The 57,671-nt window shown below is 72.4% G+C and carries 44 protein-coding genes, 1 tRNA gene and 1 pseudogene (1 of these 46 running past the window's edge); 24 read left to right on the top strand and 22 right to left on the bottom strand.

All coding sequences use genetic code 11. The features are described from left to right. Both ACFV6E_RS29005 and ACFV6E_RS29000 read right to left on the bottom strand, forming a co-directional pair. Window positions 1–843: the 5' portion of an acyl-CoA dehydrogenase family protein gene (locus ACFV6E_RS29005; RefSeq protein ID WP_385160077.1), read on the bottom strand. Its footprint begins 177 nt before the window's first position; the window shows 843 of its 1,020 coding nt (coding positions 1–843); its start codon is at window positions 841–843; the stop codon falls past the left edge of the window. Between the two features lie 189 nt (window positions 844–1,032). Beyond that, complete coding sequence (locus tag ACFV6E_RS29000) at window positions 1,033–2,268, bottom strand: acyl-CoA dehydrogenase family protein (RefSeq protein ID WP_385465593.1); 1,236 nt, start codon at window positions 2,266–2,268, stop codon at window positions 1,033–1,035. Window positions 2,269–2,399: 131 nt separating this feature from the next. Here ACFV6E_RS29000 and ACFV6E_RS28995 point away from each other — a divergent pair, with 131 nt between their 5' ends. The 3 genes from ACFV6E_RS28995 to ACFV6E_RS28985 are packed head-to-tail and all read left to right on the top strand — an operon-like array spanning window position 2,400 to window position 5,058. Next, on the top strand, window positions 2,400–3,191 hold the full coding sequence (locus ACFV6E_RS28995; RefSeq protein WP_385160073.1) for an SDR family oxidoreductase: 792 nt from the start codon (window positions 2,400–2,402) through the stop codon (window positions 3,189–3,191). A 15-nt stretch (window positions 3,192–3,206) separates the two neighbouring features. Continuing rightward, window positions 3,207–3,857, top strand: coding sequence for a TetR/AcrR family transcriptional regulator (locus ACFV6E_RS28990; protein WP_385160071.1), 651 nt, complete (start codon window positions 3,207–3,209; stop codon window positions 3,855–3,857). A 43-nt stretch (window positions 3,858–3,900) separates the two neighbouring features. Continuing rightward, window positions 3,901–5,058, top strand: coding sequence for an acetyl-CoA C-acetyltransferase (locus ACFV6E_RS28985; RefSeq protein ID WP_385160069.1), 1,158 nt, complete (start codon window positions 3,901–3,903; stop codon window positions 5,056–5,058). Window positions 5,059–5,185: 127 nt separating this feature from the next. Here the strand turns inward: ACFV6E_RS28985 and ACFV6E_RS28980 are convergent, their stop codons facing one another. Genes ACFV6E_RS28980 through ACFV6E_RS28965 form a run of 4 tightly spaced genes read right to left on the bottom strand, consistent with a single transcriptional unit; the run spans window position 5,186 to window position 8,911 of the window. Further along, window positions 5,186–6,280 carry an NAD(P)H-dependent flavin oxidoreductase gene (locus tag ACFV6E_RS28980; protein WP_385160067.1) on the bottom strand — a complete coding sequence of 365 codons (1,095 nt, stop codon included), beginning with the start codon at window positions 6,278–6,280 and terminating at the stop codon, window positions 5,186–5,188. Further along, the gene (locus ACFV6E_RS28975; protein WP_385160065.1) at window positions 6,280–7,104 is read right to left on the bottom strand and encodes a CoA-transferase subunit beta; all 825 of its coding nucleotides are present in this window, start codon (window positions 7,102–7,104) and stop codon (window positions 6,280–6,282) included. Before ACFV6E_RS28975 ends, ACFV6E_RS28980 begins: the two co-directional genes overlap by 1 nt. Next, window positions 7,101–8,033, bottom strand: coding sequence for a CoA transferase subunit A (locus tag ACFV6E_RS28970; protein WP_385160063.1), 933 nt, complete (start codon window positions 8,031–8,033; stop codon window positions 7,101–7,103). The genes ACFV6E_RS28975 and ACFV6E_RS28970 overlap by 4 nt, the downstream gene beginning before the upstream one ends. Next, entirely contained in the window at window positions 8,030–8,911 is an 882-nt protein-coding gene (locus ACFV6E_RS28965) for an enoyl-CoA hydratase family protein (RefSeq protein WP_385160061.1), read from the bottom strand. The genes ACFV6E_RS28970 and ACFV6E_RS28965 overlap by 4 nt, the downstream gene beginning before the upstream one ends. A gap of 98 nt (window positions 8,912–9,009) precedes the next feature. Between ACFV6E_RS28965 and ACFV6E_RS28960 the strand changes: the two genes are divergently transcribed. The 3 genes from ACFV6E_RS28960 to ACFV6E_RS28950 all read left to right on the top strand — a co-directional run bounded on the left by ACFV6E_RS28960 (window position 9,010) and on the right by ACFV6E_RS28950 (window position 14,151). Further along, window positions 9,010–9,957, top strand: a complete 948-nt coding sequence (locus ACFV6E_RS28960; protein ID WP_385465590.1) for an SDR family oxidoreductase — start codon at window positions 9,010–9,012, stop codon at window positions 9,955–9,957. After that, the gene (locus ACFV6E_RS28955; RefSeq protein WP_385160059.1) at window positions 9,954–10,871 is read left to right on the top strand and encodes an SDR family oxidoreductase; all 918 of its coding nucleotides are present in this window, start codon (window positions 9,954–9,956) and stop codon (window positions 10,869–10,871) included. Before ACFV6E_RS28960 ends, ACFV6E_RS28955 begins: the two co-directional genes overlap by 4 nt. Window positions 10,872–11,013: 142 nt before the next feature. Further along, window positions 11,014–14,151, top strand: a complete 3,138-nt coding sequence (locus ACFV6E_RS28950; RefSeq protein WP_385465587.1) for an AAA family ATPase — start codon at window positions 11,014–11,016, stop codon at window positions 14,149–14,151. Window positions 14,152–14,876: 725 nt separating this feature from the next. On the opposite strand, the gene ACFV6E_RS28945 is transcribed toward ACFV6E_RS28950, so the two are convergent. Both ACFV6E_RS28945 and ACFV6E_RS28940 read right to left on the bottom strand, forming a co-directional pair. Beyond that, a complete protein-coding gene (locus ACFV6E_RS28945) occupies window positions 14,877–15,821 on the bottom strand; it encodes an ankyrin repeat domain-containing protein (RefSeq protein WP_385465584.1) in 945 nt (314 codons plus the stop codon). A gap of 90 nt (window positions 15,822–15,911) precedes the next feature. Then, window positions 15,912–16,808, bottom strand: coding sequence for a hypothetical protein (locus tag ACFV6E_RS28940; RefSeq protein ID WP_385160053.1), 897 nt, complete (start codon window positions 16,806–16,808; stop codon window positions 15,912–15,914). 405 nt (window positions 16,809–17,213) lie between these two features. On the opposite strand from ACFV6E_RS28940, the gene ACFV6E_RS28935 reads away from it, so the two are divergent. The 5 genes from ACFV6E_RS28935 to ACFV6E_RS28915 all read left to right on the top strand — a co-directional run bounded on the left by ACFV6E_RS28935 (window position 17,214) and on the right by ACFV6E_RS28915 (window position 24,130). Further along, the gene (locus ACFV6E_RS28935; RefSeq protein ID WP_385160051.1) at window positions 17,214–17,648 is read left to right on the top strand and encodes a chorismate mutase; all 435 of its coding nucleotides are present in this window, start codon (window positions 17,214–17,216) and stop codon (window positions 17,646–17,648) included. Window positions 17,649–17,776: 128 nt separating this feature from the next. Then, complete coding sequence (locus ACFV6E_RS28930; RefSeq protein WP_385465582.1) at window positions 17,777–18,325, top strand: PleD family two-component system response regulator; 549 nt, start codon at window positions 17,777–17,779, stop codon at window positions 18,323–18,325. Window positions 18,326–18,419: 94 nt separating this feature from the next. After that, entirely contained in the window at window positions 18,420–21,008 is a 2,589-nt protein-coding gene (pepN, locus tag ACFV6E_RS28925; RefSeq protein ID WP_385160047.1) for an aminopeptidase N, read from the top strand. Window positions 21,009–21,245: 237 nt separating this feature from the next. Next, window positions 21,246–22,703 carry a pyridoxal phosphate-dependent decarboxylase family protein gene (locus tag ACFV6E_RS28920; protein ID WP_385160046.1) on the top strand — a complete coding sequence of 486 codons (1,458 nt, stop codon included), beginning with the start codon at window positions 21,246–21,248 and terminating at the stop codon, window positions 22,701–22,703. Continuing rightward, complete coding sequence (locus ACFV6E_RS28915) at window positions 22,700–24,130, top strand: lysine N(6)-hydroxylase/L-ornithine N(5)-oxygenase family protein (protein WP_385465579.1); 1,431 nt, start codon at window positions 22,700–22,702, stop codon at window positions 24,128–24,130. Before ACFV6E_RS28920 ends, ACFV6E_RS28915 begins: the two co-directional genes overlap by 4 nt. Window positions 24,131–24,217: 87 nt before the next feature. Here the strand turns inward: ACFV6E_RS28915 and ACFV6E_RS28910 are convergent, their stop codons facing one another. Continuing rightward, window positions 24,218–26,047, bottom strand: a complete 1,830-nt coding sequence (locus tag ACFV6E_RS28910; RefSeq protein WP_385465576.1) for a bifunctional metallophosphatase/5'-nucleotidase — start codon at window positions 26,045–26,047, stop codon at window positions 24,218–24,220. A gap of 204 nt (window positions 26,048–26,251) precedes the next feature. Here ACFV6E_RS28910 and ACFV6E_RS28905 point away from each other — a divergent pair, with 204 nt between their 5' ends. Further along, window positions 26,252–26,965, top strand: coding sequence for an SIMPL domain-containing protein (locus ACFV6E_RS28905; RefSeq protein ID WP_385160041.1), 714 nt, complete (start codon window positions 26,252–26,254; stop codon window positions 26,963–26,965). A 179-nt stretch (window positions 26,966–27,144) separates the two neighbouring features. Beyond that, a complete protein-coding gene (gene pyk / locus ACFV6E_RS28900) occupies window positions 27,145–28,581 on the top strand; it encodes a pyruvate kinase (protein WP_385465573.1) in 1,437 nt (478 codons plus the stop codon). 23 nt (window positions 28,582–28,604) lie between these two features. Here the strand turns inward: pyk and ACFV6E_RS28895 are convergent. Further along, a pseudogene (locus ACFV6E_RS28895) lies at window positions 28,605–29,081 on the bottom strand (helix-turn-helix domain-containing protein). 102 nt (window positions 29,082–29,183) lie between these two features. After that, window positions 29,184–29,255: transfer RNA gene (locus ACFV6E_RS28890), tRNA-Leu, on the bottom strand. A gap of 98 nt (window positions 29,256–29,353) precedes the next feature. Here ACFV6E_RS28890 and ACFV6E_RS28885 point away from each other — a divergent pair. After that, window positions 29,354–30,010 (top strand): ANTAR domain-containing response regulator, encoded by a 657-nt coding sequence (locus ACFV6E_RS28885; RefSeq protein ID WP_385160037.1) that lies wholly within the window; start codon window positions 29,354–29,356, stop codon window positions 30,008–30,010. Window positions 30,011–30,102: 92 nt separating this feature from the next. Here the strand turns inward: ACFV6E_RS28885 and ACFV6E_RS28880 are convergent, their stop codons facing one another. The 7 genes from ACFV6E_RS28880 to ACFV6E_RS28850 all read right to left on the bottom strand — a co-directional run bounded on the left by ACFV6E_RS28880 (window position 30,103) and on the right by ACFV6E_RS28850 (window position 39,556). Beyond that, a complete protein-coding gene (locus ACFV6E_RS28880; RefSeq protein ID WP_385160035.1) occupies window positions 30,103–30,819 on the bottom strand; it encodes an ABC transporter ATP-binding protein in 717 nt (238 codons plus the stop codon). After that, window positions 30,816–31,724 carry an ABC transporter ATP-binding protein gene (locus ACFV6E_RS28875; protein ID WP_385160178.1) on the bottom strand — a complete coding sequence of 303 codons (909 nt, stop codon included), beginning with the start codon at window positions 31,722–31,724 and terminating at the stop codon, window positions 30,816–30,818. Before ACFV6E_RS28875 ends, ACFV6E_RS28880 begins: the two co-directional genes overlap by 4 nt. 5 nt (window positions 31,725–31,729) lie before the next feature. Continuing rightward, window positions 31,730–33,493 carry a branched-chain amino acid ABC transporter permease gene (locus ACFV6E_RS28870; RefSeq protein ID WP_385160176.1) on the bottom strand — a complete coding sequence of 588 codons (1,764 nt, stop codon included), beginning with the start codon at window positions 33,491–33,493 and terminating at the stop codon, window positions 31,730–31,732. A 5-nt stretch (window positions 33,494–33,498) separates the two neighbouring features. Beyond that, the gene (locus ACFV6E_RS28865; protein WP_385465570.1) at window positions 33,499–34,431 is read right to left on the bottom strand and encodes a branched-chain amino acid ABC transporter permease; all 933 of its coding nucleotides are present in this window, start codon (window positions 34,429–34,431) and stop codon (window positions 33,499–33,501) included. A 109-nt stretch (window positions 34,432–34,540) separates the two neighbouring features. Next, entirely contained in the window at window positions 34,541–35,764 is a 1,224-nt protein-coding gene (locus ACFV6E_RS28860) for a branched-chain amino acid ABC transporter substrate-binding protein (protein ID WP_385160032.1), read from the bottom strand. 957 nt (window positions 35,765–36,721) lie between these two features. Beyond that, on the bottom strand, window positions 36,722–37,204 hold the full coding sequence (locus ACFV6E_RS28855) for a PaaI family thioesterase (protein WP_385160030.1): 483 nt from the start codon (window positions 37,202–37,204) through the stop codon (window positions 36,722–36,724). Window positions 37,205–37,276: 72 nt separating this feature from the next. Continuing rightward, window positions 37,277–39,556: an FdhF/YdeP family oxidoreductase gene (locus ACFV6E_RS28850; RefSeq protein ID WP_385465567.1), complete on the bottom strand. Its 2,280-nt coding sequence runs from the start codon at window positions 39,554–39,556 to the stop codon at window positions 37,277–37,279. A gap of 1,007 nt (window positions 39,557–40,563) precedes the next feature. Between ACFV6E_RS28850 and polA the strand changes: the two genes are divergently transcribed. Together polA and ACFV6E_RS28840 are read left to right on the top strand one after the other, a co-directional pair. Then, window positions 40,564–43,290 (top strand): DNA polymerase I, encoded by a 2,727-nt coding sequence (gene polA, locus ACFV6E_RS28845; RefSeq protein ID WP_385160026.1) that lies wholly within the window; start codon window positions 40,564–40,566, stop codon window positions 43,288–43,290. Between the two features lie 484 nt (window positions 43,291–43,774). Then, complete coding sequence (locus ACFV6E_RS28840; RefSeq protein ID WP_385160024.1) at window positions 43,775–44,320, top strand: hypothetical protein; 546 nt, start codon at window positions 43,775–43,777, stop codon at window positions 44,318–44,320. A gap of 174 nt (window positions 44,321–44,494) precedes the next feature. On the opposite strand, the gene ACFV6E_RS28835 is transcribed toward ACFV6E_RS28840, so the two are convergent. After that, the gene (locus ACFV6E_RS28835; RefSeq protein ID WP_385465564.1) at window positions 44,495–45,343 is read right to left on the bottom strand and encodes a DUF4184 family protein; all 849 of its coding nucleotides are present in this window, start codon (window positions 45,341–45,343) and stop codon (window positions 44,495–44,497) included. 364 nt (window positions 45,344–45,707) lie between these two features. On the opposite strand from ACFV6E_RS28835, the gene ACFV6E_RS28830 reads away from it, so the two are divergent. The 3 genes from ACFV6E_RS28830 to ACFV6E_RS28820 all read left to right on the top strand — a co-directional run bounded on the left by ACFV6E_RS28830 (window position 45,708) and on the right by ACFV6E_RS28820 (window position 48,858). Continuing rightward, a complete protein-coding gene (locus ACFV6E_RS28830) occupies window positions 45,708–47,411 on the top strand; it encodes a lytic transglycosylase domain-containing protein (RefSeq protein WP_385160020.1) in 1,704 nt (567 codons plus the stop codon). Window positions 47,412–47,638: 227 nt separating this feature from the next. Next, entirely contained in the window at window positions 47,639–47,773 is a 135-nt protein-coding gene (locus ACFV6E_RS28825; RefSeq protein WP_385176872.1) for an SPW_0924 family protein, read from the top strand. An 89-nt stretch (window positions 47,774–47,862) separates the two neighbouring features. Then, window positions 47,863–48,858: a DUF3068 domain-containing protein gene (locus ACFV6E_RS28820; RefSeq protein WP_385176870.1), complete on the top strand. Its 996-nt coding sequence runs from the start codon at window positions 47,863–47,865 to the stop codon at window positions 48,856–48,858. 36 nt (window positions 48,859–48,894) lie between these two features. On the opposite strand, the gene ACFV6E_RS28815 is transcribed toward ACFV6E_RS28820, so the two are convergent. Next, complete coding sequence (locus tag ACFV6E_RS28815; protein WP_385176869.1) at window positions 48,895–51,555, bottom strand: ATP-dependent RNA helicase; 2,661 nt, start codon at window positions 51,553–51,555, stop codon at window positions 48,895–48,897. 94 nt (window positions 51,556–51,649) lie between these two features. After that, window positions 51,650–52,477 carry a class I SAM-dependent methyltransferase gene (locus ACFV6E_RS28810; protein ID WP_385176874.1) on the bottom strand — a complete coding sequence of 276 codons (828 nt, stop codon included), beginning with the start codon at window positions 52,475–52,477 and terminating at the stop codon, window positions 51,650–51,652. A gap of 431 nt (window positions 52,478–52,908) precedes the next feature. Here ACFV6E_RS28810 and rpsA point away from each other — a divergent pair, with 431 nt between their 5' ends. From rpsA to ACFV6E_RS28790, 4 genes are all read left to right on the top strand, one after another. Further along, the gene (gene rpsA / locus ACFV6E_RS28805; RefSeq protein ID WP_385176868.1) at window positions 52,909–54,408 is read left to right on the top strand and encodes a 30S ribosomal protein S1; all 1,500 of its coding nucleotides are present in this window, start codon (window positions 52,909–52,911) and stop codon (window positions 54,406–54,408) included. Window positions 54,409–54,565: 157 nt separating this feature from the next. Then, window positions 54,566–55,504 (top strand): PAC2 family protein, encoded by a 939-nt coding sequence (locus tag ACFV6E_RS28800; protein WP_385176867.1) that lies wholly within the window; start codon window positions 54,566–54,568, stop codon window positions 55,502–55,504. Window positions 55,505–55,534: 30 nt separating this feature from the next. Further along, window positions 55,535–56,143: a dephospho-CoA kinase gene (gene coaE, locus ACFV6E_RS28795; RefSeq protein ID WP_385176866.1), complete on the top strand. Its 609-nt coding sequence runs from the start codon at window positions 55,535–55,537 to the stop codon at window positions 56,141–56,143. Window positions 56,144–56,233: 90 nt separating this feature from the next. After that, window positions 56,234–56,614, top strand: coding sequence for a tetratricopeptide repeat protein (locus ACFV6E_RS28790; RefSeq protein WP_385176864.1), 381 nt, complete (start codon window positions 56,234–56,236; stop codon window positions 56,612–56,614). 56 nt (window positions 56,615–56,670) lie between these two features. Here ACFV6E_RS28790 and ACFV6E_RS28785 read toward each other — a convergent pair whose 3' ends face one another. After that, the gene (locus ACFV6E_RS28785) at window positions 56,671–56,937 is read right to left on the bottom strand and encodes a DUF6343 family protein (RefSeq protein WP_385176862.1); all 267 of its coding nucleotides are present in this window, start codon (window positions 56,935–56,937) and stop codon (window positions 56,671–56,673) included. 209 nt (window positions 56,938–57,146) lie between these two features. On the opposite strand from ACFV6E_RS28785, the gene ACFV6E_RS28780 reads away from it, so the two are divergent. Next, on the top strand, window positions 57,147–57,629 hold the full coding sequence (locus ACFV6E_RS28780) for a DoxX family protein (protein WP_385176860.1): 483 nt from the start codon (window positions 57,147–57,149) through the stop codon (window positions 57,627–57,629). The last annotated feature ends 42 nt before the right edge of the window (window positions 57,630–57,671 follow it).

Below are 57,671 nucleotides of genomic sequence, written 5' to 3'. Positions count from 1 at the left end.
CTGGAGCGCGGTCCGCGCCGTCGCGTACGCCGCCTCGCACGCCATGACCTTCGCGGCGGCGACGTCCCCGGGGTCCATCGTCACCGCCGCGCCGAAGAGCATCGGCCGCGCGAACTCCAGCGCCGTCCTCGCGTCGGCGAGCCGGTGCTTGACGGCCTGGAACGAGCCCACCGGTACGCCGAACTGGGTCCGGGCCTTGACGTGGGCGACGGTCCGGTCGAGCAGCGCCCGGCCGACGCCGAGCGCCTGCGCGGCGGTCGCGAGCCGGGCCCACCGGAGCGCGGCCCCGGCCGCCCGGTCCACCTGCGCTCCCGCGGCGAGGAGTTCGCCGTCCGGCAGAAGGCGGGTCAGCCGGCGGGCCGGGTCGAGCGACGCGCGGACCGGCCCGTGCCCAGGCGCCAGCCGCAGTTCGCCGTCCTGCACGCGCAGCAGCGACTCCGCCGCGTCGCCGTCCGGCGCGTACCCGTCGCCGACGGCGAGCGTGGCGGCCGACTCGCCCGTGACCAGCGGCGGGAGCAGCCGCTTCGCCGGGCCCTGTTCGTCGAGGGCGGCCAGCAGGACGGCCGCCGCGGCCGTCTCCACCAGCGGCCCCGGCACCGCGTGCCGCCCCAGCTCCACGAAGGCCACGGCCAGCTCCACCGGCAGCGGGCCGAGACCCCCGTACGCCTCGGGGGCCGCCGGCACGAAGACGCCCGCGGCGGCGAGGCGGGACCACAGGGCGCGGCCGGGCGCGTGGTCCCCGGCGGCCCACGCGCGCACCACCGCCGGGGTGTCCGCGGCGCTCAGCAGCCCGTCCAGGGACCGGGCGAACGCGCGCTGCTCCGCGTCGAGCAGGAAACGCATCAGCGGCGGCCTTTCGCCGGGTCGAGCAGGGAAGACATCAGCGGCGGCCTTTCGCCGGGTCGAGCAGGGAAGACATCAGCGGCGGCCCTTCGGCAGGTCGAGCAGGGAAGACATCAGCGGCGGCCCTTCGGCAGGTCGAGCAGGGAGCGCATCAGCGGCGGCCCTTCGGGAGGTCGAGCAGGGAGCGCATCAGCGGCGGCCCTTCGGCAGGCCGAGCAGGCGCTCGGCGACGATGTCGCGCTGGATCTCGTTCGTGCCCGCGTAGACCGGCCCCGCCAGGGCGAAGACGTACCCCTGCGACCAGTCGGTGTCCGCGAGTTCGCCGTCCGCGCCGAGGACGTCGAGCGCCGTCTCGTGCAGCGCGAGATCCAGCTCCGACCAGAAGATTTTGTTCATGCTGGACTCCGGGCCGGGCGGCTCGCCCGCCGCCCGCCGGGACACCTGCGCCCAGCCGGACAACTGGTAGGCACGGGCGCCGATCACGGCGTCGGCCACGCGGTCGCGCAGGGCGGCGTCGGCCACGCGATGGCGCAGGGCGGTGTCGGCCACGCGGTCGCGCCAAGCGGCATCGGCCACGTCCGACGACCGGGTGGTGTCGGCCACGTCCGACGACCGGGCGCGGGTGTGCCACAGCTCGGCCAGCCGGTCGGCGGCGGCCAGGAAGCGGCCCGGGGCGCGCAGCGTCAGCCCGCGCTCGTCGCCCGCCGTCGACATGGCGATCCGCCAGCCCTCGCCCGGCGCGCCGATCACGTCCTCGTCCGGGACGAACACCCCGTCGAGGAAGATCTCCGCGAACGCGGGCTTCCCGTCGAGCCGCGCGATGGGGCGCACGGTGACCCCGCGCGCCCGCAGTCCGAACATCACGTACGTCAGCCCCTGGTGCCGCTTCGGGCTCCCGGGATCGCTGCGGAACAGGCCGAACGCGCGGTCCGCGAACGCCGCCCGCGACGACCAGGTCTTCTGCCCGAACAGCAGCCAGCCCCCGTCCGTACGCTCCGCGCGCGACGTCAGCGCGGCCAGGTCGGACCCCGCCTCCGGCTCGGACCAGGCCTGCGCCCACACCGTCTCGCCGCGGGCCATCGGCGGCAGCACGCGCGCGCACTGCTCGGCCGTGCCGTGCTCGAGGAGCGCGGGGGCGAGCAGGCTGACGCCGTTCTGCCCGACCCGGCCCGGCGCGCCCGCCGCCCAGTACTCCTCCTCGAAGAGCAGCCGGCGGACGAGCCCCGCGTCCCGGCCGCCGTACGCCGCCGGCCAGTCGACCACCGACCAGCGGTCCGCGGCCAGTTCGGCCTCCCAGTCGCGGTGCGCGGCGAAGCCCGAAGCGGTCTCCAGGGACGGCAGCGGATCCGCCGGCACGTGCGCGGCGAGCCAGGCCCCGGCCTCGGCGCGGAACGCCTCGTCGGCGGGGGAGTGCGTGAGATCCATCGGCGGCACCTTCCGACGGGCGGTCGGGCGGTCGGGCGGTCGGGCCGGAGCGTGCGGTCGCCCGGGGCGGTCCGGCAGCGGTCTTTTCCGGCGCCTTCCCTAACAAGTGTTTGGTAGGTTAGCGTGACGGTATGAGCGACGTCGAGAGTCCGGCGTACGTACCGGGGCACGGACTGCTCACGGGGCGCACCGCCGTCGTCACCGCCGCCGCGGGCACCGGCATCGGCGGAGCCACCGTCCGCCGCTTCCTCGAAGAGGGCGCCCGCGTCGTCATCGGCGACGCCCACGTCCGCCGGCTGCGGGACAACGAGGCGTCGCTCGCCGAGGAGTTCGGCGCCGCCAACATCGCCGCGCTGCCCTGCGACGTGACCGACGAGGCGCAGGTCGGCGCCCTCTTCGCGCTCGCCGACGAGCGCCACGACGGCCTGGACATCGTGGTCAACAACGCCGGACTCGGCGGCACCGCCACCCTCGCCGACATGACCGACGAGCAGTGGACCAAGGTCCTCGACGTCACGCTGAACGGGACGTTCCGCTGCACCCGGGCCGCGCTCCGGTTGCTCCGGCGGCACGGCCGCGGCGGAGTCGTCGTCAACAACGCCTCCGTACTGGGCTGGCGCGCCCAGCCGGGGCAGGCCCACTACGCCGCCGCCAAGGCCGGGGTCATGGCGCTCACCCGGTGCGCCGCCGTCGAGGCCGCCGAGTACGGCGTGCGGGTCAACGCCGTCGCGCCGAGCCTCGCCCTGCACCCGCACCTCGCGAAGGTCACCACGCCGGACCTGCTCGCCGAACTCACCGCGCGCGAGGCCTTCGGACGGTACGCGGAGCCCTGGGAGGTGGCCAACGTGATCGTGTTCCTGGCCTCCGGCTACTCGTCGTACCTGACGGGCGAGGTCGTCTCGGTCAGCAGCCAGCATGCCTAGCAGGACAATGGGTCCGTGCCTACCAAGAAGAAGCCCCAGGTGACCGCCGTGCCGGAGCGGCGCCGGCAACTCCTCGGCACCGCCGCCGAGGTCTTCGCCGAACAGGGCTACAACGCCACCACCGTACGCAAGATCGCCGACCACGCCGGCATGCTCGCGGGCAGCCTCTACTACCACTTCGACTCCAAGGAATCGATGCTGGAGGAGATCCTGCGGACCTTCCTCGACGAGCTGTGGGACGGCTACGACACCGTCCTCGCGGCCGGACTCGGGCCGAGAGAAACCCTGGAAGCCCTGGTCACCGAGTCCTTCCGGGAGATCGACCGGCACCGGGCCGCCGTCGCGATCTACCAGAAGGAGTCCAGGCACCTCGCCGCGCAGGCGCGGTTCGCCTTCCTCGCCGAGTCGCAGCGCAGGTTCGAGAAGGCGTGGCTCAGCACGCTGGAACGCGGCGTCTCGGCCGAGGTCTTCCGGGCCGACCTGGACATCCGGCTCACCTACCGGTTCGTGCGCGACACCGTGTGGGTCGCCGCGTCCTGGTACCGGCCCGGCGGACACCACAGCCCCGAGGAGATCGCCCGGCAGTACCTGTCGATGGTGCTGGAGGGCATCTCCCTGCGCGACACGGCACACGGCACCTCGCACGGTCCGTCACACGGCACGTGAGCGACATCTGACGCGACATCCGATCCCGGGGAGGGAACCGGTCATGGCCGAGGCATACATCGTCGAAGCGGTCCGCACGCCCGTCGGACGGCGCGGGGGAGGGCTGGCCGGCGTGCACCCGGCCGACCTCGGCGCCCACGTCCTGACCGCCCTGGTCGAACGGTCCGGGATCGACCCGGCCGCCGTCGAGGACGTCGTCTTCGGCTGCCTCGACACGGTGGGCCCGCAGGCCGGTGACATCGCCCGCACCTGCTGGCTGGCCGCCGGACTGCCCGAGGAGGTGCCCGGCGTCACCGTCGACCGGCAGTGCGGCTCCTCCCAGCAGGCCCTGCACTTCGCGGCCCAGGGAGTCCTCTCCGGCACCCAGGACCTGGTGGTCGCCGGCGGTGTGCAGAACATGTCGCTGATCCCCATCGGCTTCGCCTCCCGCCAGGCCGCCGTACCGCTCGGCCTCACCGAGGGCCCCTTCGCCGGCAGCACCGGCTGGCGCGCCCGCTACGCCGACCGGCCCGTCAGCCAGTTCCACGGCGCCGAGGCGATCGCCGCCAAGTGGGGCATCGGCCGCGAGGAGCAGGAGCGGTACGCGCTCCGCTCGCACCAGCGGGCGGTCCGCGCCCTCGACGAGGGCCGCTTCGCCCGCGAGACCGTGCCGTACGGCGAGGTCATCGCCGACGAGGGCCCGCGCCGCGACACCTCCCTGGAGAAGATGGCGGGCCTGAAGCCGGTCCTGCCGGACGGCACCGTCACCGCCGCCTGCTCCTCCCAGGTCTCCGACGGCGCCGCCGCCCTGCTCCTCGCCTCCGAACGGGCGGTACGGGAGCACAGGCTGACCCCCCGCGCCCGCGTGCACCACCTCACCGTGCGCGGCGAGGATCCGATCCGCATGCTCACCGCCCCGATCCCGGCGACCGCGCACGCCCTGAAGAAGACCGGCCTGGCCATCGACGACATCGACCTCGTCGAGATCAACGAGGCGTTCGCACCGGTCGTGCTCGCCTGGCTGAAGGAGACCGGCGCCGACCCCGCCCGGGTCAACGTCAACGGCGGCGCCATCGCCCTCGGCCACCCGCTCGGCGCCACCGGAGCGAAACTCATGACGACGCTGCTGCACGAACTGGAGCGCACGGGCGGCCGCTTCGGCCTCCAGACCATGTGCGAGGGCGGCGGCCAGGCGAACGTGACGATCGTCGAACGGCTCTGAGCGCCCGAGGGTTCCTCACCGCACGTATCCGTGCCCGGGTGGGTGCGCCGCCGAGCGGGAAGCCCTGCCGTGCCCGCCGCGCCGAACGCGTCCTGCGGCGAGGACTCCAGCACGCTGACGGCGAGCTTCACGCGCACGAGGTGCGGTTCCCCGCGGACCGTGCCCGGTCCGAGGGAGTCCGGCCGGGGAGACCGTCCATGGTCTCCCGGGCCTGTGCCATCACCCGGTCCACCAGCTCCGCGCACGAGGGCAGATCGTCGATCACGCCCGCGACCTGCCCCGACGCCATCACACCGAGATCCGTACGGCCGTCCACCAGCGCCGACTTCAGCAGCATCGGCGTGTTCGCGGCGAGCAGTACCTGACTCCAGGTGAGGTCACGGCCGCGCTTCAGGGCGAGCCCGTCCCGCACCATCCCCCTCCACGTCAGCCCCGACGTCCGCCGGAAGCCGCCCGCCCGCCGCACGGCCCGCAGCAGCGCGCGGACCCGCCCCGACCGCTCCAGGGCGGCGACGAACTCCGTCCGCAGCATGCGGTGCGGCAGCCCGTCCACGGCCGTCGTCACCGTCACGTCCCGCACGGTCGCCGCCAGATACGCCTCCTTCACGGCGTCCGGGACCGGCGAGTCCGACGTCAGCAGGAAACGGGTGCCCATCGCCACCCCCGCCGCGCCGTACGCCAGCGCGGCCACCAGGCCCCGCCCGTCGTGGAAACCGCCCGCCGCCACCACCGGTATCCGCACCGCGTCCACCACCTGCGGCAACAGCACCGTCGTCGCCACCTCGCCGGTGTGCCCGCCGCCCTCGCCGCCCTGCACGATCACCGCGTCGGCACCCCAGGCGGCCACCTTCTCGGCGTGCCGGCGCGCCCCGACGGACGGGATGACGACGACCCCCGCCGCCTTCAGCTCGGCGATCAGCTCACGCGTGGGGGCGAGGGCGAACGACGCCACCCGCACGCCCTCCTCGACGATGATCCGCACCCGGTCGCCCGCGTCGGCGGAGTCCGCGCGCAGATTCACCCCGAACGGCCGGTCCGTACGGGACTTGACCTCCCGTACGGCCTCGCGCAGCCGGTCGGGTGTCATCGTCGCGGAGGCCAGGATGCCCAGGGCGCCGGCCTCAGCGGTCGCCGAGACCAGGCGGGGCCCCGCCACCCAGCCCATCGCCGTCTGGACGATCGGGTGCCGGACCCCGGTGAGCCGGGTGAGCGCGGTCTCCATCAGCGCCCGGCCCCCTTCTGGCCACCGGCGGGGTCCCGGTCCGCCGGTATCTCACGGTCCCTGGTGGTCTCCGGGTCGATGACCTCCCGGATCAGTCGCAGCTCCTCCCTCGTCGGTTCCCGGGTGCACGGCACCCCGTCGGGTATCCGCAGCTCGAAGCCGGTGGCTCGGACCACCTGCTCGACGGTGACGCCCGGGTGCAGCGAGGCGAGCCGCATGGAGTGGTCGGGCGTGGCGAAGTCGAGGACGCAGAGGTCGGTGACGACGCGCGCGATGCGGTGGAAGCGGGTGGCGTCCGGGCCCGCCTCGGCCGCGTGGTCGTACCCCACCCCGCAGACCATGTCGACCCGCTCCACGAAGACCCGCGGGGAATGTCTCGGGATCCAGTAACTCGTCGGATGGTTCAGGGTGTTGACCGGTGCGCCGCGCACGCCGAGGAGCTGGCGGCGGGGGCGGGACCAGTCGCCGACGCAGGAGATGTTCTGGTTGCCGAAGCGGTCGAGCTGGCTCGCGCCCATCATGACGTGCCGACGCCCGCCGGTCACCAGCGCCAGATGCTGCCGGTAGGGCAGCCAGCCCTCCGGGGTGCCGTCGGCCGCGACGAGCATCGCCTCGCCGTCGGTCAGCAGCAGATCGGGGGAGAAGGTGCACCGGGCGAGCCGGGCGCCGACGGACGGCACCAGACCCATCGGCGAGGCCAGCACCTCACCGGCACCCCGCCACGCCTCGGCGCAGGCGACCACGCAGTACTCGGCACGGGTGGGGGACGGGGACGCCGGAGTGGGGGACGGTGGCGGTTTCGGGGGTACGGGGTGTGCGGTCATCGGTCCGTCTCCTTCCGCCAGGTCCGTACGGCCTCCTGGTAGGCGTGTTCGTCACCGGCCAGGAAGCGGCGCGCGAACTCGTCGTGGGGCGTCGTGGCGTACAGCTTCTGGAAGGCTTCGTCGCGGCCGTAGTCCGGGGCGCAGGAGGTGAAGTGCGCACCGTGCGGCGTCTCGACCACGCCCGTCACGCTCGACCGCTTGAGCAGCAGCGTCTGCGGAGCCGGTGCCCCGCCGCCGCCCTCGTCACGGCCGCCCCCGTCACCGCCGCCCCCGCCGCCGGTGGCGCCGTCCGGGTCCGCCGCGCCGATCCGGTCGACCAGCCGCTCGCACGAGACGTACGCCGCGTCGGCCGCCTCGCAGAACAGGTCGTCGAAGTACGGATCCGGGCCCAGGCAGCGGCCGTTGCCCCGGCGGTCCGCGCGGTTGAGGTGGACCAGGGCGGCGTCGAGGCGCAGCGCGGGCATGGCGACGAACTTCTCCCGGCGGCCCGTCGACTCGTCGGCGTAGGGCGAAGTGACCGTCCGCAGACCGGGGTTGACCCGCAGCACGTCCGAACCGAGCCCGGAGCGCACGGGCAGGAAGGGCAGCCGGTTGGCCGCGGCATGCAGGCCCCACATGAACATCGCCTCGTCGACCTCCGTCAGCGCGAGGGCGCCCGACTCCCGCGCGGCCCGGTAGTGCGGTTCGAGCGGGATCGAGTCCAGGGTGACGAAGGGGGTGACCAGCTTGCGGATCCGTCCGGCGGCGGCGAGCAGCCCCACGTCCGGGCCGCCGCACGAGACCACCGTGAGATCTCCGATACCGGCCCGGAGCACCGCTCTGACCAGGGCCATCGGTTTGCGGCGCGAGCCCCAGCCGCCGATGCCGAGGGTCATCCCGCTGGCCAGCCGGCCCACCGCCTGCTCCGCCGTCATCGTCTTGTCACTCACCACGCCGCCTCCCCGCCCTCGCGGGCCGCCGCCCTGGCCTCACCGGCCTTCTCCCCGTCCCCGCCGCCCGCCTTCCCGCCCTCGCCGCCCGCCTTCCCGTCCTCGCCGAAGGAGGCGCGGACCCGGTCCGCGACCCCCCTGACGGCGGCCTCGAAGGTGAACCCCTGCTCGAAGCGGTAGCTGCGGCGGACGTCGACGGGGTCGATGCCGTTCAGCGCGGCCTTCGCGAGGCGGATCAGCTCACCGTCCTTCGCGGCGATCTCGCGGGCCAGGTCCAGCGCCGCCGCGCGCAGCCGGTCGCGCGGCACCACCCGCCACACCGAGCCGTGCTTGTGCAGCTCGGCCGCGGTCACCGTGCGCGAGGTGAAGTACAGCGTGCGCATCAGATGCTGGGGGACCAGGCGGGCGAGATGCGTGGCTGCCCCGAGCGCGCCCCGGTCCAGCTCGGGCAGCCCGAAGGTGGCGTCCTCCCCGGCCACGACCGCGTCCGCGTTCCCCACCAGACCTATGCCGCCGCCCAGGCAGAAGCCCTGCACCGCCGCGATGACGGGCACCTCGCACTCGTACACGGCGGCGAACGCCTCGGCGCAGCCGCGGTTGGCGCCGACGAGCGCGGCGCGCGCCGGGCCCGTCCCTGTGCCCTGCCATGACGCGTCCCGCCGCGACGCGTCACGCTGCAACTCCTTGATGTCGACGCCCGCGTTGAAACCGCGGCCCTCCGCCGCCAGCACGACGCAGCGGACCTCCGGGTCGCGGCCCGCCTCGCGGACGGCCCCGGCCAGCTCGAACCAGCCGCGCACCGGCAGCGCGTTCACCGGCGGGTAGTCGACCGTGACGACCGCGATCCCCTTTTCCGGGGAGGAGGTGCAGACACCCATGAGCGCATCAGCTACCTTTCCACTGTCTGCCCACCAAACATTTGTTAGGTTCATGCACTGCCGAAGCTAGCAGCGAACGGACGAGCGCGGGAGGGCCTGTGGACATCGCAGACGACGCCAAGTCCGACGACGCCGAGTCCGACGACGCCGAGTCCGGCGGCGCGGGCAGCGCTGGTCTCGACGGCGGGGCCGCAGACGGCAAGGTCGTCGTTGTCACGGGCGGCACCCGTGGGGTCGGCGCCGGTGTCGCGCGGGCCTTCGCCGCGGCGGGCGCGCGCGTCGTCGTCTGCGCCCGCAGACCCCCCGAAGCACCGTGCGAGGGCGTCGAGTTCAGCCCCGTCGACCTGCGTGACGCGGCCGCCACCCGGGCGTTCTTCGAGTCGCTGCCCCGGCTGGACGTCCTGGTCAACAACGCGGGCGGGTCCCCGTACCGCCCGCTCGCGACCTCGCCGGCCGAGCGCCACGCGCGCGTGATCGAGCTGAACCTCACCGCGCCGCTGACCGCCTCGCTCGCCGCGTACGACCGGCTCCGCCGGGCCCGCGGGTCGATCGTGATGATCGGCAGCGTCAGCGGGAGCCGGCCCTCGCCCGGTACGGCGGCCTACGGAGCGGCCAAGGCGGGCCTCGAACACCTGGCCCGCTCGATGGCCGTCGAGTGGGCCCCGGAGGTCCGGGTCAACACCCTGGTCGTCGGCATGGTCCGCACCGAGCGGTCGGAGCTGCACTACGGGGACGAGGCCGGGATCGCGGCGGTGGCCGGGACCGTCCCGCTGGGCCGCCTCGCGCAGCCGTCCGACATCGGCCGGGCCGCGGTCTTCCTGGCCTCCGACGCCGCCGCGTACATCAGCGGCGCGAGCCTGCTCGTGCACGGCGGCGGGGAGCGCCCCGCGTTCCTGGCCGCCGCGACGGCCGGAAACATCACCGGCGAAGCCGGAAGAGAAGCCGCCGGAAACACCACCGGCGAAGCCGGACGAGAAGCCGTCGTAGAAGCAGCGGCCGGAAACACCGACAGAGAACCCGACACCGAATGGGAGGGGTTGGTATGAGCGCACCGTTGCTGTGCGAGGGGCGGGTGGTGGCCGTCACGGGTGCCGGGCGCGGACTCGGCCGGGCCCACGCCCTCGCCTTCGCCGCCGAGGGCGCCCGGGTCGTCGTCAACGACCTCGGCGTCCGCATCGACGGCACCCCGGACCCCGACAGCCCGGCCGCGCAGGTGGCCGCCGAGATCCGCGCGGCCGGCGGCGAGGCGGTCGCCCACGGCGGCGACGTCGCGACCACGGAGGGGGCGGCCTCCCTCGTACGTACCGCCCTGGAGACGTACGGCGGGCTCGACACCCTGGTGAACAACGCCGGTTTCCTGCGCGACCGGATGCTGGTCAACCTCGACGAGGACGACTGGGACGCCGTGACCCGCGTCCACCTCAAGGGGCACTTCCTGCCGCTCAGACACGCGGCCGCGCACTGGCGGGCGGAGGCGAAGGCCGGGCGCGCACCGGCGGCCCGGGTCGTCAACACCGGCAGCGGAGCCGGGCTGCTCGGCTCGGTCGGCCAGGCCGGCTACAGCGCCGCCAAGGCCGGGATCGTCGCGCTGACCCTGGTCGCGGCCGCCGAACTCGACCGGTACGGCGTCCAGGTCAACGCGATCGCGCCCGCCGCCCGTACCCGGATGACCGAGCGGACCTTCGCCGCCACGATGGCCGCGCCGGCCGCCGCGGACGCCTTCGACGCCATGGCACCCGGCAACGTGTCACCGCTGGTCGTCTGGCTCGGCTCCGCCGCCAGCGCGGGCGTCACCGGACGGGTCTTCGGCGCCGAGGGCGGGCGGATCACCGTGATGGAGGGCTGGCGGCCCGGCCCCGCCGCCGACAAGGGGGCCCGCTGGACCCCGGCCGAGGCGGGCGACGCGGCCCGCGCGCTGCTGGCGCGCGCGTGCGCGCCGGGCGCGGTGTACGGGGCGTAGTTCGATTGGCGTACCACACCTAGGAGTTCCACCCCTGGACCCGGCCCCGACGACTGGGAAGGATGCCCGCAGGGACCGGTCAGGGACCGGTCAGGGGCCTATCGGGAACGGGGCGGGAACCGGGCCGGGGAGGTGCGCCGAGGTGGCCGATTCGGGTCCCGCCGGCCGGCCGGGTCCGGGCGGCGGGGAGTTCGTCGGACGGGCGGACAGTCTCGCGCTGCTCGCCTCCGCGCGGGAACGGGCCCGCGCCGGACACCCCCAGCGCATCCTGATCGAGGGCCCCGCAGGCATCGGCAAGACCGCGCTGCTGCGCCACTTCCTCCGGACCGCTCCGGATGCCGCCCGCGTCCTGCACGTAGCGGGCGAGGAGGCCGAGTCGGAACTTCCCTTCGGCGTACTGGAACAACTGCTCGGCACGACGGCCCGCTGGTCCGACGCCCCCGCGGCCGGTACCGAACTGCTGGAGACCCTGGACGCGGCACAGGAACCGCAAGCGGCGCGGCAGCCCGAGGAACCGGTCCACGTCGTGGTCGACGACGCCCAGTGGGCCGACCGGGCCTCGCTCCAGGCGCTCGCCTTCGCCGTACGGCGGCTGCGTGCCGACCGGGTCCTGGTACTGCTCGCCGTACGGGACGCCGACGACCCGCGGCTGCCGGACGGGCTGCGCCGCCTGTTCACCGCCGACGACGCGGTACGGATCGGGCTCGACGGACTCGGGCCCGCCGAACTGGGCGAACTCAGCCGGGAGCTGGGCGTGCGCGGGATGACGGCACGGGCCGCCGTACGGCTGCACGCGCACACCGGGGGCAGCCCGCTGCACGTACGGGCACTCCTGGAGCAGGAGGGGGCCGGGCTGCTCGAGGCGCTCGCGGACGACGACGTCGCCCCGCCCGCGCCCAAGTCGTTCACGGCGCTCGTCCTGGCCCGCCTCGCCCTGTGCGGTCCCGCGGCCGAGGCCCTGGTCTGCGCCGCCGCCACGCTGGGCACCACCTGCGTACCGGCCGACGCCTGGGCGGTGGCGGGGATCGACGCGGACGTGGCTGCGGCCACCGGAACGGCCGCGAGCCCTGGTACGGCCGCGAGCCCTGGTACGGCCGCGAGCCCCGGTACGGCCGCGAGCCCCGGAACGGATCGGGACACGGCCACCGGCACCAATACCGGCACCAGCCCCAGCACCAGCACCGGCACCAGCACCGGCACCGGCACCAGCCCCAGCACCAGCACCGGCACCAGCACCAATACCGGCCCCGGCACCAATACCGGCCCCGGCACCAATACCGGCCCCGGCACCAGTACCGGCCCCACCCCCGCTCCCAACAGCACCACCCCCGTCCCCCTCCCCGCCCTGGACGAGGCCGTGCGCGCCGGGCTGCTCACCGCCGCCCCCGGCGACCTGCTGATCCGCTTCCCGCATCCGCTCGTGCACGCCGCCGTCTACCACCACCTCGGGCCCGCCCGGCGCGCCACCCTGCACCTGCGAGCCGCCGCACGGGCGACCGACGAGGCGCAGCGGCTGCGGCACCGGGCGCTCGCGGCGACCGGCCCCGACCCGCTGCTCGCCGCCGAACTCGTCCTGCTGGGCCGCCGCTTCGCGGCCGACGGCGCCTGGTCGTGCGCCGCGACGCAGCTCGCCACCGCCGCCCGGCTGAGCACGGACGCGGAGCTGTACGAGCGGTACACGCTGGAGACCGTCGAGTGCCGGCTGCTCGCGGGCGACGTCCCGGACATGGCCGAGGCCGCCGAACGGATCGGCCGGTTCGCGCCCGGCGGCTGGCGCAGCTATCTGCTGGGGCGGCTGAGCCTCGCCGACACCGACCGGGCCCAGGCGCTGCTCACCGACGCCTGGCACCGCTGCGATCCGGCGAGCGAACCGGTGCTGGCCGCGCGGATCGCCGGACAGTTCGCCGCCCTGCACGGCAGCAGGGCGCACGGCGCCGGGATGGCCGAGTGGGCCGGACTCGCGCTGCGGCTCGCGCCGGACGACACGGCGACCGACATGATCCACTACCTCCGGCTGACCGGTCTGGCGATGAGCGGGCGCGCCGCCGACGCCCTGGCCGCCCTCGGCCCGCTGCCCGACCCGGCCCTCGCGACCCCCGCCCAGCTGGAGGAACTGCTCGGCCGGGGCAGCCTGCGCGAGTTCACCGGCGATCTCGACGGCGCCGTACGGGACCTGCGCGGGGTGTTCACCGCCTGCCACGGGCGGGCCGCCTCCTTCCGGGTGGTCGCGGCGACCGCCCTCTCCTCCGCCGAGTACCGCGCGGGCCGCTGGGACGACGCGACCGTGCACACCGACCTCGCGCTGTCGCTCGCCGCCGACACCGACCAGCCGCACATCGCCCTGTACTGCGGGCTGCTGGCCGTGCTCGTGCACTCCGCGCGCGGAGCGTACGGGCCCGCCGAGGCGCAGGCGCGCACGCTCCGCGCGTACGCCGGCGGCGGGCACGTCAACCCGGTGCTGTGGGCGGCGCTCGCCGACGGGTACCTCGCCCGGGCCCGGGGCCGCCCCGAGGAGGTCGTCGCGGCGCTCGAACCGCTGCTCGCGCTGGGGCCGCGCGGCACCTTCGAGGAACCCGGCACCGTGCCGTGGGCCGACCTCCTCGCCGACGCGTGGTGCGCGCTCGGCGAGGACAAGCGCGCGGCCGAGGCCCTCGCCCCGTACGAGGCGCTGGCCGTGCGGCGCGGGCACCACGGGGCGCTGCTGGTGGCCGCCCGCGCCCGCGGCACGCTCGAAGCGCTGCGCGGTGACACGGAGGCCGCCGAGCGGGCCTTCGAGTCCGGCGCGGAGCACGCCGCGCGGGTCCGGGCGCCGTTCGACCGCGCGCTGCTGCACCTCGCGCACGGGGCGTTCCTGCGGCGGGCCGGCCGGCGCACCCGGGCCGCGGAACGACTCGGACGCGCGCGTGAACTGCTGGCCGACCTGGAGGCGCCGCCCGATCTCGCGCGCTGCGAGCGGGAGTTGGCGGCCTGCGGGGTACGGACCGCCGGGCGCGGGCCGAGGACGCGGGGCGCCGCGCTGCTCACCCCGCAGGAACTCGCGGTCGCCCGGCTCGTGGCGTCCGGGCTGACCAACCGGCAGGTGGCCAGGGAACTCGTCATCAGCGTCAAGACCGTCGAGTACCACCTCGGCCGGATCTTCACCAAGCTCGGAGTGGACTCCCGCACCCGCCTCGCGACGGCCCTGACCGCCGGCCCTGAGGGCGGACCCCGGGAACTGCGGGCAGACCCTGGGGATTTCCCCGGGGCGCACCCCGGGGCGGGTGCGCGCCCCGCTCCGTAGCGTCGGCGTCGGTCGCGCTTCGCGCCGGTGCCCCGGCACGAGGACAGCGGTACGCGACGGGGGATGCACGCAACGGGGGCACAACGGGGGATGCACGCAACGGGGGACGCGACGACGATGAACGACGCCCACAAGACCACGGCAGATATCTCCGGGTCCACGACAGGCATCTCCGATTCGCGTGCGCGCAAGCCGCCGGCTTCTCACCTCCCCGAGGGGTCGGCTCCCGCTGCCGGGGCTCTGTCGCCGCCCCGGCACACGCCGGAACGGCGCGTCCACGACGCGCGGCGTCCGGCCGGGGGGTCCGCCCGGCGCACCGGCGGGACCCGTCCCGCCGGGATCCGCGCGGACGGGGGCGACACGGTGAGGGTCAGGGGTCCGGGACCGGGACCGGCGGCCACGACGACGGGCACGTACGTACGTCCCCGCGCGCGGCCACGCGCGGACGGCGGCGTACGGTCCCGCCCTCGCGGCGGTCCGACCGGCCGGAACCGGACGACGGCGCCCCGTACCCGGCGCCGTACCCCCTCACCCGCGTGCCCGCCGAGGTCGACTGGGGAGACCCCGGCGGGCACGCGCACCGGCCGAGAGGCCGGGGGCCCGGGCGGAAACCACCGGGGGGCGGGCCGCCCGGGCCCGATCACCGCTTGCCGGGCTGCTCGAACCCTTCGAGCAGCCCGCCTCCGGCGAATCGTCGTTGCCCTGGCTCACCGCTACCGCTACCGCTACCGCTTACCCGACCGCCCGAGCCGTTCGAGCAGCTCGGCTCCCAGTGCTTGCCGGAGTGGTTCCGGTGAGCGGGACCACGCCGTCGCCGCCCGGACGGTCTCCGCGTCGGCCCGGTCCGCGAGGGCCGAGACCGCCTCCGTCCAGTCGTCGTTGGCCCGGCCGCCGCAGCGCAGCGCCCGGTCGGCGAGGTCCGCGGCCGGCGGTGCGACGCCGAGCGCGCGCTCCAGCAGCGTGACGATCGCCGCGTGCCCGGTCTGCTGGTCCTGCCCGGCGAACGGGCGCCCGTCCGGCCCGAGCAGCCGGACCTCCACGGTGACCCCGCCGTCCTCGGGCGAACGGTGCACCTGCGCCACATGACCCGGCCCGTGCGTCCGCTCCAGACCCGCGCGCAACTCCGCCGCCACGTCCAGCGACAGCCAGCGGCGCGCCTCGGCCAGCGCCCGGTCCGCACCCCGCGCCCCGTGCGCGAGCAGGGCACGGACACACCCCGGGGAACCGCGCCGCGCCGCCGCCACCAGCGGCAGGTCGCCGGTGGGACCCGGCCGGTCCGGATCCGCGCCCGCCGCGAGCAGCGCGGCCAGCACACCGGCGTGCCCGAGCTGCACCGCCCACGTCACCGCCCGGAACCCGTACGCCTCCTCCAGATCGGGCGTCGCACCGGCCGCCAGCAGCGCGCGCACCACCGCGGTGTGCCCGCCGCAGGACGCCCCGCACAGCGCCGAGTCCGCACCCGCGCTCAGCCGGTCGGGATCGGCCCCGGCCGTCACCAGCAGCCGTACGACGCCGGGCCGGTCGCTCACCGCCGCCAGGTACAGGGCCGTCTGGCCGTCCTCGTCGGCCCACTCCGGATCGGCGCCGGAGCGCAGCAGCGTGACGACGGCGTCCTCGTCACCCTCGTACACCGCCGTGAGCAGACGGGCGCGCGGGTCGTGCGTGTTCATGCCCCCGAGCCTCGCTCGCCGGAAGCGGAAGAGGCAAAGCACCCAGGGGTGTTGTGCACCACTTTCGCACCACTCGGCGGAGGTGCCTCCTCAGGTGTCGCACTCCAGCACCGTGTGGCACAGGGCGCAGCGCGCCCGCACCCGGCCCCGTACCGGGACCCGGATGCGCTGGTGGCACGTCGGACACGGGAACGACACCCGCAGCGGGTCCCGGCCCGCCGCGGTGAACGTGTAGGGCACCCCGGGCTGCGGGCCCGGCGCCGGACGGGTCTGCGCCTGCCGCCGGTCCCGCGCGTAGCGGCGGCGGCCCGCCCAGCCCGCCGCCGTCAGCGGCGGCTGCTGCCCGTCCCGGCGCGCCTGCGTCATCCCTCTCGTGTACGCCGTGTACGCCTGCGGGCTGGTGAACCACACGGAGGGGTCCTCACCGAAGACCAGGGCACGTTTGGCCAGCACGTACCCGAACTCCTCCGGCGTGAGATAGCCGAGCTTCTGCGACGAGGCCCCGTCCTCCCGGTAGGCGTCGAGCAGCAGCCAGCCCGCCCCGAGATAGGCGGCCGCGGTGTCCGTGAGGATCTCGTTGTCGCGGGTGCCGGGGAAGGACAGATCCAGGCGGTGCAGGTAGACGTGCATGACCTCGTGGGCCAGTGCGGCGCCGATGTCGCGGCGATGCGTGCGGAAGCGGTCGTTCAGCTCGATGAAGTACTCGGGGCCGGCGGCCAGTTCGACATTGGCCGCGTGTGTCATCTCGCGGAAGCCGACGATCATCCGGGCGTCCGGCAGCCGGTAGTGCCGCACCATCTCGCGGGCCACCCGCTGCGCCCCCAGATGCAGGTCGTCGGTGTCGCAGAACGCCACGTCGGCGGGGGCGACACTGGTCGCGAAGAGCTGGACGGTGTCGTACGAGAGCCGCCGGTAGAGCGCGGTGATCGCCGACCGGACCGTGTCCAGATGTGGATAGCCGTGCTCGACCGGGCCGTCGTTCGTCACGTCCGCACCCCCTGAAGACGCCGGAGAAGACCCGCGCGCACCTGCCCGGACCTCGACTCGTCTCCACTGTAGAACGGGCACCACCGCCCGGAACGGGCGTACGACCGGGCTCCCGTGCACCGTGGCCGGATACACCGCACCCGGCGACGGCCTCAGGCGTCTGCCACGGGTACGGCGCCGGACGCCGCACCCCGGCCGACGAACCCCTTGCCGCCGCACCCCGGCCGACGGACTCCCTGTCGCCGCACCCCGGCCGACGGACTCCCTGTCGCCGCACCCCGGCCACCGCACCCCACACCGCGCACCAGTGCGCCGCACGGCCCCGGTCGGCCCAGGTGACCACATGCCGGACACCCGAGGTCCGGCCGGGACCCGCCAGGGCCGGGACCCGTAGGGTGAACACCCATGACCACCGGCCACACCAACGAAGCGACCACCCCCGGCACGACCCCGGACACGGCTCCCGGCACCGCCCCCGCCGCCGACTCCGTCGATCCCGCCGTCCGCGCCGAACTCGGCCGGCTGCGCGACAGCATCGACAACATCGACGCCGCCGTCGTCCACATGCTCGCCGAACGCTTCAAATGCACCCAGCAGGTCGGCCACCTCAAGGCCGCCCACCGACTGCCGCCCGCCGACCCCGCCCGCGAGGCCCACCAGATCGCCCGGCTGCGCCGCCTCGCCGAGAGCGCCAAACTCGACCCGGCCTTCGCGGAGAAGCTGCTGACCTTCATCATCGCCGAAGTGATCAGGCACCACGAGAGCATCGCCGACGACACCGGGAACGGCACGAACACCCCGCTCCGCCAGGGAAACAGTCCGGTCCGTCCGGGGGAGTGACAGCAGACGGTGACAGAGGCATCCTGTCTGAGCACTCTTCGTCAGGCAAAGGCCCGAGCCGCGAAGTGCCCGAGCCGTACTCTGTCGGTGCCAAACGAAGGGACGTCGTTCCGAGGGGGCGCCGCGCCATGCCGTCGGATGCCAAGATTCTCATCGTCGACGACCACGAGGACACGCTGTACGCGCTGGAGAGCGCACTCGCCCCGCTGGGCTACCGGCTGACACGGGCCACCAGCGGAGACGAAGCCCTCAAGGAAGTCCTGCGGGGACAGGTCGGACTCCTGCTGCTCGACGTGCGCATGCCCGGCGTGAGCGGCCTCGAGGTCGTCCGCTACATGCGCCGCGTCGAGCAGACCCAGCGAATACCCGTCCTGCTGCTCACCGGCTTCGGCCCCGACTCCGAACTCACCGCCACCGCCTTCCGCCTCGGCGTCGCCGACCTCGTCATGAAACCCATCGACCCCTGGATCCTGCGCACCAAGGTCCGCTACCTGTACGACGCCCACGAACGCGCCCTCGCCCTCGAACGCGAGGTGCGCGACCTGCGCATCCACCTCAAGGAACGCGACCGGACCTCCGTCCTCGCCCACCCCGACCCCCGGCTGCCCGTCCAGCGCGAACCCCGCCAGGAAGCACTGGAACCCCGCCAGGAAGCCCTGGAACAGGACCGCACCTGAACGCCGGGCGGCCCCCGCACCACCGGCCCCGCCGCCACCCGACAAAAGGCGCGAACGCGTACACCGCTGGGACATCCCCCGGCCATCGGGCAGCATGTCCTCCATGTCCGTACTGACGCGCGACGAAGCGCAGACCCGTGCCAGCCTCCTCGACGTCCACCGCTACACCATCGAACTCGACGTGTCCGTGGGCGACGAGACCTTCGACTCCCGCACCGTCATCCGCTTCACGGCGCGCACGGACGCGGACACCTTCGTCGAGATCAAGCCCGACCGGCTGCGCTCCGCCACCCTCGACGGACACCCCCTCGACCCCGCCGCCCTCGACGGCAACCGCCTGCCGCTCACCGGCCTCACCCGGGGCGAACACGAACTGCGTATCGACGCGACGATGCGCTACTCCCGCACCGGCGAGGGCATGCACCGCTTCACCGACCCCACCGACGGCGAGACCTACGCCTACACCCAGCTCTTCATGGAAGACGTCCAGCGCGTCTTCGCCGCCTTCGACCAGCCCGACCTCAAGGCCGTCTTCGAGCTGTCCGTCAAGGCCCCCGAGAACTGGACCGTCCTCGCCAACGGCATCACCGAACACCTCGGCCACGGACAGTGGAAGGCCGCCGCCACCCCGCCGATCTCCACCTACCTCGTCGCCGTCGCCGCCGGCCCCTGGCACTCCGTACGCACCGAACACCGCGGACTGCCCTTCGCCCTGCACTGCCGCCGCTCCCTCGCCCGCCACCTCGACGCCGACGCCGACGAACTCCTCGACGTCACCCGCGCCTGCTTCGACCGCTACCACGAGAAGTTCGAGGAGCCCTACCCCTTCGACTCCTACGACCAGGCGTTCGTCCCCGAATTCAACGCCGGCGCCATGGAGAACCCCGGCCTCGTCACCTTCCGCGACGAATTCGTCTACCGCTCCGCCGTCACCGACACCGAACGCCAGACCCGCGCCATGGTCATCGCCCACGAGATGGCCCACATGTGGTTCGGCGACCTCGTCACCCTGCGCTGGTGGGACGACATCTGGCTGAACGAGTCCTTCGCCGAGTACATGGGCTACCAGACCTGCGCCGAAGCCACCCGCTTCGACGACACCTGGACCGACTTCGGCATCGCCCGCAAGGCCTGGGGCTACGACGCCGACCAGCGCCCCTCCACCCACCCCGTCGCCCCCGACCCCGACGCCGTCCCCGACACCGCCTCCGCCCTGCTCAACTTCGACGGCATCTCCTACGCCAAGGGCGCCTCCGCCCTGCGCCAGCTCGTCACCTGGCTCGGCGAGAAGGACTTCCTCGCCGGCATCAACACCCACTTCGCCCGCCACAAATTCGGCAACGCCACCCTCGCCGACTTCATCGACTCCCTCGCCGCCGCCACCGACCGCGACGTCCACGCCTGGGCCGAGTCCTGGCTGCGCACCACCGGCGTCGACACCCTCACCCCCACCGTCACCACCGAGAACGACGGCACCTGCACCCTCACCGTGCACCACCACGGCAACCGCCCCCACCGCATCGCCGCCGGCCTCTACGACCACGACCTCGGCAGCCAGGACCACCTCGTCCTGCGCCGCCGGATCGAACTCGACGTCCCGCAACAGGACCCGGCCCCCCTCGGCAAGCGGCCCGCCCTGCTCGTCCTCAACGACGGCGACCTCTCCTACGCCAAGGTCCGCTTCGACACCGAGTCCTTCGCCACCCTGAGCGACACCCTGTCCGGACTGCCCGAACCACTCACCCGCGCCGTTGTCTGGAACGCCCTGCGCGACGCCGTACGCGACGGCGAACTGCCCGCCGCCGCCTACCTGGACACCGCCCGCACCCACCTCCCGCACGAGAGCGACCTCGCCGTCGTCCAGGGCGTCCTCGCCTTCGCCGCCACCCACGTCGCCGACCGCTACCTCCCGGCCGCCGACCGGTCCGCCGCCCTCGCCACCCTCAGCGACCTGTGCCGCGACTTCATCCGCCGCACCGAGGACGGCACCAGCCCCGGCCTGCGGCTCATCGCCGTACGCCACTTCATCGACGTCGCCGCCCACCCCGACACCATCAGCGCCTGGTTCTCCGAGGGCACCGTCCCCGGCGGCCCCGAACTCGACCCCGAACTGCGCTGGCGCATCCTCGGCCGGCTCGCCGTCCTCGGCGCCGTCGACGACGCCGTCATCGAGGCCGAACTCGTCCAGGACCCCAGCGCCACCGGCCAGGAAGGCGCCGCCCGCTGCCGCGCCGCGCTCCCCGACCCGCAGGCCAAACAGCGGGCCTGGGAGGAGATGTTCACCACCGACGACCTCTCCAACTACCTCTTCACCGCCACCGCCCAGGGCTTCTGGCAGCCCGAACAGGCCGACCTGCTGCACCCCTACGTGGAGCGCTACTGGGCCGACGCGGTCGCCGTCGCCGCCCGCCGCGGCCCCGCCATCGCCGAGGCGGCCGGCCGCTACGCCTTCCCCTTCCACGCCGTCAGCGCCGAAACGCTCCGCCTGGGCGAACAGTGCCTCACCGACGCCGACCCCACCCCGGCCCTGCGCCGCAAACTCACCGACCAGCTCGACGACCTGACCCGCGCCCTGCGCGTACGCGACGCCCACACCGAGACCGGGGAAACCTCAGCCACAGCCACGATCCACGCCCAGGGCCGCAAACAGGAACAGGACCCGGCGGGCAACGGAGCGCACTGACAGCGGCACGCTCGTGGGGCGCGGGGAACTGCGTGACCAGCCCCCACGGCCCGCAGCCGAAAAACGACGCACCGCAACTCCGTCAGCCGTGCGCCTAGCACCCCCGCACCCCCGACACACATCCCCCGCACGGCAGTACACCCCTTCGGGTTCCTGTCGCCGCTCTTTCCGCCCGCTCCGGAGCGCGCGCGGCCAAGCTGGATCACCCAGCCCGGCCGCGCCCACCGGAGGACGCCCATGAGCTCGCCGCCCCTCGCCTCAGGTCCCGAAGGCCCCGGCGCACTGCGGCCGCTGCTCGACACCGTCCTCGACGCCCTGCGCGCGGGCGGCGCCGCCCGCGGCGGCCCGCTCCCCGCCGGCGGACCCGACCACGTCGCCCGCGCCTTCCGGGAAGCCGTCGGCGAGATCCTGCCCCGCAAGGGCTCCGAGGACGCCCTGCACACCGTCGTACGCGTCCTCGCCCAGGGCTCCGCCGACCCCGCCGACCCCCGGTGCGCCGCCCACCTGCACTGCCCGCCCCTCGCCGTCGCCACCGCCGCCGACCTCGCCGCCGGCGCGCTCAACCCGTCCCTCGACTCCTGGGACCAGGCCCCGGCCGCCTCCGTACTCGAAGAACTCGTCACCCGCACCCTCGCCGAGGAGATCTACGGAGCCGGAGACAGAGCCGGAGACAGAGCCGGAGACAGAGCCGGAGACAGAGCCGGAGACAGCGGCGCGGAGACCGGCGCCCCCGGCCCCACCACCGCCGACGCCCTCGTCACCACCGGCGGCACCGAGGCCAACCAGCTCGCCCTGCTCCTCGCCCGTGAAACCCACGGCGGCGTCCGGCTGGTCTGCGGCGCCAACGCCCACCACTCCCTGACCCGCGCCGCCTGGCTGCTCGGCCTGCCCGAACCGGTCGTCGTACCCGCCCCCGCCGGCACCCTGGACCCCGCCGCCCTCGACGCGGCGCTCACCGCACTGCCCGGACCCCCCGGCTCCCTCCTCGTCGCCGCCACCGCCGGCACCACCGACGCCGGACTCATCGACCCGCTGCCCGGCATCGCCGACCTCTGCCACACCCACGGCGCCCGCCTCCACATCGACGCCGCGTACGGCGGCGGACTCCTCTTCAGCGACCGCCGCCGCGCCCGCCTCGACGGCCTCGAACGCGCCCACACCGTCGCCGTCGACCTGCACAAACTCGGCTGGCAGCCCGTCGCCGCCGGACTCCTCGCCGTACGCGACCCCAACGACCTGCGCGCCCTCGCCCACCCCACCGACTACCTCAACGCCGACGACGACACCCGCGCCGGACTGCCCGACCTCCTCGGCCGCTCCCTGCGCACCACCCGCCGCCCCGACGTCCTCAAGATCGCCGTCACCCTCAAGACCCTCGGCCGCGACGGACTCGGCACCCTCGTCGACCACGTCTGCGACCTCGCCCACGCCTTCGCCCGCCTCGTCGCGGCACACCCCGGCTTCGAACTCCACGACCACCCCACCATCAGCACCGTCCTCTTCCGCCCCGCCGGCGCCACCGACCCCGAAGTCGCCGCCCTGCGCCGCACCCTGCTCACCGAAGGCAGCGCCGTCCTCGGCCGAGCCCGCCTCGACGGCCGCCTCTGGCTCAAAGCCACCCTGCTCAACCCCCACACCAGCACCGACGACCTGGCCGCCCTGCTGGCCCTGGTGGAAGGACACACCGCCCGATGAGCCCGACGCCCAACCCCCCACGCCACGAACCCGAAGCACCCTGCGACCTGGTGGGCATCGGCATCGGCCCCTTCAACCTCTCCCTCGCCGCCCTCGCCCACCCCCTCACCGAACTCGACACCGCCTTCTACGAACAGCGCCCCGGCTTCGACTGGCACCCCGGACTCCTCATCGACGGCGCCACCCTCCAGGTCCCCTTCCTCGCCGACCTCGTCACCCTCGCCGACCCCGCCAGCCCCTGGTCCTTCCTCAACTACCTCAAGGACCGCGACCGCCTCTTCCCCTTCTACTTCGCCGAGCGCTTCCACATCCAGCGCACCGAGTACGACGCCTACTGCCGCTGGGTCAGCGACCACCTCCCCGGACTGCACTTCGGCCACCGCGTCGACGCCGTCCGCTGGCACCCCGACCGCACCCTCTTCGAAGTCGACTTCGCCCGGCTCGACGCCGACGGCCAGACCCGGTCCCTCGGCCGCACCCACACCCGCAACATCGTCGTCGGCGTCGGCACCGCCCCCCACGTACCCCAAACCCTCAAACCCCTCGCCGACGCCCCCGGCGTGCCCGTCATCCACGCCGCCGACTACCTCGAACACCGCGACCAGCTGCACACCGCCGGACACACCACCGTCGTCGGCGCCGGCCAGTCGGGCGCGGAGATCTTCCTCGACTTGCTGCGCAACCGCCCCACCGGCCAGGAAAGGATCACCTGGCTGTCCCGCACCGAGGCCTTCGCGCCCATGGAGTACTCCAAACTCGGCCTGGAACACTTCACCCCCGACTACACCCGCTACTTCCACCACCTCCCCGAAGCCGAACGCGACCGCCTCCTCGCCGCCCAATGGCAGCTCCACAAGGGCATCGACGCCGACACCATCGCCGCCATCCACGACGAGCTCTACCGCCGCACCCAGCACGGCGGCTGGCCCGACGCCGTCCTCACCCCCGCCGTCCACGTCCGCACCGCCGGCCGCGTCGCCACCAGCAAGATCGAACTCCATCTGGAACACGTCCAGCAGGGCACCCGCACCCGCCTCACCACCGACGCCGTCGTCCTCGCCACCGGCTACCGCGAACGCCCCCTCGGCCGCCTCCTCGCCGGACTCGACCCCCACCTGCGCCGCGACAGCGCCGACCGCCCCCGCGTCGACGACCAGTACCGGCTCGTCCTCGACCCCGCCGTCACCGACACCGGCTGCCAGATCTACGTACAGAACGCCGAACTCCACACCCACGGCGTCGGCACCCCCGACCTCGGCCTCGCCGCCTGGCGCAGCGCCTCCATCCTCAACGCCCTCACCGGCAAAGAGCCCTACCCGCTGCCCGAACGCACCGCCTTCACCACCTTCGGCCTCACCCCGCCCCCCGCCGGCCCGACCGGCCGCCGCGCCACCCCGACCCTCGTCCCGCTCGCCGACATCCGGTGAGCGCCGAGACACGAAAAAGGCGGCGCGGGCGGCCGTGGGACACACCCACCACCACCCGCGCCGCCCCGGTTCAGCGCAACGAAGCCGCTAGAACACCGGCGTACCGTCCCGCGTCAGCTTCCAGTCCACCGACGCGAAGTCCGCCGGGTCCAGCGTGCCCTTCGCCGTCACCCACTCCGCGATCCGTGTACGGATCTCCGTCGACTCCGACCACACCTCCGTCGCCGACGCCACATGCGGGAACGCACCGCCGCCATTGGCCCGGTAGTTGTTCACCGCCAGCACGAACTGCTGCGCGTCGTCCAGCGCCGCACCGTCGTACGACAGGTTCTTGATCCGCGAACCCGCCGCCTGCGCGATGTCGATCTCGTACTGAAGACCCGACACGTAGTCGTAGTTGTAGTCCGGCCGGTCGTTCGCGTTCGTCAGCTTCTCCACGTCGACCTCCGCACCGGCCGCCGTCTGCACGTAGTACTCCGCCGAGTACTCCAGGTACGCCCGCACCTGCGCACCCGTCAGCACCTTCGCGACCAGCGTGTTGTCGTACACGTACAGACCCGACAGATCCCGGATCGTCACCTCGCCCGCCGGGATCTGCGACGTCCGCGAGAACGGCGACGCCTGCGCGATCACCGGCAGCGACGCGTACTCCGTCCCCACCAGCGCCGCCTTGACCACGTCCTCCTGCACCTTCGTGATCAGGTCGATGATCGGCGCGTCCTTGTACCGCGCCTCCACCGTCGTCAGCGTTTCCGTCGCCGTACCGACCACCTGGTTCACGTACTTGACGACCGTCGCGTGCTCGTCCTTCAGCAGCTTCGTGATCTTCGGGTCGTCGGCGACCGTGTTGGTGTTCCGCAGCGACGCCTTCACCGACTCGACCTGCCACCGGCCCTTGTCGTAGGCCAGCTCGAAGTCGAACAGCGCCAGCCGCTCCGCGTAGCACAGCGGCTCCGACAGCACGACCGTCTTCCCGGTCTTCTCATTGCTCACGAGCTGCTGCTCGATCTCCACATGCGCGTGCCCGACCAGGATCGCGTCGATCCCCGGCACCTGCCTGGCCACATTGGCCGCCGCGTTCTCCACGTACGGAAGCTGATCCCCCCACGACGACGTGCCCGACGCACCCGTGTGCGCCGAGACCACCACGATGTCCGCACCCATCGACCGAAGCTTCGGCACCCACTTCGCCGCCTGCTCCTCGATCCCCTCGAACGCCAGCTTGCCCTGCACATACGCCTTGTCCCAGATCGCGATGCCCGGGTTCGTCAGCCCCAGCACCGCCACCTTGACCGGCGGCGCACCCTTCACATGGAACTTCTTCATGAAGTACGGCTGGAACGCCGGCTTCAGCGTCTTCGCGTCCACCGCGTTCGCACCCAGCAGCGGGAAGTCGCACTGCGACTCGAACTTCCGCAGCGTCTCGATGCCGTAGTTGAACTCGTGATTGCCCAGCGCCACCGCGTCGTACCCGATCGCGTTCATCGCCTGCGCCATCGGATGCACCGGACCACCCTTGGCGGTGATCGGGTCCACCTTCGCGTAGTAGTACGTCAGCGGGGTGCCCTGGATCGTGTCGCCCGCGTCCAGGAGCAGGGTGTTCTCCCGGCCCCGCTCCTTGCGGATCTGCTTCACCAGCGTCGAGATCCGCGCCAGACCCTGCGCGTTGCCCGCCGTGTCGCTGTACTCCGCGTCCTTGAAGTAGTCCCAGTTGAAGACATGCCCGTGCAGATCGGTCGTGCCCAGCACCGTCAGCGCGTACGTCTTCTTGTGCTTGCCCGAGTGACCCCCGGAGTGCTTCCCGTGCCCCTCGGCCACCGCCGCCTGCGCACCAGGAGCCGCGACCGCCCCCGTCAGCGCCACTCCGGCGCCCGTCACGGCGGACCTCTTCAGAAACTTCCGGCGGTTCAACGGCATGGGGCCTACTCCTCGACAACGGATCACGAATCACGGATCACTGACGCGCCGACCACGGATGATCGACGCGCGTAGCTCTGACAAAGGCTTAAACAACGCGCGTAGATTCTCACCCACCCCACGCATCGCGGAACAGGTCCCGCAGGTTTCGATCTGGTGACCGATGGGCACACCGGAACCTCCACCAGTGCCAGAGTGGGGCGTATGACTCCTGGTAACGAGGCGCCCGCCCTTCCCGCCCCTTACGGCACCCCTGACGCCCCCCGCATCACCGTCCGCGGCGAAGCCCACCTCGAAGTCGACCCCGACATCGCCCGCATCGGCATCACCCTCACCGCCCGCTCCACCGACCGCACCACCACCCTCGCCGGCCTCACCCACCGCAACACCACGACCACCGACCTCATCAAGAGCTACGGCGAAGCAGTCGAAAAACTCGAAACAAGCGCCTTCTCCGTCACCCCCGAACTCACCAAACACGGCCGCGGCGAACGCATCCGCGCCTACCACGGCCACGTCCACCTCACCGCCGAACTGAACGACTTCACCGCACTCGGCGAACTCACCACCCGACTCGCCGACCACGACCTCGTCCGCGTCGACGGCCCCTACTGGGCACTGCGCCCCACCTCACCCGCCCACCGCGACGCCCGCCGCCAAGCCGTCCACGAAGCCGTCCAACGCGCCCGCGAATACGCCGACGCCCTCGGCACCACGCTCACCGCACTCCTCGAACTCACCGACACCGGCACCGACGCCCCCCACCTCCCGGCCGCCACCGGCCGCGCCCTGCGCGCCAAGGGCTACGGCGGCGCCCCCACCGAGGACACACCCGCCGCCCTCGACCTCGAACCCCAGCGCCAGCACGTCCACGCCGAGATCACCGCACGCTTCACCATGGCCCCACCCCGCCTCTAGAGCCACCACCCGGAACACGCCCGGCACGACACGCGCACCACCAGGCACAACACCCGTACGCGCTCATCAGAGCACCCCGCCGCACAATTCAACACTTGTCAACAACCCTTCATACAAAGGCCGTTGAGTAGTCATGCCCACCCAATTCTCTACCCACCGGTAAGCCCTAGGCTCGCCTCATGCGCCGAGCAAAAATCGTCTGCACCCTAGGGCCCGCCACCGACTCCTACGACCAGATCAAGGCACTGGTCGAAGCCGGAATGGACGTAGCCCGCTTCAACCTCAGCCACGGCAGCTACGCCGAGCACGAGGAGCGGTACCAGCACGTACGGAAGGCCTCCGACGAGACCGGCCGCAGCGTCGGCATCCTCGCCGACCTTCAAGGCCCGAAGATCAGACTCGGCCGCTTCCACGAAGGCCCCGTACTCCTTGAACGCGGAGACACCTTCACCATCACCGTCGAAGACGGCGCACAAGGAGACCGCCACTCCTGCGGCACCACCTACGCCGGACTCGCCGACGACGTCACCCCCGGCGAACGCGTCCTCGTCGACGACGGCAAGGTCTGCCTCGAAGTCACCGCCGTCGACGGCCCCCGCGTCACCACCACCGTCATCGAAGGCGGCATGGTCTCCGACCACAAGGGCCTCAACCTCCCCGGCGTCGCCGTCTCCGTCCCCGCCCTCTCCGAGAAGGACCAGGAAGACCTCCGCTGGGCCCTGCGCACCGGCTTCGACGTCATCGCCCTCTCCTTCGTCCGCAGCGGCGAGGACATCATCGACGTCCACCGCATCATGGACGAAGAAGGCCGGCGCCTCCCCGTCATCGCCAAGGTCGAAAAACCCCAGGCCGTCGACAACATCGACGACATCGTCGCCGCCTTCGACGGCATCATGGTCGCCCGCGGCGACCTCGGCGTCGAAATGCCCCTCGAACAGGTCCCGATCGTCCAGAAACGCGCCGTCAAACTCGCCAAGCGCAACGCCAAGCCGGTCATCGTCGCCACCCAGATGCTCGACTCGATGATCGACAACTCCCGCCCGACGCGAGCGGAGGCGTCGGATGTCGCCAACGCCGTGATCGACGGCACGGACGCCGTGATGCTGTCGGGCGAGACGAGCGTCGGCAAGTACGCCATCGAGACGGTCAGGACGATGGCCCGCATCGTCGAAGCGGCCGAGGAAGACATCCTCGCCAAGGGCCTCCCGCCCCTCAACGAACGCAGCAAGCCCCGCACCCAGGGCGGCGCCGTCGCCCGAGCGGCGGCGGAGATGGGCGACTTCCTCGGCGCCAAGTTCTTGGTGGCCTTCACCCAGTCCGGCGACACGGTCCGCCGCCTCTCGCGCTACCGCTCCCCGATCCCCCTCCTCGCCTTCACCCCCGACTCGGCGACCCGCTCCCAGCTCAACCTCACGTGGGGCGTGGAAACCTTCCTCGGCCCGCACGTCGACTCCACGGACGCGATGGTCTCCCAGGTCGACGAACAGCTCTTGCGGATCGGCCGCTGCGAGAGGGGCGACCTGGTCGTGATCACGGCGGGTTCGCCGCCCGGCGTCTCCGGATCGACGAACCTGGTCCGCGTCCACCGCATCGGCGAGGACGGCGACATCCACTGACCCCGGTGCCGGGCCCCTCGTCGTCAGTGCTTGGGGCCCACGTGGACATCCATGAGGGCTACGGAGGCTTTGCGGGCGACGGAGATGTTGAACGGGTCGCTGCCGCGGGCGAGGGTGGTCCACTGGACGCCCACCTTGTCGAGGGTGTCGCCGAAGAGCTGGGCAGGTGCTTGAAGTAGACCTTGATGTCGTGGGCGCCGACTGAGCGGACGCGGCACGTGGCGTTGCGGGGGAAGACCGTGCGTAGGGCGTCTTCGGCGGCGTCCTGGAGGCCAGGCCAAGAGTCGTCCAGCGTGACCATCAAGCTTGGCACCCTGTGCTTCGCGTAGTGGCTGATGTGCCCGTCGCCTAGGTACAAGCTGAGCAAGTAACCATAGGCGGCACCAATAGCTGACGGTGCCAAGCGGTACGCCGAGCCTCCGAGCGGCGTCAGCGTTCTTTGTGCCGCCGCGCAGCAGCGTGAGGGCCCGCTGTCGCACTTGTGTGCTGTGAGCGTTCATATGGCCACTCTGCGTGAGCAGGTGTAGGTGCAGCAAAAAGCGGATGTTCACGACAACGTGAGCATCCGCTTCGATAGGCTGACCTTCGAGATGAAGGAAAAGTGCCCCAGGTGGGACTCGAACCCACACTGTCCGCTGTTTGAGAGCGGCCTCTCTACGTTGGAGTACTGGGGCCTCGCAAAGGTAAGGGAACTGCAACCCCTTGCGCCCTTACCTTACCCCAGCTAGGTAGGCTCTTGGGAGCAGTACCCGCCCTGAACGAGGAGCCCCCCGTGACCACCCCCGAGACGCCCCAGCCCGCTGACGTGGCCGACGACGACAAGTCGCACGTTCCTCCGCTGACGACCCGCGTCGTCATCGCCGAGGACGAGGCGCTGATCCGTCTCGATCTGAAAGAGATGCTGGAGGAGGAGGGCTACAGCGTCGTCGGCGAGGCGGGCGACGGTGAGCAGGCGGTGGAGCTGGCCCGGGAGCACAAGCCGGACCTGGTGATCCTGGACGTGAAGATGCCGAAGCTGGACGGCATCTCCGCGGCGGAGAAGATCGCCGAGGAGAGCATCGCCCCGGTGCTGATGCTGACCGCGTTCTCGCAGCGTGACCTGGTGGAGCGGGCGAGGGACGCGGGCGCGATGGCGTACCTCGTGAAGCCCTTCAGCAAGAGCGACGTCGTGCCGGCGATCGAGATGGCGGTGTCGCGGTTCACGGAGCTGAAGGAGCTGGAGAAGGAGGTCGCGGACCTCAGCCAGCGCCTGGAGACGCGGAAGCTGGTGGACCGTGCGAAGTCGGTGTTGCAGACGGAGTACGGGCTGACGGAGCCGGCGGCGTTCCGGTGGATCCAGAAGACGTCGATGGACCGGCGGATGTCGATGCAGCAGGTGGCCGAGGCGGTCATTCAGGACGCGCAGGAGAAGAAGTCGGCGAAGGGCTGACCGTTCGGAGCGGGACGTAGAAGGAGGCCCGCACCCCGTTTCCCGGGGTGCGGGCCTCTTTGCGTTCTCTGCGTTCGCTGAGCGCCGTACGTTCAGTCCTCGCCCAGATAAGCCTTGCGAACCGATTCGTCGTGGAGGAGGTCCTGTCCCGTTCCGGAGAGGACGATGCTGCCGATTTCCATGACGTGGCCCTGGTCGGCGAGGGAGAGGGCGGCTTGGGCGTTCTGCTCGACGAGCAGGATGGTGGTGCCCTGGGCCTTCAGTTCGACCACCGTGTCCATGATTTTCTGCATCATGATCGGTGAGAGGCCCATGGAGGGCTCGTCGAGCATGAGGAGCTTGGGCTGGGACATCAGGGCGCGGCCCATGGCGAGCATTTGCTGCTCGCCGCCCGACAACGTACCCGCTGCCTGCTTCCGGCGTTCCCCGAGGATGGGGAACAGGTCGTACGCCCGCTGAATGTCCCTCTCGATGCCTGCCTTGTCGGTGCGGAGGAATGCGCCGAGTTGGAGGTTTTCGGTGATGGTGAGGCGGGGGAAGATGTGGCGGCCTTCGGGGGAGTGGGCGAGGCCGAGGGCGACGATTTTGTGGGCGGGTATTCCGGTGAGGGGTTTCCCGTCGAAGGTGATGCGGCCCGAGGTGGGTTTGAGGAGGCCGGAGAGGGTGCGCAGGGTGGTGGTTTTGCCGGCGCCGTTGGTGCCGATGAGGGTGACGATCTGGCCGGCTTCGACGGTGAAGGAGATGCCTTTGACGGCTTCGATCTTGCCGTAGGCGACCTTGAGGTCTTCGACCTCCAGTAGGGCGGTCACTGGGCGTTTCCTTCCTTGCCGGCGGTGCCGCGCGACCCAGTGGCGTCGGCGGCGGCTTCGGCGGCTTCCGCGGCTTCGACTTCGGCGACTTCGTCGGCGCCGGGGGCGCCTTCGAAGGGGGTGCCGAGGTAGGCGGCGATGACGCGTTCGTCGCCCTGGACGACGTCGCTGGTGCCTTCGACGAGTTTTTCGCCTTGGACGAGGCAGGCGACGCGGTCGCAGAGGTTGAAGATGAAACGCATGTCGTGCTCGATGACGAGGACGGCTATGCCTTGGTCGCGGATGGCGAAGACGAGTTCTTCGGTGGCGCGGGTTTCTTGGGGGTTCATGCCGGCGGTGGGCTCGTCGAGGAGGAGGAGTCCGGGGTCGCTGGCGAGGGCGCGGGCGATTTCGAGCTTGCGTTGTTCGCCGTAGGGGAGGTTGCGGGAGAGGTGGTCGGCTTTGTGGGCGAGGCCGATGAACTCGAGGAGTTGCATGGCGCGTTCGCGGCTGGCGGCTTCGGCTTTGCGGAAGCCGGGGCCGCGCAGGAGGGCTGACCAGAGTCCTTCGCGGGTGCGGGTGTGGCGGCCGACGAGGACGTTTTCCAGGACGGTCATGTTGGCGAAGAGCCGGATGTTCTGGAAGGTGCGGGCGATGCCGGCTTTGGTGACGAGGTGGGGTTTGGGCGGGAGGACGGTGCCTTTGTAGGCGACTTTGCCTTCGGTGGGGACGTACAGGCCGGTGAGGCAGTTGAAGAAGGTGGTTTTGCCGGCGCCGTTGGGTCCGATGAGTCCGACGATTTCGCCTGCGTTGACGGTGAGGTCGACGTTTCGTACGGCGGTGAGTCCGCCGAATCGCATGGTGACGCCTGCGGCTTCGAGGACGGGGCTCGTGGTGGCGGGGCTGGTGGCCTTGGTGCTGGTCATGGTGGTCACGCCCCTGCCTTGGTGGCGCCGACGGTGGTGTCGGGGAGGCTCTGTTCGGGGATGTCGGTCTGGCCGGTTTCGTGGAATTCGAGTTGGCGCCGGCGGTTGGCGATGATTCCTTCGGGGCGGAATCGCATGAGGAGGACGAGTGCGATGCCGAAGGCGAAGAGCTGGAATTCCTTCAGGAAGCTGAGTTTTTCCGGCAGGAGGTAGAGCAGGGTGGCGCCGAGGATGGGTCCGCCGACGGTGCCCATGCCGCCGAGGACGACGGCGGCGAGGAGGAATGCGGAGTTCGGGGGGACGGAGCCGGCGAACTGGTAGGGGGCCGGGTTGACGCTGTAGCCGACGTGGGCGCTGACGGTGCCGGCGAGGCCGGCGAGTGAGGCGCCGAGGGCGAAGGCGATGAGTTTGACGCGGAAGCCGTTGATGCCCATGGCGGTGGCGGCGGTCTCGTCCTCGCGGATGGCGATCCAGGAGCGGCCGATGCGGGAGTCGGCGGCGCGGTTGAAGACGAGGACGACGATCGCGGTGATGACGAGCATCAGCAGGAAGTAGTTGGCGAAGCGGCCGAGGGTGACGAAGCCGGCGTCGTGGTCGGCGCCGAAGTTGAAGCCGAAGATCTCCAGGTCGGGGATCATGGAGATGCCGTTGGGGCCGTTGGTGAGGTTGGGTCCGGAGGAGCCGTCGAGGTTGTTGACGGTGATGCGGAAGATCTCCCCGAAGCCGAGGGTGACGATGGCGAGGTAGTCGCCGCGCAGGCGCAGGGTGGGTGCGCCGATGAGGACGCCGAAGACGAGGGAGGCGGCCATGCCGGTGAGCATGGCGGCCCAGAAGGGGAACTGGACTCCGGAGAAGCGGGAGAATTCGCTGCCGGATACGAGGGCTGCGGCGTAGGCGCCGACGCCGAGGAAGGCGACGTATCCGAGGTCGAGGAGTCCGGTGAGGCCGACGACGATGTTGAGGCCGAGGGCGACGGTGGCGACGATGAGGATGTTGACGCCGAGGTTGGCGTTGTGTTCGTCGTTCTCGACGAAGGGGAAGACCGCGGCGGCGAGGAAGGCCATGGAGGTGGCGAATCCCTTGTGCCGGGCGTTGAGTTCGGCGAAGCGGTCGAAGAGTCCGGCGGCGAAGAGGGCCCAGGCGCCGAAGACGACGAGGAGCAGGTAGCCGATGAACGTTTCGCTGGCGTCGGGGTCGACGCCGATGCCGTAGGTGAAGACGGTCAGGGCGCCGGCGGTGGCGGCGGTGATGAGGAGGCGTTCGGCCCAGCCGGCGAGGGTGCCGAGGGGTGGGACGTTCTCGGCCTTGGTGATGCGGTCCTTGAGGGTGGTGCCGGGGCCGGGCAGGGCGAGGGCGCCGAGGAGGGCGAGGAGTGAGGCGACGGCGGCGAGGTAGGCGCCGGGGTCGAGGGCGACGAGGCCCTTGAGGTCGACGGCGATGGCGATGGCGCTGAACCAGCAGACGGCGAAGGCGCTGGTGGCGGCGAGGATGACGGGCGCGGTGGCGTTGGCGGGGTTGAGCCAGCCGAGGCCGCGGACGTGGTAGCCGGTGAGTGCGTAGAGCAGGGTGAGGGCGCCGGCGACGAGGGCGAGGATCTGGAGTCCGGCGGGTGAGCCGTAGTAGGTGAGGTCGCCGGGGAATTCGTCGGTGTACGTCCAGGACATGAAGGTGCTGGCGATGGTGCCGACGGCGCCGGTGGCGATGAGGGGGAGGGCGGCGGCGGCCGGGAGTTTGACGAGTCCGCCGTGGGGTGCGTGGTCGGTCTTCATGGTGGTCACGCCCTGTCCGCGACGCGTTCGCCGACCAGGCCCTGTGGCCGGAACAGCAGGACGAGGATGAGCAGGACGAAGGCCCAGACGGAGGCCCAGCCGCCGCCGCCGAGCTGCTGCATGCCGGGGATGCCGTCGATGTAGCTGGTGGCCATGGTTTCGGCGAGGCCGAGGACGAGGCCGCCGATCATGGCGCCGTAGATGTTGCCGATGCCGCCGAGGACGGCCGCGGTGAAGGCCTTGAGGCCCATCTGGAAGCCCATGTCGTATTTGATCTGGCCGTAGCGCAGGCCGTAGGCGATGGCGGCGACGGCGGCGAAGAAGCCGCCGATGGCGAAGGCGATGACGATGATGCGGTTGGTGTCGATGCCCATGAGCTGGGCGGTGTCCGGGTCCTGTGCGGTGGCCTGCATGGCGCGGCCGGTGCGGGAGAAGCGGACGAAGAGGGCGAGGGCGGCCATGCAGGCGGGTGCGGCGATGATGACGAAGACGGAGCCGCTGAGGATGCGGACGTCGCCGATGTGCCAGGGGCCGAAGTCCATCTGGGGGAAGTTACGGTCGGTCTTGGCGTTGGGGTACCAGTTGAAGACGGCCTGCTGGAGTGCGAGGGAGAGGCCGATGGCGGTGATGAGGGGGGCGAGGCGTGGTGCGCCGCGCAGGGGCCGGTAGGCGAAGCGTTCGGCTCCGACGGCGACGAGGATGGAGATGAGTCCGCCGCCGATCAGCATGGCCGGTAGGGCTATCCACATGGATGTGCCGTCGGGCAGGACGTAGAGGTAGACCGAGAGGGCGCCGAAGCCCCCGATCATGAAGATCTCGCCGTGGGCGAAGTTGATGAGCTGGACGATGCCGTACACCATCGTGTAGCCGATGGCGATCAGCCCGTACATCGAGCCGAGGAACAGCCCGTTGGCCAGCTGCTGCGGCAGGGTGTTCACCGCATGGCCTCCATGTGGTGGGGAGAGTGAGCAGGGCGTATGGATCGGGCCGCGCGGTGACGTGTGGTCGTGGCCGCGCGGCCCTCGGGTGTGCTTGCGGCTGACCGGGTCAGCCGTTGAACGTGCCGCTCTTGACGGCCTTCCACTTGCCGTCGACGACCTGGTAGACGGTGAGCTGCTTGTTGGTGGTGTCGCCGTACTCGTCGAAGGCGACGGGTCCGGCGATGCCGTCGAATTTCGTCTTCTGGACCTCTTCGACGATCTTCGCGCGGGCGTCGGAGGGGACGTCGCCGTCCTTCACGACCTGGCCGACGGCCTTGATGATGGCGGTGGCGGCGTCGTAGGAATACCCGCCGTAGGTGCCGTAGTCACCCTTGAGGCCGGACGACTTGTACTTCTTGATGAAGTCGGCGGCGGCGGGCAGGGTGTCGACGGGCTGGCCGACGGAGGTGACGAGGTCGCCTTCGGAGGTCTTGCCGGCGGTCTCGATGTAGGTCGGGGTGAACATGCCGTCGCCGCCGAAGAGCGGAATCTTGGCGCCGGCGTCCTTGAGCTGCTTGGTGAGCTTCTCGGACTCGTCGTACTGGCCGCCGTAGTAGACGAGGTCGGCCTTGGAGTTCTTGATCTTGGTGACGAGGGCGGAGAAGTCGGTGTCACCGGTGTTGACGTGGTCCTCGCCCGCGACCTTGCCGCCGTTCTTGGTGAAGCCGGCCTTGAAGAGTTTGGCGAGGCCGGCGCCGTAGGTCTGCTTGTCGTCGACGACGAAGACCTTGCGCTTCTTGAGGGTGCCGTAGGCGTACTCGGCGGCGAAGCCGCCCTGGAGCGCGTCGGTGGTGGCGGTGCGGAAGTAGGTCTTGAACGGGCGTTCCTTCTTGGTCTGCCAGTTCTTGCCCTGGGTGAGCTCGGGCGCGGTGTTGGAGGGGGAGATCTCGACCAGGTTGGCGGTGTCGAAGACCTGCTGCATCTGGGTGGCGACACCGGAGTTGAGGGGGCCGACGACGCCGAGGACCTTGTCGTTGCCGACGAGCTGGGTGGCGTTCTGCTGGCCGCTGGCGGGGACGGCCTTGTCGTCGAGCGCGAGGACCTTGAAAGTGACACCGGGCACGGTGTTGTTCTTGTTGGCGTCGTCGACGGCGATCTGGACGCCGCCCTGGATGCCGAGACCGGTGGCGGAGTTCTGGCCGGTCAGCGGGGCGTCGACGCCGATGATGACCTCGGTCTTCTTGCCGCTGTCGTCGCTCCCCTTGTCGTCGTCGCGCGAACCGCAGGCGGTCAGCGTGAGAGCTCCGGTGGTGAGCACGGAGGTGAGTATGACCAAAGAACGGTGTCGCACGTTGCATCCTCTCCCTGGCGCAGCAGCTCTGCTGAGCTGCCGTGTGTCTCGCCGGGCCGTACTGGGGTGTTACGGGGCCGTGCTGCAGACGCGCCCGGCGGCGCGGTGACTGGCCGTGACTCTAAGCCTGTCTGTGGGCGGCGGCATCGCCGTGAGCTGGCTTGTGACTTTCTTGTTATGACGTGCTGGTTGGTGAGCTTCTCGGAAGGGGTGTCTCGGCCGGTTTGGCGGAAATTCCTCGGGGTGGCCGCCGTCCACATTTCGAGAATTCGCACTTCCGGTTGCGAGTTGGGCGGGCGTCGGCGGGGGGCCTGTCGCATGCGGCGTGCAGGAGTGCGGAGAGATCGCGGGAGTAGCGGCCGCCGAAGATGAAGCTGTGATGTTGTATTGCGTTCGTGTTACGCAGCGTTACGTCGAGGAAGGGGAGTTCGGCGTCGAGGGGCAGTCCCGCGCAATCGGATACGGAGATTCGTACGGTGATCCGGTGGGTTGTCCCGGGACGGACGGTGAACGCCGGGTGCGGGGTGGTCCGGGTGTGAAGTCCGGGGAAGGGGGCGTGGATGCCGTGGAGGGTGACGGGCGGGCCGTGGCCGACGGAGACGTCGAAGCGGAAGGCGGCGGGTGGTCCGGCGGCGGTGTCGCCGGTGGTTCCGGCGTAGCGGAAGGTGGTCACCGTCGCGGGCCAGGGGGACGGGGCCGTGTCGGGTGGCGGGCCGGTGGGCCGTGCGGGGAAGAGCAGGACGGCGGCGGTGGCGGCGCCTGCGGCGGCCGCGGTGAGGGCGGCGGCGCGGGTCCTGGGCGGCAGGGCGTGCCAACGGCCGCCGGGGCGTGGGAAGTCGGCGGGTGTGTCGGGCGCGTGGGTGTCCGGGCCGGCGGGTTCGACGGGCCCGGTGCCGCTCATGGCCGCAGCCTCATGGGGAAACGGTAGGAGGTGCGGCCCGGGCGGGGAAGGCTTCGTCAGCGGCGGGCGGTGGGTACGTCGGCGGGGTCGACGTCGCGCAGCATGCAGGTCAGGCGGGCGGAGCAGACGCGCTTGCCGTCCTCGTCGGTGATGGCGATGTCGTACGTGGCGGTGGAGCGGCCGCGGTGCAGGGGGGTGGCGACGCCGGTGACGAGGCCGGAGCGGGCGCCGCGGTGGTGGGTGCAGTTGAGGTCGACGCCGACGGCGAGTTTGCGGCTGCCGCCGTGGAGCATGGCGCCGACGGAGCCGAGGGTTTCGGCGAGGACGGCGGAGGCGCCGCCGTGCAGGAGGCCGTAGGGCTGGGTGTTGCCTTCGACGGGCATGGTGCCGACGACGCGGTCCGCGGAGGCTTCGACGATCTGGACGCCCATGCGGGTGCCGAGGTGGCCCGCGGAGAACAGGGCGGGCAGGTCGACGCCGAGGGCGGCGTACTCGTCGATGATCTCTTGCGGGAACTTCACGGTGTGCTGTTCGCCCATCGGGCCCGGCTCCGTTCGTCGTGGACCGTGCCGGCGTCGTGGATCACGCCGGCTCACTGGCTGAGCAAACGCTCAGTCGGTCGCCGATTGTTCCAGACGGACGACGACGGACTTGCTGGCAGGGGTGTTGCTGGTGTCGGCGGTCGAGTCGAGCGGGACCAGGACGTTCGTCTCGGGGTAGTAGGCGGCGGCGCAGCCGCGGGCGGTCGGGTAGTGCACGACGCGGAAGCCGGGGGCGCGGCGCTCGGTGCCGTCGCGCCATTCGCCGACGAGGTCGGCGTAGGAGCCGTCGGCGAGCCCCAGGGCGGCGGCGTCGGCGGGGTTGACCAGGACGACGCGGCGGCCGTTCCTGATGCCGCGGTAGCGGTCGTCCAGGCCGTAGATCGTGGTGTTGTACTGGTCGTGGGAGCGCAGGGTCTGGAGCAGCAGACGGCCCTCGGGGACACGCGGGTACTCGATGGCGGCGGCCGTGAAGTTGGCCTTGCCGGTGGTGGTGGGGAAGCGGCGCTCGTCGCGCGGGGCGTGCGGCAGGGCGAAGCCGCCGGGGCGGGCGACACGCGCGTTGAAGTCGTCGAAGCCGGGCACCACGCGCGCGATGCGGTCGCGGATGGTCGCGTAGTCCTTCTCGAACTCCTCCCAGGGGGTGCGGGAGGTCTCGCCGAGGACGCGGCGGGCGAGGCGGCAGACGATGGCGGGCTCGGACAGCAGGTGGGTGCTCGCGGACTCCAGGCGGCCGCGGGAGGCGTGCACCATGCCCATGGAGTCCTCGACGGTGACGAACTGCTCGCCGCTGCCCTGGAGGTCGCGTTCCGTGCGGCCGAGCGTCGGCAGGATCAGGGCGCGGGCGCCGGTGACCGCGTGGCTGCGGTTCAGCTTGGTGGACACGTGCACGGTCAGCCGGGCGCGGCGCATGGCGGCCTCGGTGACGTCGGTGTCGGGGGAGGCGGACACGAAGTTGCCGCCCATGGCGAAGAACACCTTGGCGTCGCCGTCGCGCAGCGCGCGGATGGCCCGTACGACGTCGTAGCCGTGGTCCCTGGGAGGGGCGAAGCCGAACTCCTTCTCCAGGGCGTCGAGGAAGGCGGGGGCGGGGCGTTCGAAGATGCCCATGGTGCGGTCGCCCTGCACGTTCGAGTGGCCGCGCACGGGGCAGACGCCGGCGCCCGGGCGGCCGATGTTGCCGCGCAGCAGCAGGAAGTTGACCACTTCGCGGATGGTGGGCACGGAGTGCTTGTGCTGGGTGAGGCCCATCGCCCAGCAGACGATGGTGCGCTTCGAGGCGAGGACCATCTCCAGGGCCTGCTGGATCTCCGCGCGCGTGAGGCCCGTCGCGGTGAGTGTCTCGTCCCAGTCGGCGGCGCGGGCGGCGGCCGCGAACTCCTCGTAGCCGTGGGTGTGTTCGGTGACGAAGTCCTGGTCGACGGCGCCCTCGGTGTCCAGGATCAGCTTGTTCAGCAGGCGGAAGAGGGCCTGGTCGCCGCCGATGCGGATCTGGAGGAACAGGTCGGTGAGGGCGGCGCCCTTGAGCATGCCCTGGGGGGTCTGCGGGTTCTTGAACCGCTCCAGGCCCGCCTCGGGCAGCGGATTGACCGTGATGATCCGCGCGCCGCCCGCCTTGGCCTTCTCCAGGGCGGAGAGCATCCGGGGGTGGTTCGTGCCCGGGTTCTGCCCGGCCACGATGATCAGGTCCGCCTGGTACAGGTCCTCCAGCAGGACGCTGCCCTTGCCGATGCCGATGGTCTCCGAGAGGGCGGAGCCCGACGACTCGTGGCACATGTTCGAGCAGTCCGGGAGGTTGTTCGTGCCGAACTCGCGGGCGAAGAGCTGGTACAGGAACGCCGCCTCGTTGCTGGTGCGGCCCGAGGTGTAGAACAGCGCCTCGTCCGGTGAGCCGAGCGCGGCGAGTTCCTCGGCGACGATGTCGAAGGCGCGCTCCCAGGTCACCGGCGCGTAGCGGTCGGCGCCCTCCGCCAGGTACATCGGGTGGGTGAGGCGGCCCTGCTGTCCGAGCCAGTAGCCGCTGCGGCCCGCGAGGTCGGCCACCGGGTGCGCGGCGAAGAAGTCGGGGGTGACCCGGCGCAGGGTGGCCTCCTCGGCGACCGCCTTCGCGCCGTTCTCGCAGAACTCGGCGGTGTGCCGGTGCTCCGGCTCCGGCCAGGCGCAGCCCGGGCAGTCGAAGCCGTCCTTCTGGTTGACCCGCAGCAGGGTCAGCGCGGTGCGGCGCACGCCCATCTGCTGCTGGGCGACGCGCAGCGTGTGACCGATGGCGGGCAGCCCGGCCGCGGCGTGCTTGGGCCCGTCGACCTGCGGCGCGTCCTGAACCGGATCGACCTTGGGCGGCTTGCTGGCCATCGCATGTTCCCCTTCCCCGACCACGCCCCCGAACGCACGCGTGACCCGTGTCCTACGTATCCCCCGATCCTCGCACGCGGAGGTGACAGCTATGCCGGACGGGTCGGGGCGGGGCGGGCCGGAGCGGGAGGGAGACCGCCGGCCGGGACGTCACGGTCGGGCGGGGCGTTGCGGTTGGGGCGGAGCGTTGCCGTCGGTTGTGCGGGGCGGGGCGGGGCGTTGCGGTTGGGGCGGGGCGTTGCCGTCGCTTGGGCGGGGCGGGGCGTTGCGGTTGCACGGGACGTCGCCGTCGGTTGGGCGGGGCGGGGCGTGACGGCGGTCCGTCGGTCGAGGGGAGGCTGCCCGCCGGGCGGGGCGTCGCGGTCCCCTGTCCGCGGCTCGCGGACGGCGGCCCTGCCGGCTGGGCGGGAAGCCACTGCCCACTGGGGCGGGCGGAGGCCGCTGTCCGCCGGGCGTAACGTCGCCGCCCTCTGCCTGCTGCCCGCGGACGGCGGCTCCGTCGCAGGGCGTACGGCGGCTTCTCGCCGGGCGGGAAGCCGCTGTCGGCCGGGCGGGAAGCCGCCGTCGGCCGGGCGGGAGGTCGTTGTCCGCCGGGCGTAACGCCGCCGCCCCCCGCCTGCTGCCCACGAACGGCGGCCCCGTCGGCCGGGCGTGTGGCCACTCTCGCCGACGGAAGCCGCCGTCCGGCGCCCACGGCTCGCTGTCTGCGGCTCGCCGCCTGCCGCCCCCGGTCCCGGGCCCCGGTCCGCGAGCGGCGGGGGGCCTCCGCCGTCGCGCCGCGGGACTGTCCGTGGCGGTGTGCGGGAGCTTCCGGCGTGGCGGGCGGAGCCGTCCGTCGCGGCGTGCTGGGTTGCCCGCCGCCGCGCGGGAGGGCACGCGACCGCCGCGCGCGAGGTCGCCCACCGCGCCGCGCCGCGCCGCCCCGCCGCGCCGTCCCGCCCGCCGTGCCGCCCGCTCACCCCGGTGGGCGGGGCGGAGTGTCAGTGGGGCGTGGCAGGATCGGGGGCGTGGCAGAGACAGCATCGAAGAAGACCGAGAAGACCTCCGGCGAGGGCCGCCCGCGGCTGATGCTCATGGACGGGCACTCGCTGGCCTACCGCGCGTTCTTCGCGCTGCCCGCGGAGAACTTCACGACCGCGACCGGCCAGCCGACGAACGCGATCTACGGCTTCGCGTCGATGCTGGCGAACACGCTGCGCGACGAGGCGCCCACGCACTTCGCGGTGGCGTTCGACGTCTCCCGCAAGACCTGGCGCTCCGAGGAGTTCACGGAGTACAAGGCGAACCGCTCCAAGACCCCCGACGAGTTCAAGGGACAGGTCGAGCTGATCGGCGAGCTGCTCGACGCGATGCGCGCGGAGCGGTTCGCGGTCGCGGGCTTCGAGGCCGACGACATCATCGCCACGCTCGCCACGCAGGCGGAGGCGGCCGGCTTCGAGGTGCTGATCGTCACCGGCGACCGGGACTCCTTCCAGCTCGTCAGTGAGCACACGACGGTGCTGTATCCGACGAAGGGCGTCTCGGAGCTGACCCGGTTCACCCCGGAGAAGGTGTTCGAGAAGTACGGGCTGACCCCGGCGCAGTACCCGGACTTCGCGGCGCTGCGCGGCGACCCGTCCGACAACCTCCCGGGCATCCCGGGCGTCGGCGAGAAGACGGCCGCGAAGTGGATCAACCAGTTCGGTTCGTTCGCGGAGCTCGTGGAGCGCGCCGAAGAGGTCAAGGGCAAGGCGGGGCAGAACCTGCGCGACCACCTGGAGTCCGTCAAGCTGAACCGCCGCCTCACCGAGCTGGAGCGTCAGGTAGAGCTGCCGAGAACGGTCGCGGAGCTGGAGCGCGCGGCGTACGACCGCACGAGCGTCGCGATGGTCCTGGACACCCTGGAGATCCGCAACCCCTCGCTGCGCGAGCGGCTTTTCGCCGTCGACCCGGGCGCCGAGGAGGCCGAGGCCGCCCAGGCGCCCGCCCCGGGCGTCGAGCTGGACGGCACGGTGCTGGGCGCGGGCGAGCTGAAGCCCTGGCTCGCCGAGTACGGCACGGAGCCCCTGGGCCTCGCCACGGTCGACACCTGGGCCCTGGGCACGGGCTCGGTGGCCGAGGTCGCGCTCGCCGCGGCCGGCGGCGCCGCGGCCTGGTTCGACCCCACCGAGCTGGACGAGGGCGACGAGACCGCGTTCGCCGGATGGCTCGCCGACGCCGCCCGCCCGAAGGTGCTGCACAACGCCAAGGGCGCCATGCGGGTCTTCGCCGAGCACGGCTGGAGCATCGGGGGCGTGTCCATGGACACCGCGCTCGCCGCCTACCTCGTCAAGCCGGGGCGCCGTTCCTTCGCCCTGGATGCGCTCTGCCTGGAGTATCTGGGCCGGGAGCTGGCGCCCGCCGCCGCGGCCGACGGGCAGCTCGCCTTCGGCGCCGACGAGCAGGCCGAGGCGGACGCGCTGATGGTGCAGGCCCGCGCGATCCTCGACCTGGGCGAGGCATTCGAGGGCAAGCTCCAGGAGGTGGGCGCCGCCGACCTGCTGCGTGACATGGAGCTGCCGACGTCCGCGCTGCTCGCCCGCCTGGAGCGGTACGGCATCGCCGCGGACCGGACGCACCTGGAGGCCATGGAGCAGATGTTCGCGGGCGCCGTCCAGCAGGCCGTGAAGGAGGCGCACGCGGCGGCCGGGCACGAGTTCAACCTGGGCTCGCCCAAGCAGCTCCAGGAGGTCCTCTTCGGGGAGCTGGGCCTGCCGAAGACGAAGAAGACCAAGACGGGCTACACCACGGACGCGGACGCGCTGGCCTGGCTCGCGGGCCAGACCGAGAACGAACTGCCCGTGATCATGCTCCGCCACCGTGAGCAGGCGAAGCTGCGGGTGACGGTCGAGGGCCTGATCAAGACGATCGCCGCCGACGGCCGTATCCACACGACGTTCAACCAGACCGTCGCCGCGACCGGCCGCCTGTCGTCCACGGACCCGAACCTGCAGAACATCCCGGTCCGTACGGACGAGGGCCGCGCCATCCGCCGCGGCTTCGTCGTCGGCGAGGGCTTCGAGTCCCTGATGACGGCGGACTACAGCCAGATCGAGCTGCGCGTGATGGCCCACCTCTCCGAGGACGAAGGCCTGATCGAGGCGTTCACCTCCGGGGAGGACCTGCACACCACGGTCGCCTCCCAGGTGTTCTCCGTGGAGCGGTCGGGCGTCGACGCCGAGATGCGCCGCAAGATCAAGGCGATGTCGTACGGGCTGGCGTACGGCCTGTCGGCCTTCGGCCTCTCCCAGCAGCTGAACATCGACGCGGGTGAGGCCCGTGCCCTGATGGACACCTACTTCGAGCGCTTCGGAGGGGTACGGGACTATCTGCGCCGGGCGGTCGACGAGGCGCGGGCGACGGGGTACACGGCGACGCTCTTCGGCCGCCGCCGCTATCTGCCCGACCTCAACAGCGACAACCGCCAGCGCCGCGAGGCGGCCGAGCGGATGGCCCTGAACGCGCCGATCCAGGGCACGGCGGCGGACATCGTCAAGATCGCCATGCTCAACGTCGACCGGGCCCTGCGCGAGGCGGACCTCAAGTCCCGCATGCTCCTCCAGGTCCACGACGAAATCGTCCTGGAGATCGCCCCCGGCGAGCGCGCACGGACGGAGGAACTGGTCCGCCACGAAATGGCGAACGCGGTGCAACTACGCGCCCCCCTGGACGTCTCCGTGGGCGCGGGCCCCGACTGGGAATCGGCGGCCCACTGACACGCCCCGTCAGGGGCGCGGGGAACGGCGCGCCCAGCCACGACGGACCCGCGGTCGGCACACCGGGCGACGGGGAGGGCCGGGCCCCGTCAGGGGCGCGGGGTAGGGCGCGCTCAGCCACGACGGACCTGCGGTCGGCACACCGGGCGACGGGGAGGGCCGGGCCCCGCCAGGGGTGCGAGGAACTGCGCGCCCAGCGACGACGGACCCGCAGTCGGCCTGCGGGGCTCCGGGAACGGCCCGGAGCCCGGCGGGCCAGGGGCCCCGTCAGGGGCGCGGGGAACGGCGCGCCCAGCCACGACGGACCCGCGGCCAACGCCCCGGCCCCCGGGCTACCGGCAACGCGCCGGCGCCCAGCCGCAGCGGACCCGAGGCCAACACCCCGGGCCCCGCACCTCCCGGTAAGGCCCCGGCGCCAGCCGGACGTCACCCGCCCGGCCCCCGCGAAAGCGCCCCGCCCGCCGCCCGCCGCAAGGATGCGGGCATGGGTATACGCACCTTCCGCCGCCCGGCGGCGACAGCCGCGCCCTTCGTGACCGCGGCGGCCGCCGTCCTCACCTCGGCCCTGCTCACCCGGGTCCCGGTCTTCGCGGCCGGAGCGAGTACCGCCCGGCTGCGCACCCCCGACGGCCCGCCCCGCGAACCCGACCCCGTCGCCGGCCTGCACGGCGGCGTCCGCCCCAGGACCAGACCGTGGTGGCACCCGGCACGCCGCCCCCGTATATCCCGCCTCGTACCGCGCCTCGCACAGCCCCTGCTGCTGCCACTGCCACTGCCACTGCCGCTGCCACTGTCGCTGCGCGCCGACGCCACCACACCGGCCTGCTCCTGCGCGAGCGACCGGCAGCAGGCCCCGGCCGGCGTGGTGGCGGCGCTGACCGACTGGGAGCGGGCCACCCTGCGCCCCCTGATCGCCGACTCGCGCGAGGCCGCCGCCCTGCGGCTGTGGCGTGTGGTCAGTGGGAGGCCGGATGGTTCGGCTCCGTGTGTGCCGCCGTCGGAGGGGCGGGCGCCGGGTGCTGCGGCCTGATTGCGGCGCCGTACTGGATCAGGCCGCCGCCCTGCGGCTGTGGCATGTGGTCAGTGGGGAACCGGTCGGTTCGGCTCCGTGTGTGCCGCCGCCGGAGGGGCGGGCGCCGGGCGCTGCGGCCTGATTGCGGCGCCGTACTGGATCAGGCCGCCGCCCTGCGGCTGTGGCGTGTGGTCAGTGGGAGGCCGGATGGTTCGGCTCCGTGTGTGCCGCCGTCGGAGGGGCGGGCGCCGGGCGCCACAGCCTGACTGCGGCGCCGTACAGGAGCAGGCCGAGCGCCAGCCCGGCGCCCGCGCCGAAGCACAGGGTCGGGATCAGCTCCCAGGGCTTCGCGTCGGCACCCCGGTACGCCCACCAGCGTGCGGCCCGCTGCACGGCGCCCAGGAGCGCGCAGCCGCCGAGCACCACGCCCGCCAGCGCGCGGTCGGCCCGAGACAGCACCGGCACCCCCACCGGCTCCCGCCGCGGCGTCCGGTGCAGCGACACGACGACGAAGACGGCGATCACCACGGCCGCCACCGCGGAACCCCCGTACTGGAGGTACCAGTACAGCGGCGAGCCCGCGATCTCCCGGCCCAGGACGGGAAAGAGCCGCATCCCCCACCGGTCCAGGTGCGTGAACGCGTCCCACACGATGTGCGTCAGCCCGCCGAGCACCGCGGACACGTACCACCACAGGGCCGGTTCCGCGCGGACGCGGGCCCGTGGGGCGCCGCAGCGCAGCAGGGTCGCCGGGCCGGCCTGCCGGGCCCGGGGCACCAGCGCCACCAGCGGTTCCCGCAGCAGCAGCCACAGCCCGACCAGCGCCCAGGCGACGAGCACGTCGAAGCTGAGGACCCCGGCGGGGGAGTGCGTGAAGCCGCCGAACTCCATCGCGCCGGGCAGCGCACTCGCCGCGTAATAGGTCATGTCGGGAGCGAACGAACCGGCGACGAGCACCGCGGGCACCAGCCGTCCCCGCCCGGTCCCGTCACCGCGCACGGCCGGAAGTACCGCCGCGGCATGGCTGAGAGTGAAAGGCAATGGGTCTCCCTGCGACTCGAGCCGTACCCCTGCGACCGGGGTCGGCCGTTCCCTTGCGACCGGGGCCGGCGGTCGGCCGTTCCCCTGCGCCCGGCGCCGGCCGGTCGCACCGGACGACGCCGGATCGTCGTGACCGTACAACCGATCGCGTGCCGTCATCGTCCTATCCGGTGTGCACCACGCCTCGGTCGGCACACCTGGCACACCTCGTGTGCGCCCGCACATGAGCAATCGGTGAATTCCGGTCACGAACGGGTGTCCGCATGACGGAAGTTGCCGTAGGGTCGCCCGAGGCGACGTGCGGGGAGCACGGTCGCACAACGGAACAACGCGCGGACGGTCGTCCACGGGAGGGGTTCACTCAATGGCGGCGCATTTCGGCAGCAGGCTGCGCAAGAGTGCGGCGACCACCGCCATCGCGGCGGCAGCGGTCGCGGCACTGTCCGCGTCCCAGGCCCCCGGAGTCACCGTCGACGACCACGGCAGACAGTCGGCCGGTTCCGACTCCTCGGCCGAGGGCTCCGACGCGGGCTCCACCGCCACCGGCAACTCGCGCTACTACACCGACCTGCCGACGCTCGACAGCCCGACGGCGACGCCCTCCGCGGACGACGACTCCGACGCCACGAAATTCGACATACCGGCGACCGTCCTCGACGCCTACAAGAAGGCCGAGGCGTCCCTGCGCGAGTCCAAGCCCGCCTGCAACCTGCCCTGGCAGCTCCTCGCCGCGATCGGCAAGGTCGAGTCGGGCCACGCCGGCGGCGGCCGCGTCGACGCGGGCGGCACCACGTACTCGAAGATCCTCGGACCGCCGCTCAACGGCGACGGCTTCGCGAACATCACCGACACCGACGACGGCGTCTACGACGGCGACACCACGCACGACCGCGCGGTCGGCCCGATGCAGTTCATCCCCTCCACCTGGGAGTGGGCGGGCCGCGACGGCAACGGCGACGGCGTGCAGGACCCGAACAACGTCTACGACGCGGCGCTCGCGGCCGCCCACTACCTGTGCCGCTTCGACCACGACATGTCGGTCCAGTCGGAGATGAACGCCTCGATCCTCAGCTACAACAACTCGACGGAGTACCTCAACACCGTCCTGGCATGGCTGGCGACCTACCGCGAGAACTCCCGCGAGATCCCGGACGGCACGGGCGCCCTGCCCAGCAGCCCGAGCGACAGCACCACCGGCGCCACCCCGGGCACCACGCCGTCGGCGTCGACCGAGCCTACCCCGTCGACCTCCGGGTCCTCCGGATCCTCCGGCAACTCCGCCGGCAGCGGCGGCTCCTCGACCACGAAGCCCCCGGCGACGACGACCCCGCCCGCCACGTCCGAACCGAGCACGCCGACCACGCCGCCGACGCCCACCGACACGGTGCACCACCTCGAGAACGCGGGCACCGGCAAGCTCACGGCGACGGCCGGTGACGCCTTCACCGAGAAGATCGCCGCCCGGACCGAGACGTCCTCGGGCGCGGCCGTCGCGAAGGTCCGGGTGCGGTTCACGATCACCGGTGACACGGACGCCACCTTCGAGGGCGGCGAGAAGGTCGCCACCGTGCAGACAGACAGCACGGGCACGGCCACCGCGCCGACGCTCCAGGCGGGCGAGAAGACCGGCGACTTCACCGTCCGCGCCGCCGTCGTGGGCCGCACGCTGGCCGGTGTCGACTACACGGCGACCGTCACCGCCCGCCAGGCCGACGCCCTCGCCCGTACCAGCGACACCGCGCTGACCTGCACGCCGGGCGGCGAGTTCGCCGACCAGGTCGAGGTCAAGGCCACCTACAAGGGCGCCGTCGCCGGCAAGGTCGCGGCCACCGCGACGCTGATCAAGTCCGCGGACGACGCCACCGAGAACGACAAGGGCCCCTACTTCAAGGACGCCGACGGCAAGGCCGTACGCACCCTGGAGGGCCTGACGACCGACGCCAAGGGTCTGCTCGTGCTGCCGAAGCTGTACGCGGACGACGAGACCGGCACGTTCCTGCTCCGCGTCACCACCACGGGCGGCGCCACGCTGACCGTGGAACTGACGGTGGCCGCGGCCGCCTCGTAGGACACCCTCACAGCCTCATCGGGCGGCGCCCCTCCGTACGCGTACGGAGGGGCGCCGCCGTTCGCGCGTATCCGTACGGAGGGCGCCCCTCTTCGCGCGTACCACGCGCCTCGCGTGTGCGACGTGTTCTCATCTCGCCGCCGCGTTGCTACGGTGCCCGACCTGACGCTGTATCAGTTCCGGGCCCATACCCGTTCGTCCGGGGGGCGGCCCGCCGGGAGGCCCGTATGCGCGCCCTGATCGCCGCCGCCACCGGTCTCGCCGTCGCGCTCGCGGTGGCCTTCCTGCTCGGGGCCGTCGGCTCACCGGCCGGGGAGACCTCACCGAAGCCGCTGCTCACCACCGTCCCGGAACACCCCTGAACACATCCGCAGCGCCTCTGAGCACATCCGCAACGCTTCAGAGCACATCCGCAGCACCCCTGAACACATCCGCACAGGGAGGGCCGTACATGCGACGCAAGGCCAGCCTCGTCCTGCTCGCCCTCGCCGTGTTCTGCGCGGCCCTCTCCCCGCTGCTGCGCTGGTACGCCTTCCCGCGCCTGGCCAAGGTCCCGGCGGGCCAGTACCAGGACATGGTCCTGGAGGCGAAGGACGCCACCCTGCTCGACTACGGCACCATGGAGGCGAAGAAGGTCCCCAAGGTCACCATCGTGCAGACCCTCAAGGGCAACGTGGCGGCCTCCGCGCGCATCGAGCGGACCGCGGGCCGCGACGTCGTCGTCTGGGACTGCCTGTCCTACGTCGAGGGCCCCGACGGCAAGATGGTCTCCAGGCTGCCCGAGCGCTACATCTTCGACGCGCACAGCCAGGAACCCGTCCACGCCACCGGCGAGTCCGTCGACGGCGACCCCGTCCGCCGCGACGGCATCGAGTTCAAGTGGCCCTTCCGCACGGAGAAACGGGACTACGAGTACTTCGACGCCCAGACCCGCACCACCGCGCCCATCCACTACGAGGGCACCCGGGACTTCCGGGGCGTGAGCGTGTACTACTTCGAGCAGACGATCCCCTGGACGAAGGTCGAGTTCCCCAAGGTCCTGCCCGTCGGCGGCGTCACCCCGGAGTCGATCGAGAGGACCGGCACGACCCGCTGGTACACCACGGTCCGCAAGTTCTGGGTCGAACCGGTCACCGGGGCACCCGTCTACGGCGAGGAGATCCACAAAGAGGAACTGCGCGGCGGCACCCTCCTCGGCGACCGCGCCAAGGTGACCGCCTTCTCCGGACACGTGAAGATGCGCGAGGACTACATCGACTCGACGGTCGCCCTGGTCAGGTCGAACCGCACCCTGGTCCTGCTGATGACCACCTACCTGCCCTGGGGCCTGCTGCTCCTCGGCGCCGGACTGCTGTCGCTGTCGCTGTACCTGGAGGCCCGCGGCCGCCGCCCCGACGGCCCCGCGCCCGCCCGCCGCACCGGGAAACCACACCCGGTCAGCGCCTGAGTGCCGAGCCGGTGTCCAGGCACTGCGAGCCGGTGTTCAGCGTCTGAGCCGCGCGTTCGTGTGGCGGGTCGGCTCGGCCGCGGCGGGGTCCTCCGGCCACGGATGCTTCGGATACCGGCCGCGCAGCTCCGCCCGGACGGCCTGGTACCCCTCCCGCCAGAACGACGCGAGGTCCGCGGTGACCGCGGCGGGCCGCCCGGCGGGCGAGAGCAGATGCACCAGCACGGGCACGCCCGCCACGGCGGGGGACTCCTGGAGCCCGAACATCTCCTGCAACTTCACAGCGAGCACCGGCCGTTCCGGGTCCCCGTAGTCGATCCGGATCCTGGACCCGCTGGGCACCTCGATCCGCTCGGGCGCGAGTTCGTCCAGGCGCGCGGCCTCACCCGTGGCCCAGGGCAGCAGCCGCGCCAGCGCCTGCCCGGCGTCGATGCGCGCGAGGTCCGCCCGCCGCCGGGACCGGCCGAGTTCGGGCTCCAGCCATTCGTCCACGCGCGCGTGGAGCGCGTCGTCGGACACGTCGGGCCAGGGGTCGCCCAGGTGCAGCCGCAGGAAACGCAGCCGCTGCCGCAGCGCCCCGGCCTCCCGCGACCACCGCAGCAGCCCGAACCCTTCCGCCCGCAACCCGTCCACCAGCGCCGCCCGTACGAGCCCGGCGTCGGCGTCCCTGAGGGGCCGCACCGCCAGCTCCACGGCGCCCAGCCGCTCCACCCGCCGGGCGACGACGTCCCCGTCGGCCCAGCGGACCTCGTCGCCCGCGGCGTGCAGGGCGCCCGCCGCCCGCCGCGCGGTCTCCTCGTCCACCCCGACGCCGAGCCGCACGCGCGCGTGCCCGGCGCCCACGGGCCGGTCGGCCACGGCGACGGCGAGCCACGGCGCGTCCCGCAGCCCCGACCCGTCCCCGGTCTCCGCCCGCGTCCCCGACACCATCAGGAACGAACCGCCGTCCCTCCGGGCCACCCGCTCGGGAAAGGCCAGCGCGGCGACAAGCCCGGCAACCCACTCGTCCGCGACACCGCCGCCCGCTCCGCCGACGCTCCCGGCGGCATTCCCGCGGGCCGCTCCGGCGTTCCCACGGGCGCTCGCACGAGCTGTCCCGGCGGCGCCCCCGACGGCATCCCGCCCGTCCGTCCCGGCACTTCCCGCCCCATCGGCGCTCCCGGCAGTCGCCCCACCGGCGTCCCCACGAGCCGTACCCCCGGCCGCGCCCCGCAGCCGCCCGGCTTCCTGCCGCCAGCGGGCCGCGTACGCGTCGCGCCCGCGCCGGGCCGCCCGCCACGCCGCGGTCAGGTCGTCGCCGTACTCGCGCGGCGGCTCCTCGCTCAGCAGGGCGACCACCTCGGCGGCCCGCTCGGCGCCGGTCTCCGGCACGGCGTCGAGCAGAGCCCTGGCGAGCCGCGGATGGAGCCCGAGCCGGGACATCCTTGTCCCGCGCGACGTGGCCCTGCCGTCCGCGCCGACCGCGCCGACGGCCCGCAGGACGCCCTGAGCCGCCGCGAGAGCGCCGCCGGGCGGCGGGTCGAGCAGCGCCAGGCCGGCGGCGTCCGGATCGCCCCAGCAGGCCGCCTGGAGCGCGAACGCCGTCAGGTCGGCCACCTTGATCTCGGGTGCCGGGAACCGCGGCAGCCGCCCGTCCTCCGCCTCCGTCCAGCACCGGTACACGGCCCCCGGCGCCTCACGCCCCGCCCGCCCGGCCCGCTGCCGCCCCGCCGCCTGCGAGGCCCGTACGGTCGTCAGGGCGCTCAGTCCGCGCGCGTGGTCCACCCGCGGCTCCCGCGCGAGACCGGAGTCGACGACCACGCGCACCCCGGGGACCGTCAGCGACGACTCGGCCACCGAGGTCGCGAGCACCACCCGGCGCCGCGTCCCCGGGGACAGCACCGCGTGCTGCACGGCCGCGGGCGCCCGCCCGTGCACCTGGAGCACCTCGATATCGCCCAGGGCGCCCAGCTGTCCGGCGACCCGTGCGATCTCCCCGGTGCCGGGCAGGAAGCACAGCACGTCGCCCTCGCGCTCGGCCAGCGCCCGCCGCACCACCGACGCCACGTGCGCGAGGAGCGCCGGATCGACCCGCATCCCGTGCGGCGGCCGTACGGGGCGGGCCGGCGGCGCCCACACGACCTCCACCGGGTGGGAGACGCCCGCCGCCTCGACCACCGGCACCCCGCCCAGCAGTCGCGCCCACCCCTCGGCGTCGGTCGTCGCGGACGCCGCCACCAGGCGCAGCTCCGGGCGGAGCGCGGCCCGTACGTCGAGCAGGAACGCCGCGACGGTGTCCGCGTCCAGATGCCGTTCGTGGCACTCGTCGAGCACCACCACGTCCACGCCGGGCAGCTCCTGGTCGCGCTGGAGCCGCTGGAGCAGCACCCCGGTCGTCACGACCTCCACGCGCGCGTGGGGGCCCATCACGCGTTCCCCGCGCACCGTGTACCCGATGTTCTCGCCGACCCGCTCGCCGAGCAGCCAGGCCATCCGGCGCGCGGCGGCCCGTGCGGCGATCCGCCGCGGCTCGGCGACGACGACCCGCCGCGCGGGTCCCGCGCCGGTCAGTCCCGCGAGGACAAGGGGCACGAGCGTGGTCTTGCCGGTGCCCGGCGGGGCGCACAGCACGGCCGCGCCGTGGCCCTCCAGGGCCTCGCGCAGCGCGGGCACGGCACCGCGGACGGGCAGCCGGTCGAGAGCGTCGGTACGGATCACGCCCCCCAGTCTCGTACGGCCGCGGCCGTACCCCCCGGGCCGGCCTCAGTTCTGTGCTCCCGGGCCGGCCTCAGTCCCGTACTCCCGGCCGGCCTCAGTCCCGTTCGCAGACGAAGATCGCCGTCCCCGGGATCAGGTTGCCGCGCAGCGGGGACCAGCCGCCCCACTCCTGGGTGTTCCAGGCGGGCCACTCCGGCTCGACGAGGTCGAGCAGCCGGAAGCCGCCGGCCACCACGTCGCGCACCCGGTCGCCGACGGTCCTGTGGTGCTCCACGTACACCGCGCGCCCCTGCTCGTCCTGCTCCACGTAGGGAGTGCGGTCGAAGTAGGAGGCGGAGACGCTCAGCCCCTCGGGGCCGGGCTCGTCCGGGAAGGCCCAGCGGACCGGGTGCGTCACCGAGAAGACGAAGCGCCCGCCGGGCCGCAGCACCCGGCGCACCTCGCGCAGCACCCGCACCGGCTCCGCGACGAACGGCAGCGCGCCGTACGCCGAGCACGCGAGGTCGAAGGAGCCGTCCGCGAACGGCAGCGCGCCCGCGTCGGCCTGCACCAGGGGCACCTGTCCGCCGATGCGCAGGGCGTGCTGCAACTGCCGGTGGGAGAGGTCCAGGGCCACCGGGCGGGCGCCCTGCCCGGCCAGCCAGCGCGAGCACTGGGCCGCGCCGGCGCCGATCTCCAGTACGTCCTTGCCCTTCAGGTCCTCGGGCGGGCCGAGCAGCTCCGCCTCGACCTCGTCCAGCCCCTCGGGACCCCAGACGAAGCGGTCGTCGCCGAGGAAGGTGCCGTGCTCGACCTGGTAGTCGTCCGCGTTGCGGTCCCACCAGCCCCGGTTGGCCCGGGAGCTTTCCGTGGTCCCGGCACGGCGCCGGGTGGCCTCGGGCTCGAACTGCTCCGGCTCTTGGATGATCGGCTCCCTCGTAATAGTCTGCGGGCTCTTCCGTGGCTTTCGCGTACGGCTCCGTCCGGTGTCACGGAGGGGCTGCGGAAGAGCCACGGGAGAGATTCCGTCCCTGTGTCACGGAGGGGGCCGCGAGGGCCCGCGTGCCTCCAGGGACAGGTCTTGTGCCGGGATTGCGGCGATCCGCCCCGGGTGTGCGCCTTCGCGCATTGACCCTGCCCGGCTGCCCCCGTATGCTACAAGTTGCGCTGCGGGCCTGCGCACCTCAGACGTAGCAGGCTGCGCTCGCATCTGTTGTATGTCCCCTCGGTTGTCGAGGCGCCGACGGCAGTGTCCCCCCTCGGGGAGCTGGCCTGATGAGGCGCTTCCTTGGCTGTCCGGCTTCTTCAGAGCGATACGGGCTCCCGGCGTAGCAGTACCTACGACTCAATGTCCGTACCGGAGCCCTTTCCCACATGACGAGCAGCACCGAGACCACCGCCACCACCCCGCAGGTTGCGGTCAACGACATCGGTAACGAGGAAGCCTTCCTCGCCGCGATCGACGAGACGATCAAGTACTTCAACGACGGCGACATCGTCGACGGCGTCATCGTGAAGGTCGACCGGGACGAGGTCCTGCTCGACATCGGTTACAAGACCGAAGGTGTCATCCCGAGCCGCGAGCTCTCGATCAAGCACGACGTCGACCCGAACGAGGTCGTGGCCGTCGGCGACGAGATCGAGGCCCTGGTCCTCCAGAAGGAGGACAAGGAAGGCCGCCTGATCCTCTCGAAGAAGCGCGCCCAGTACGAGCGTGCCTGGGGCACCATCGAGAAGATCAAGGAAGAGGACGGCATCGTCACCGGTACCGTCATCGAGGTCGTCAAGGGTGGTCTCATCCTCGACATCGGCCTCCGCGGCTTCCTTCCGGCCTCCCTGGTCGAGATGCGCCGCGTCCGCGACCTCCAGCCCTACGTGGGCAAGGAGCTCGAGGCCAAGATCATCGAGCTGGACAAGAACCGCAACAACGTGGTCCTGTCCCGCCGTGCCTGGCTGGAGCAGACCCAGTCCGAGGTCCGCCAGACGTTCCTCACGACCCTCCAGAAGGGTCAGGTCCGTTCCGGTGTGGTCTCCTCGATCGTCAACTTCGGTGCCTTCGTGGACCTGGGTGGCGTCGACGGTCTGGTCCACGTCTCCGAGCTGTCCTGGAAGCACATCGACCACCCGTCCGAGGTTGTCGAGGTCGGCCAGGAAGTCACCGTCGAGGTCCTCGACGTCGACATGGACCGCGAGCGCGTCTCCCTGTCGCTGAAGGCGACCCAGGAAGACCCGTGGCAGCAGTTCGCCCGCACGCACCAGATCGGCCAGGTCGTGCCCGGCAAGGTCACGAAGCTGGTTCCGTTCGGTGCGTTCGTCCGCGTGGACGAGGGCATCGAGGGTCTGGTCCACATCTCCGAGCTGGCCGAGCGCCACGTGGAGATCCCGGAGCAGGTCGTCCAGGTCAACGACGAGATCTTCGTCAAGGTCATCGACATCGACCTCGAGCGCCGTCGCATCAGCCTCTCGCTGAAGCAGGCCAACGAGTCCTTCGGTGCCGACCCGTCGGCGGTCGAGTTCGACCCGACCCTGTACGGCATGGCCGCGTCCTACGACGACCAGGGCAACTACATCTACCCCGAGGGCTTCGACCCCGAGACCAACGACTGGCTCGAGGGCTACGAGACCCAGCGCGAGGCCTGGGAGAGCCAGTACGCCGAGGCGCAGACGCGCTTCGAGCAGCACCAGGCGCAGGTCATCAAGTCCCGCGAGGCCGACGCCCAGGCGGCGGCCGAGGGCGGCGACGCGGCGGGTGCGGCTCCGGCCGCGGCCGGCGGTGGCTCGTACTCCTCGGAGTCGGCGGACAACTCCGGCGCCCTGGCGTCGGACGAGGCCCTGGCCGCTCTCCGCGAGAAGCTCGCCGGCGGCCAGAGCTGACCGCTCACCGCTAGGCGCTCGCGACAGCGTTGACTGCGGGCCCGCACCCATCCGGGTGCGGGCCCGCAGTCGTTTTCGTGGCGGCAAGTGCGCCGGACGGGAATGCCCGCGTCCCGCGCCACGTTGACTCGTACGAACACGAGGAGGAGCGGTCACCGTGCTTGATCCGCAGGGTTTGTACGAATGGGAGCCGAAGGGCCTGGCAGTCGTCGACATGGCGCTCGCCCAGGAGTCGGCCGGCCTTGTCATGCTCTACCACTTCGACGGTTACATCGACGCGGGGGAGACCGGCGACCAGATCGTCGACCGTCTCCTCGACTCGCTGCCCCACCAGGTCGTGGCCCGCTTCGACCACGACCGGCTCGTGGACTACCGGGCCCGCCGCCCGCTGCTGACCTTCAAGCGCGACCGCTGGACCGACTACGAGGTGCCGAGCCTGGAAGTGCGGCTGGTCCAGGACGCCACCGGAGCGCCCTTCCTGCTGCTGTCGGGCCCGGAGCCGGACGTGGAGTGGGAGCGCTTCGCCGCGGCCGTCACCCAGATCGTGCAGCGCCTCGGCGTCCGTCTCGCGGTCAGCTTCCACGGCATCCCCATGGGCGTCCCGCACACCCGCCCCGTGGGCCTCACCCCGCACGGCAACCGCTCCGAACTGGTGCCCGGCCACCGCAGCCCCTTCGAGGAGGCGCAGGTCCCCGGCAGCGCCGAGTCCCTGCTCGAGTACCGCCTCATGGAGGCCGGGCAAGACGTCCTGGGCGTCGCCGCGCACGTGCCGCACTACATCGCCCGCTCCCCGTACCCGGACGCGGCGCTGACCGTTCTCGAAGCCATCACCGCCGCCACCGGCCTGGTGCTCCCGGGCGTCGCGCACTCTCTGCGCACCGAGGCGTACCGCACGCAGACCGAGATCGACCGCCAGATCCAGGAGGGCGACGAGGACCTGGTCGCCCTCGTCCAGGGTCTCGAGCACCAGTACGACGCCGCAGCCGGGGCCGAGACACGCGGCAACATGCTCGCGGAGCCCGTCGACATCCCGTCCGCGGACGAGATCGGCCTCGAATTCGAGCGCTTCCTCGCGGAACGCGAGGGCGACGGCTGAGGCCCGAGCCGGGGTCCTAAGCTTTCGCTCATGCTGAAAGTGGGCCTGACCGGCGGTATCGGCGCCGGCAAGAGCGAGGTGTCGCGGCTGCTCGTGGAGCACGGGGCCGTACTGGTCGACGCGGACCGGATCGCACGCGAGGTCGTCGAGCCGGGCACCGAGGGCCTGGCCGCGGTCGTGGACGCCTTCGGCGAGGAGGTGCTCACCGCGGACGGCGCGCTGGACCGGCCCAGGCTGGGCTCCATCGTCTTCGCCGACCCCGAGCGGCTCGCCGTGCTGAACTCGATCGTGCACCCGCTGGTGGGCGCCCGCTCCCGCGAACTCGAGACGGCCGCCGCCGACGACGCCGTGGTGGTGCACGACGTACCGCTGCTCACCGAGAACGGTCTCGCGCCGCTGTACGACCTCGTGATCGTCGTCGACGCGCCGCCGGAGACCCAGCTCGACCGGCTGGTCCGGCTGCGCGGCATGACCGAGGAGGACGCCCGCGCCCGGATGGCCGCCCAGGCCACGCGCGAGCAGCGGCTGGAGATCGCGGACATCGTCATCGACAACGACGTACCCCTGGACGCGCTGGAGCGGCGGGTGCAGGAGGTGTGGGCGGAGCTGAGCGACCGGGCGCACCGGCGTGCGGAGTAGTGGCGGCCCCGCGGCGGGTCCATCGGGACGGGGGGAATAGCGTTGCCCGGCGGGCGCGTTGAACGGCGGTAGTGAGGGAAGGACGTATCCGTGCCCGAGACCAGCGGTTCCACCGGACGTACACCGGAGACGCATGTCATCGACTTCCGCGCCGCCGAGCAGTTGCTCGCCGCGAGTGACCCGCGGGGCGCGGTGAAGCTGCTCGACCCGGTCATCGCCGCCCACCCGGAGAACACGGCCGCGCGTCTGCTGCGCGCGCGGGCCTTCTTCGCCGCCGCCCAGCTCCGCCCCGCCGAGCTGGAGTTCACGATCGTCCTGGAGCGCGAGCCGGACAACGCGTTCGCGCACTTCGCGCTCGCCCGCACCTACGAGCGCCAGCTACGGCCCGACCAGGCGAAGCGGCACTTCCGGCTGGCGGCGGCCCTCGACCCGAAGCCGCAGTACCTGAAGGCGGCACGCTTCGACGGCTGAGCACCGGGTCCTGATACTGAGCCGAGCACCGGTTCCAGGTATCCCGAGTACCGGTACTAGGTACGGTGCCGGTCCGCCGGTGGGTACGGGGGGACGTCGCGGCCGGGCTGGTAGTGCGGGCCCTGGCGGATGTGGCGCAGGACCATGATCAGGTCCGCGGTGACGATCAGCCACAGCGCACCGCAGGCGGCCGCCCACCAGGGGCGCCCGGCGAGCGCGAAGGCGGTTGTGCCGGCGATCGCCCAGATCGTCCCCCAGACGCTCAGCCAGAAGCGCATCCGCAGGGCACTGCGCGCCGTCCTCGGTTCGCTGCCGGTCCGCATCGCATCACCGTTCCTCTCCCGGAACGTACTCCCGGCCCGGCGCGCGGGCAAAACACGGAACGTACTCCCGGCCCGGCGCGCGGGCAAAACGACGGGCACCACGACGACGGCCGCGAGATCTTGCCTCCGGACGATGAGTTCCGGGCGTCCGGCCGGTCTACCTCCTGACAGCGACACACCGCTTCTCACAGGACCCAGGAGAGACCGTCATGTCCCAGACCGCCGCCCGCACCGCGACCGCCGCCTCCGCCACCTCCACCGCTTCCGTCACCTCCGCCGCGTCGGGCGCCTCCACCGCTCCCCGTGGTCGCGGCGCCCGGATCTCGCTCGGCGCGCTCCAGATCGTGCTCGGCCTCTTCTTCGCCCTGGCGAGCGCGCTGCCCAAGCTGATCGCGCACCCGTCGGCCGCCGAGACCTTCGACGAGCTCGGCTGGGGCAGTACGGGCATGTACGTCATCGGCGTGCTCGAACTGGCCGGTGGCGTCGCCCTGTTGGTGCCGCTGCTGTCGTCGGTGGCGGCGGTGGCGCTCAGCGCGCTGATGGTGGGCGCGTTCGTCGTCAACCTGACCGTGCTGCACGGCCCGTACGTGGCGACCCCGCTCATCCTGATCCTGCCGCTGGCGCTGATCGCCTGGACCAGGCGCGGGCACAACGCGGAGCTGGTCCGGCTGGTCGGGCCGGTACGGCGGTGAGCGCGACCCCGGCACGTGAGTGAGGGCTCCCCGGTCCGGCCG

This window comes from Streptomyces sp. NPDC059785 (assembly GCF_042732375.1).
Classification (GTDB): domain Bacteria; phylum Actinomycetota; class Actinomycetes; order Streptomycetales; family Streptomycetaceae; genus Streptomyces.
This window is presented reverse-complemented; position numbering and strand designations above follow the sequence as displayed.

What these genes read in the sequence shown, in the direction of transcription:
- ACFV6E_RS29000 (WP_385465593.1), bottom strand. Translation starts at nt 2,268, where the DNA reads ATGGATCTCACGCACTCCCCCGCCGACGAGGCGTTCCGCGCCGAGGCC.
- ACFV6E_RS28995 (WP_385160073.1), top strand. Translation starts at nt 2,400, where the DNA reads ATGAGCGACGTCGAGAGTCCGGCGTACGTACCGGGGCACGGACTGCTC.
- ACFV6E_RS28985 (WP_385160069.1), top strand. Translation starts at nt 3,901, where the DNA reads ATGGCCGAGGCATACATCGTCGAAGCGGTCCGCACGCCCGTCGGACGG.
- ACFV6E_RS28980 (WP_385160067.1), bottom strand. Translation starts at nt 6,280, where the DNA reads ATGGAGACCGCGCTCACCCGGCTCACCGGGGTCCGGCACCCGATCGTC.
- ACFV6E_RS28975 (WP_385160065.1), bottom strand. Translation starts at nt 7,104, where the DNA reads ATGACCGCACACCCCGTACCCCCGAAACCGCCACCGTCCCCCACTCCG.
- ACFV6E_RS28965 (WP_385160061.1), bottom strand. Translation starts at nt 8,911, where the DNA reads ATGGGTGTCTGCACCTCCTCCCCGGAAAAGGGGATCGCGGTCGTCACG.
- ACFV6E_RS28955 (WP_385160059.1), top strand. Translation starts at nt 9,954, where the DNA reads ATGAGCGCACCGTTGCTGTGCGAGGGGCGGGTGGTGGCCGTCACGGGT.
- ACFV6E_RS28945 (WP_385465584.1), bottom strand. Translation starts at nt 15,821, where the DNA reads ATGAACACGCACGACCCGCGCGCCCGTCTGCTCACGGCGGTGTACGAG.
- ACFV6E_RS28935 (WP_385160051.1), top strand. Translation starts at nt 17,214, where the DNA reads ATGACCACCGGCCACACCAACGAAGCGACCACCCCCGGCACGACCCCG.
- ACFV6E_RS28930 (WP_385465582.1), top strand. Translation starts at nt 17,777, where the DNA reads ATGCCGTCGGATGCCAAGATTCTCATCGTCGACGACCACGAGGACACG.
- pepN (WP_385160047.1), top strand. Translation starts at nt 18,420, where the DNA reads ATGTCCTCCATGTCCGTACTGACGCGCGACGAAGCGCAGACCCGTGCC.
- ACFV6E_RS28920 (WP_385160046.1), top strand. Translation starts at nt 21,246, where the DNA reads ATGAGCTCGCCGCCCCTCGCCTCAGGTCCCGAAGGCCCCGGCGCACTG.
- ACFV6E_RS28915 (WP_385465579.1), top strand. Translation starts at nt 22,700, where the DNA reads ATGAGCCCGACGCCCAACCCCCCACGCCACGAACCCGAAGCACCCTGC.
- ACFV6E_RS28910 (WP_385465576.1), bottom strand. Translation starts at nt 26,047, where the DNA reads ATGCCGTTGAACCGCCGGAAGTTTCTGAAGAGGTCCGCCGTGACGGGC.
- ACFV6E_RS28905 (WP_385160041.1), top strand. Translation starts at nt 26,252, where the DNA reads ATGACTCCTGGTAACGAGGCGCCCGCCCTTCCCGCCCCTTACGGCACC.
- pyk (WP_385465573.1), top strand. Translation starts at nt 27,145, where the DNA reads ATGCGCCGAGCAAAAATCGTCTGCACCCTAGGGCCCGCCACCGACTCC.
- ACFV6E_RS28875 (WP_385160178.1), bottom strand. Translation starts at nt 31,724, where the DNA reads ATGACCAGCACCAAGGCCACCAGCCCCGCCACCACGAGCCCCGTCCTC.
- ACFV6E_RS28870 (WP_385160176.1), bottom strand. Translation starts at nt 33,493, where the DNA reads ATGAAGACCGACCACGCACCCCACGGCGGACTCGTCAAACTCCCGGCC.
- ACFV6E_RS28855 (WP_385160030.1), bottom strand. Translation starts at nt 37,204, where the DNA reads ATGGGCGAACAGCACACCGTGAAGTTCCCGCAAGAGATCATCGACGAG.
- ACFV6E_RS28850 (WP_385465567.1), bottom strand. Translation starts at nt 39,556, where the DNA reads ATGGCCAGCAAGCCGCCCAAGGTCGATCCGGTTCAGGACGCGCCGCAG.
- ACFV6E_RS28840 (WP_385160024.1), top strand. Translation starts at nt 43,775, where the DNA reads ATGGGTATACGCACCTTCCGCCGCCCGGCGGCGACAGCCGCGCCCTTC.
- ACFV6E_RS28830 (WP_385160020.1), top strand. Translation starts at nt 45,708, where the DNA reads ATGGCGGCGCATTTCGGCAGCAGGCTGCGCAAGAGTGCGGCGACCACC.
- ACFV6E_RS28825 (WP_385176872.1), top strand. Translation starts at nt 47,639, where the DNA reads ATGCGCGCCCTGATCGCCGCCGCCACCGGTCTCGCCGTCGCGCTCGCG.
- ACFV6E_RS28820 (WP_385176870.1), top strand. Translation starts at nt 47,863, where the DNA reads ATGCGACGCAAGGCCAGCCTCGTCCTGCTCGCCCTCGCCGTGTTCTGC.
- rpsA (WP_385176868.1), top strand. Translation starts at nt 52,909, where the DNA reads ATGACGAGCAGCACCGAGACCACCGCCACCACCCCGCAGGTTGCGGTC.
- coaE (WP_385176866.1), top strand. Translation starts at nt 55,535, where the DNA reads ATGCTGAAAGTGGGCCTGACCGGCGGTATCGGCGCCGGCAAGAGCGAG.
- ACFV6E_RS28785 (WP_385176862.1), bottom strand. Translation starts at nt 56,937, where the DNA reads ATGCGGACCGGCAGCGAACCGAGGACGGCGCGCAGTGCCCTGCGGATG.
- ACFV6E_RS28780 (WP_385176860.1), top strand. Translation starts at nt 57,147, where the DNA reads ATGTCCCAGACCGCCGCCCGCACCGCGACCGCCGCCTCCGCCACCTCC.